Genomic DNA, 57,671 nt, shown 5'->3' on the forward strand with positions numbered 1-57,671 from the left:
TCTAAATCCTGCTGCTTTCCAATTTTATTTGCATAATACAGTGTCATTGCAATAGATTCTGCCGCTTCTAACTTATTCATCGCATCAGTAGTAGTCTCTCCCACTACCAGCACGCCATGATTTCCTAAAATCACAATGTCCTGTCCGGCCTCAAAATATGGCTTCGCCTCTTCATATATGTCTGGCTCACCGGGTCTGCCATAGGGAGCTACCTGAAATTTCTTAAAATTTCCCATCATTTCCGGATAAGCTCTTGTTTCCACCTCTTTTAAACACAAAGAATATGCCGTGAGAAAGGTCGGATGAGCGTGAACAACTCCGCCTATGCTTTTTCCATCCCGCATTTTATATGTATTAAAATGCATAGGAAGCTCAGATGTGGGTTTACAGCTTCCGCCAATCCACTCTCCATTTGTGTCAATCACTGCAATCATATCCTCTGTGTACAAAGCCTTGTTTTTCCCTGTGGGGGTAATATAAATATAGCCATCCTTTTTCGATTTGGCTGATATATTCCCTTCAAAAGCATTTACCATTCCTTTTTCATCCAGCCTTTTACTGACTCTCATAATCTCTCTGATTGCCTCAAAATCCAATTCTTTCATTTTCATAATTCTATTCAGTCCTTTCACATTCACTTTAATTCTATTAATTTCGAGGTTCGTATTGCTTCATTATAAAGGATTGCTTTGATAGTTCCCGCATCTCATCAACTGTCTTAACATAGCCCTGGGCATATAATTGAGTCAAAAGATTTCCAGTCAATGTAGCATAAGGCATCCCTGCTTTCACCTCCACTCCCAAAGCATCACTTATCATCTGCATAAGAAGATGATTTCTTGAACCACCGTTAATCACATACACCTGGGTATATGGGATATTCAAATTGTTCTTTAATAAATCTGCATAATACTTAATTTTCATAGAGATGCTTTCCAAGATACAAAGTACATATTCGCCATCCTCTTCAACCAGATTCTGCCCTGTTTTTTTCAAGTAATGATTTATCTTTTTGCGTATATCGCCATCCGCATTATTAAATGTTGCTTCTTCTAAGTCAAAATAAACCTGCTTTGATTTTGCCTGCTCTGCTAAAGAAATTAAATCTGCATAGGAATAACTCTTTCCTTCCATCTTCCAGACTCTTCTCAGCTCATTTATAAGCCAGAATGCAGAAAAATCTCTATATACAATTTTGCTCCGCCCTATTCCACCAGTATTTTTAAATCCACACCGGAAAGCTTCTCCCGAAACAATACTCTCCGCCATTTCAACGCCCATACTTACATTTGTCCCTATACTGATGTATAACTGATTAGGACCAAATCCCGGAATCGCAGCCACCGCTGAGGCACTGTCATGCTCCACTACCGCAATAACCTTTGCATTTACTGCCCCTGTCTTTTCACCTACATTTTTTAATAGTTTTCCTTTGACAGTGCCTGCGTCTGATATACTGGTAAGAAAGTGCACCGGCAGACTAAGCCTCTCAAATAATTCAAGGCACCAGTCTTCCTGAGAAGTATTCATCAACGCAGAAGTCCCGGCTATAGTCATTTCTGTGGATATCTCACCGGACAGGAAATATGCCAGCAAATCAGGCAGAAAAAGCATTTTATCTGCTTCTGTTAAAATATTTGTATCCTGTTCTATGTAAGAGTACAATTGAGGCAATGTATATGTTCTATTACACTGGCAGCCGGTTAATTCAAATAATTTCTTCTCCCCTACAACCTTATAAAGGTTTTCTACCGTATGCTCTGTCCTTTTATCCCTGTAATGGTAGACCGGCTCCAGCAGCCTGTTCTTTTTATCCAAAAATCCATAACTTGCTCCCCATGTATCAACCCCAATACTGTCAATCCTGTCATAAGAAGCATACTGGGCAATTCCATCTAGAATATTGTTGTATAAACCAAATACATTCCAATACAGAGCGTTAGGAGTCTCAATCATTTTATTATCGAAATCAATAAAATCACCCATCTCCATTTTATATCCATCGAAGGCTCCTTTCGCCATTTTACCACCACTTGCGCCCAAATCAGCAGCTGCACAAATTACCTTCTTCATATCACACCTCTCGCTTAATTATTTCTTTTTCGATTTAATTAAATCATATTACAGAAGGAAATAATTGTCAATATTGATTTTTATTACAATTTTAAATATTTATTTTTGTGCATATTTTACATTAAATTTTATCTTTTCAAAAAAAGCAGCCGGACTTTTCAATCCGGCTGCTTTCTTAAAACTTTGAAATTTTCATTTTTTCTCTTAGATATTCTTTTAATTTTCCCTGGACATATTCCGGCATTCCCAGCATTCTCAATGGATTTCTATCATCCCTGTGCATGTCCACGTATTGTTCCACTGCTTTATAATAGCAATCCAGGTAATCCGTCCCTAAATTAAATTTGTTAACCCCCTGAGAAAACGCCTTTTCCAGCTCCTCGTGGGGTATCCCGCTTCCACCATGAAGAACAAGAGGGGTATCCACGGTCCGGTTAATTTCTCTCAGCCGCTCTACGTCCAGTTTGGGCGGCTTTACATATTCTCCATGGGCACTTCCAACCGCAACCGTCAGATAATCAATTCCCGTTTCCCCGCAAAACTTTGCCGCCGCTTCTGGTGTTGTATAACCGTCCTTTTCATGCTCTGCGCCTTCCTCTGCCAGTCCAATATATCCTAGTTCCCCCTCAACTTCAGCACCCAATATATGAGCTGTTTCCACTACTTTTTTTGAGAATTTTACATTTTCATCAAAGGAATACATAGACCCGTCAGCCATAACCGATGGGAAGCCATCCTTTATTGCACCAACAATATAGCCATAATCACTGCAATGATCCAGATGAAGCCCTACCGGTACCTCCACCTTCTCCGCTTCCTCTTTTACCATTGCCGCAAATCCAGCCCTGCCCGCCACCTTATTTTCCTGCTGGTGTTCCGGCAGCAACATAATAATAACCGGCGTATTCCGCTCTTCCGCCACCTCCACCGCTGCCCTGACCATATGATAATCAATACAAATAAGAGCAATCACCGCCGTATGAGAAGCGTCCGCCAGCCGCAAAATTTCCCCAACCTTTTTAAGCGCCATATGTATACCTCCATTTTTTATGGAATAATATAGCACTTTTTATCGTTTTCATCAATATTATTAATATGCTAGTTTTCAACAAGTACCATGCAAGATACACTACAAGCACTTCAACGTAATTTGATATGTATGATGCAGGCAAATTCCAAAAGATAATTGACACAGAAGCTCTAAAACACTAAAATAGCTTTAATGGAAGTCATCGAAATATTGAAAATAGTAACCAGCAATTTTCAAGGAAAAATGCTTTCGCATAATTATAAAACGGAGGAAAAACTCATGAAATTTTGTCATGTTACCATGTATGTTAAGAATTTGGAAGAATCGCTGCACTTTTACCGTGACATCGTCGGATTGCCTGTACAAAGGAGGTTTTCACCTGCCCCGAATATAGAGATTATATTCCTGGGTGACGGAGAAACAGAAATTGAATTAATTGATAACCAGGCACAAACAGATATATCTATCAGCTCAGACATCTCTTTGGGATTTGAGGTTCAGTCTGTGCAGGAAACACAAGAGTTTTTGCGGGAAAATGGCATTACGCCGGGAGATATCCAGCAACCCTCTCCACAGGTAAAATTCTTTTTTGTTTCCGACCCGAACGGAGTAAATATTCAGTTCTGCGAAAACGAAAAAGGAAACGAATAATCTTAGGGACAGGTGCTGCCTATCTTTTTAAGCCTTCGGCTGTCAAGGCGCATCTGTCTGCTACCCTATAAGTTCTCTTTCACGATATACTTTTTCTTCTTTTTTGCTCTAAAAAAATACTCTCCTACATGGCATTAAAATTATCATAATGTAATCCAATACCGCTCCAAATTCACGTTTTTCTCCGGCTCAAACACAGTTGTATCATAGATTCCCCCATTTGCCAGTATGGTTTTTCTGCTTCCTACATTGTCATCAAGACATGTTATCAATACCTTTTGCAGCCTCAGTTCCCTGCAATATATCAGACAATCCTGCAGCATTTTTGTGGCATATCCTTTTTTTCGCTCTGAAGGGCGCACAGAATATCCAATATTTCCCCCGAACTTTTCCAGAAACTCATTGAAGTAGTGTCTGACCTGAATCATTCCCACTAACCTGTTATCCGATTTTCTGACGTACAAAAACTGTGTACACTGTACCCAGTTATCAGGAACTGTCTCCTTATATGACAACGATTCCACCTGTTCAAGCCAGTCTCTGGGATTCTCTATACGCTCCAGAGCACTGCAGCCATCCATAGAACTGCCAGCTTGCAGAAATTCCTGCCGGTACAATCTGATTTGCTCTGCATAAGTCACATCCGGTTTTATTAAATATAATGACTCCATTCTACCGACCTCCTATATCATAAAAAAGAACCCCCAATTCCAAAAAAACACTTTACAATCACAGGATCAAATTTAGTGCCGGTTTCCTCTTCAATAATTTGCAGTGCTTTTTCATGGGTGTAAGCAGATTTGTATACCCGATTGCTGGTTAATGCATCGTATACGTCAACAACTGATACAATCCGTGCCGAAAGAGGAATATCCTTTCCGCCAAGTCCGGCGGGATACCCGGTTCCATCAAAATTTTCATGATGATAATGGCAGATATCCATACAATGCCTGAGATACTGGCTGTCTCCCTCGGCCAAAATCGATTCCGCAATTTTTTTGCCGGCTGTGGTGTGACGCTTCATTATCTCAAACTCATCCGCCGTTAGGCGTCCGGGCTTGAGCAGGATATAATCAGGTATAATAATTTTCCCCACATCGTGCAGTGGAACAGCCTTGACAAGGGCAGATGGATTTTGGTCAATAAGTTCCTGGGCATATTCCGAATGTTCAATCATATGCTTGATAAGAAGCAAAGTAAGCTCACTTGTCCGTTTAACGTGGCTGCCCGATTCCAGATTACGGTATTCAATAATACTGGCCATTTCCTCAATAATCCTTCCCTGGATTTGAGACAGTTCCTCTGTCTTTTTTCGAAGCAGCTCCTCAAGGCTGCCGGTGTATATCTTCAGGCGGACCTGATTATCCACTCTGAGCTTAACCACCTGGGGATTAAAGGGCTTTTGAATAAAATCTGCCGCGCCTGCAGCTAACCCGTTTATTTCGGAATTTTCTGCCGTAATAAAAATAACCGGAATTTCTTTTAAGTAATCCTTCGATTTTAAATATTCAAGCACCTCAAACCCATTCATCTGAGGCATACGAATATCCAGCAGGATTACGTCCGGAAGAAGACCTTCCCGGGAAAGCAGGCTGATTGCATCAACTCCGCTCTCCATAATGGTAACGTCGTACTGATCCTTTAGTATTTCCTCCAATATGGCCAGGTTAATATATTCATCATCTATAACTAGTACAGATGGTCTTCTCATAGTTCTTCCTCCCAAGGTTCATTTGTAAAATTAAAACTGATTCATCTGCTGTCTGATAAGCTGGTTTGTCTTTTCTGCACAGGATATTATATCATCCAGTACGTGTACGTTCTTACCACCCTTAAGTGCCGCATCCAATTCTGTAACCTTCTTGTACAGCATCTTCAGCGAAAGGTTAGATGATGTCCCTTTTATAGCATGGGCAATTCCTTGTGCCGCAGCGCTATCCCCTTTTGCCAGCGCACATTGCAGCTTATCCAGCCATGTATCCTCTAAATATCTGTTAAGCAGCTTCTTATAAAGTGGGGCATTTCCTCTTACACGACCAAGGCCTTCTGTTATATCCAGGTATTCCTCGTTCTCATCCTCCACCCGTCCGTTTTCTTCCTGTTCCGTTTGTTTTCCTCCATTGAGATAGACGGACAATTTTTGGAACAAAGTTTCAATATCAATGGGTTTTGCAATGTGGTCATTCATACCTGCATCCAGGCATAGCTGAGCATCTTCCTTAAAGGCATTGGCAGTCATAGCTAGAATGGGAATTTGGGCCGCTCTGGGATGAGCCATCTCGCGTATCATACTTGTAGCCTGGAAGCCATCTACATAAGGCATCTGAATGTCCATTAGAATCAAGTCAAATTGCTCCGGCGAATGGGAAAACATCTGAATGGCCTCTTCTCCGTCACAGGCACATACAATCTCAATTCCTGTATCCTCTAAAATACCCTGGACGATTTCCCTGTTGATTTCCATATCTTCTGCCAGTAAGATAGTTTGGCCGCTCCAATCCCGGATCTGTTCACATTCCCCGGCAGATTCTGGGACCAGAGAATTCTTGCAGAGTTTTATAATGGTGTTGTACAGCGTGCTGGGTATGACCGGTTTCGTCAGATAGTTGGATATTCCATGCTCTTTTGCTTCGTTTTCAATTATATACCAGTCGGACGCCGATATAATAACTACAGCAATATCCTTTCCATTCATCAACCGGCGTATTTCCGCAATCGTTTTGCCGCAATCTGTATCAGGGAGGCTCCAGTCAATTAACATCATATCATAAGTCTTTTGGCTGTGAAGGCTGTTTTCTACAGCCTCTATGGCCTCTTTTCCGTTCTCTGCGGTATCCCAGTCCAAGGCAAAGCTCTCCAGGACGCTAGTGAGATGATTTCTTGTATCCCTATCATCATCCACGACCAAAAACCTAAGTTTTCTATGTTCAGCCCGGAGACTGGAGACCGAGAACAGCCTTTTGCCCCATTCCACCTCAATTTCAAAGAAAAAGCTGGAGCCTTGTCCAAGGGTACTTTTCACCCATATGTTTCCGCCCAGCAAGTTAACGATTTTTTTACAAATAGCAAGTCCAAGACCGGTTCCCCCGTATTCACGGGTAATACCCCCGTCAGCCTGTTCAAAGGCTTGAAAGAGCCTGGTCTGCTGCTCCGGGGCAATACCAATCCCGTTATCTGAAACCTCAATCCGCAGCCGGGACCGTTTTTTATCCAAAGGCTGTTCGAAAATATGTAAAGCAATCTCTCCTCCGTGAGAGGTGAATTTTATGGCGTTTGTTAACAAATTAATCATTATCTGAGAAAGACGCAGTTCATCGCTGATCACAGTCCGCGTGAATACACTGGAAAAATCCACAATAAAATTCTGATGCTTTTCTTCCAGCTTAACCTGAATAATATTAAAGACATACTGCATCATCTGTTCAAAATCAAACTCGTCTTTTACAATTTCCAATTTTCCAGAATCAATCTTGGACATATCCAAAACATCATTTATCAGGCTCAGCAGTTGACGGGAAGAATTCTCCACCTTGTCCAGACAATAGTGTATACGGTCGAAACCTTTTGCTTTTTGGGCAAGCGCCGTCATTCCAATGATTGCGTTCATGGGAGTACGGATTTCATGGCTCATTCGAGAGAGAAATTCTTCCTTGGCGCGCATGCTTGCCATTGCCTCTTCACGTGCCTCGCTCAAACTCATAAATGCCTCGTTACGGGCAAGAGAGGCTGCAATCACCTCCGCCCCCAGTGCCGTAATCTCCGCCTCATCCCCCGTAAACAAAGTGTCTCTGATTTGACTGCCAACCCCCATCATGCCCCAGAATTTCCCCTCCAGATAAATCGGCAGGAGCATAATCGTTTTAAATTGTTCCGCTCCCGGCAGCCTGAAATCGGCAGGAAAATCCCTTGCCAGCATACACAGGCCGGCATCCTGCATTAATTTCTTCTTCCAATCGGGAAGAATGTTATCATAATCCAGAAGCTCATTTTTATCTATGCTTTGGGCATCGCCTTCCTCTGCCCATTGGACACGGGAAAAGCAGTACAGCTTTCCGCTCCTGTTAATATTTTTCCAAATACAAGCGTGATCTGCCTGAATGCTTTCTGCAAGCACCTGCAAGGATTGGCGCAGCACTGTCTCATAGCTTTGATGAACCCCGCCAACGATAATAACAGCAGCATCAATCGCCGCTCTCAGCAGGCGATTTTGTTCCGCCAGTTTGCTTTCGCTTGTGTTTTGTGTCAGCCGCTTGGCTTCCCTCTCCATGTTGCGGGCCTTTTCTTCTGCCCATCTCAGACGGCTTAAGTCCAAAGCCAATCCTGCCAGTCCTACAGGGTTACCATCCTCGTCCCGTTCACATACAATCATGTTTTCGGAGACAGAAGCAATGCTTCCATCTTTTCTGCACATACGGTATTCTAGATGATAGCGGTCGCTCTCGCCGCTCATAACAGCTTCCATACAGCGGCTGACTCTCTCCCAGTCTTCGGTAAAGGTAAGTATTTTTTTAGTGTCTTCTGTATGGGGAACCTCTCCCGGTTCATAACCTGCCAATTGCGCAATCACACGGTTCAGGTTGATTTCACCGGTGGAAATATCCATTTTTAGCAGGCCTACGCCTGCATATTCTGCTAATGCCTCAATTTCATCCGCATTGAGGCCTGTCTTATGTTTTAACAAATCTCCTGATGTATCCGAAGCCATTGAATAATCCTCTCCTTTTATAATCTGCATTTTCTTGGTACATCTTATATCCCGAATAAAAGTCAATATTTACATAAGTATAACAAAGAATACGGATTAAGGTCTGCATAATATCCAAAAAAGGGATTCTTTGTATTCAATAGTTCCTCGTATCATGCATTTTATTTAAAAGTGCATCCCATCATTTCACAGCCGACAACAAAAGAGAACAACCATGATAATCTATGATTGTCCTCTATAATCCCAATTCGGGGTTCATTTAAATTTCAAAGAGATAATTGACTATGATATTATAGATTTAATGGGAAAGAAAGGATTACTGTCACTACCATAATTCCCGAACCATAATCCCTGTATGGTCTGACATATGCAATGCCTGAGTTATTGTAACCCGGAAATTTCATCTCATATAATCATATTTGATGTTTTTCTTCCCCCACTTCAAAAAATTTATTTTTATGAGGAAAATAAATTTTTCACTTTGAGAATAAACGCATATACTTTTTGATTGGCTGATATTCGTTTTACATAATCTCTTGTTTCTTGAAACGGAATATACTTAAGTGTTTTTCCGTCATCGCTGTACTCAGAATTGTCCAGCCAGCTTGTTACGTTTCCGCTTCCGGCATTATAGGCACTTAAAGCCACCTCCACGCTGTCATATTGTTTTATCAGTCTATCCAGGTAATAGCAGCCTAAACGGATATTAATTTCCGGATCAAAAATCTGACCGTATTGAAAGTTTTCCAATTCACTTTCCTGCGCAAGCCAGTATGCAGTATGTTCCGTAATCTGCATTAGCCCAGAAGCCCCCTTGTTAGAAACAGTCTCTTCTTTGAATTTACTTTCTGCATGTATCACTGCACAAACGAACTCCGAAGTAAAGCCATATTCCCTGGAGTATTTATTAATAATGTCCATATATTGTACGGGATAATATTGATTAACTCCAACATAAACCAGTAATCCTATTAGTACGGTTAAACATATGAACCAGCTTATAATTTTCTGTAATTTTCTTCTTCGGCACATATCTTTTTCACCCATCTAACCCTGTCTTCACTTATATCTTCCGTCCCTATTCCTAACTATATTCTTCATCAAACTTTCTTCTGCGGTATTTTAAATTCGTATATTCTGTAACCTGCTTCATATAGATTGCATCATATAAGCCTCCGACAGCTCCCACAATTGGAATTCCCTGTAAGAACTTCATATAAATCAATTCCTTAGACAATGCATCTGCCGTCTTATGGATTTGATTTTCTCTCTGGTAATCCTCGGGAAGGCTCTTATTTTTCAGATACTCATTGATTTTCTGATCTATTTTCTTTATCTCATCTCCATAAGATACGGCTCCCTGTATCAGAAGAAGAATATAGTATTTTTCTTCTTCTGAATCATAACTATATCCATACTGAAGGGCAATTTCATATATATTTTTTAACATCAATCCGGTAAACAAAGGAATATCAGGAATTCCAATCCCCAGTATGCCCATACCTACACCTGCACTGCCTGATAAAAGAACATTTTTTGTACTGCTTCTGTTTGCTGCTTTAGAAAAAGCCTTTAAGTTTTTTTCATTCTGCCTTATCTCAGAAGCATATTGTCGAATCATTGTATCTTCTGTAATTCTTTCACGGTCATATGTTTTTTCAATGACGCCGGTTCCTTTTTCAAAAATTAATTGAAAGGCTTTTGCAAATGCCATATTCAGAGCAGTCTGCAGTTTCTCCGGTACTTTTCCATCTAGTTTCTGTGTTAAAAAGGATTCTTTCTTCGCCATACGTTTCTCTAAAAACCGCTTTTCTCTTCTTTCCAGATCTTCCCGCTCCTTTTGAAGCGGCGGCTTTTTCTGAAATGCTCCCATTTTAATCCTTCCTTTCCCGCAGATATACTTTTGATATTAATTTGATGATCCATTTGCTGCTGCTGCACTGCTGGCAGCTATTGCTGCACACATAGCCGCCTCCTGAGCAATGATTACAGCGATAGTTCCACTTACTGCTGCTGTCTCCATTGTGCCTTCCTTTATATAATCCCTTTGTGCTAATATGCCGGCATACATCAGTCTCTGTTTTGCTGTAACTCCTCCTAATAATCCAAGGCCCTTCTGCCCTGACAGCCAGTCATCAATTTCTGCCATCTCCCGGACAATTTCATCCAAATCAGCGCCTGTCATAGCCAGAACTCCCAAGGTTGGAAGCTCATAGCCTGTTCCATATTTGTGACCTGATTCCTTGAGCTTATAAAATAGTGCCATGGCTCTTTCACATTTTTCCTGTGCTGTGCCGCCATATAACGCCAGCACATGACTGAGAGACTGTATTGAATTGGATGAGAAAAAATTTCCTTTTAAAAGCTGATAGCAGGATTCCATATCCTCAATCAATTCATCATCTGCCTTTTCAGACAATGCCATTAAAGCGCAGAGGGCACTATCCTCTGCAGTTGTGAGAAATGGATGTTCTGCCTTCATCAGGTTATAAATCTCCCTGGTTCTTAATGCAATCTGTTTGTACCGGTATGGCTCCGCCATTCGTGCAATAATCATAGCAGCCAGGGGAAGATAGCTCGAACCCCAAAACTCCTTTTTCAGCAATTCATATACCTCCAGACCCCTATCCAATGTACGCTCTGGATTTCCGCTGACTGCCAGCATAGCTGCAATGGGAGAGCGTGCGGTGCTTCTGAAACTTGAAAATACACCGACCTTCTCCTTCAAGAGTTCCTTGCATTTTTTTAATTCTGTTTCTTCAACATTCTTCCCTTTTTCAGAATAAATACCCGCACAGCAAAGATGAATCAATCCTCCGTCCCACGGGAATACAGATTTTGCCTTATTTCGGTTATCAACCAACTGTTGACAGCGTTTTCTAGTTAATTCATTCATAAATAACCTCCATTCACATCAATATACAGCGGCTCCAAATGGCATCAATGCCAGTTTCGCAAGTTTAAAATGCTGCATCCCGAAAGGAATTCCTACAACTGTAATACATAAAATTGAACCAAATATCAAATGTTCCAGTGCCAGAGGCAGCCCTGAAACAATCAGCCATATAATATTCAAAACCAGCGAACCCGCACCGCCTCCATAGGTCACCTCTTTCCCAAACGGGAAAAAGCTCAGTTCAGCAAACTTAAAACATTGCATTCCAACAGGTATTCCCACTATAGTAATGCACCACAGGCAGCCTGCCAGACACCAGCTCAATCCGCTGATCACACCGCCAAAAAGAAACCATAAAATATTTCCAAGACATCCCATATTATCACCTTCCGTTATTGTATTTTACTAATAAGAGAAACTTCTTAAATCCGCAAGAATATCTTCCACCTGCCGGATTGCCTTATTCACTTCCTTCTTCGCGTCTGCTATCTTTGACTGCACCAAATAGTCTGCTACAATTCCATCAAAGAAAAAATCTGCAAACTTAAGAAAATCTCCCACGTTTATCTGAAAATCCGCATTCACAGTTACATCTTTAAGTTCTCTCTGAAATACCCTCAAATCATGCTTAGCTGTCTCCATATAAGAAGATGCCCGGTCCATTTTAGAATGCTTAATCATATCCGTAATCAAACCGCCGCCCAGTAAATCCACAATTCCCCAGGATTTTGCACTACTTAGTTCATCCTGAGCGGTTCTCAGGCTGCTCAGCGCTCTCTCTCCTGCATAAATTGCTTCATTCACTTCTTCCATCATATTCTGATTCATAATAACTCCTCTCTTTCCTTGAACGCAAGTTTATTATCTTTTTTATTCAAATTACACACTCTATAAAAAACTTTCTCTTTTGTTATTATAACAACATATTTGCTTAAAGCAAACCAGTATACTTAATTCAGAAAATGAAAACCATATACTTATTGAATTTCTAACGTTCAACTTAAGTATAAAAAACATATTCATAAGAAAGGAGCTTTTAAAATGACATATATCAAAAACATGAATCATGAGGAACAATTGAATTTGGCAGATCAGGTTACTGTCCAGCCAGGGCAGGTTGTCAGTAAAACACTTGCTCAGAATAAACACGTAAGTATTACTCTTTTTGCCTTTTCCAAGGGTGAGGAAATTGGAACCCACGATTCTAAAGGTGACGCAATGGTACTGGTGCTGGATGGTACCGGCCAGTTTACAGTAGATGGTACTGAATATATACTTACTGCCGGGGAAACCCTGATCATGCCCGCTGACAAACCCCACTCGGTATTTGCAAAAGAAGACTTTAAAATGTTACTTACTGTAGTTTTCCCATCAGAGAAATAGTGACTCCTCAGATCTCTTTGTTTATATATACTCGATGAATCTAAACATGTCAAGAGGCTGTTGCAAAACCATTGCCTCTCAGAAGGCATATACTAAATTTCTGCAAACGTTCCAGTGGCTGTTGCAAAAAAAGCCAGAGATAAACCTTTTTCACTTCAAAAAGTTTATCTCTGGCAGGATTTATCTCTCCATAACTGCTGAATATTTTTTTAGCACAAGTTCTTTTCCAGTCTCTGCTGCTTTTGATGCTTCTGCCTCGTAACCGTCCGCACCTATTTTCATAGCAAAATTATATGAAATCGGCCCCCCGCCTACCATCACAACCAACTTTTCTCTCAGTCCCTCTTCTTCAAGTTTTTTAATCGTTATCTCCATATTTTTCATAGTCGTAGTCATCAAAGTTGACATCCCGACTAAATTCGCATCTACCGCTTTAGCTTTTTCAATAAACCGGTCCGGAGATACATCGCGACCAAGATCATACACTTCAAACCCCTGTGTTTCCAGCATTATTTTAAAAAGGTTTTTGCCAATGTCATGAGTATCACCTTCCACCACACCCACAACCGCTTTCAACTTCACCTTACCATCAGCATCGTCCCGATTTAAATGCGGTTTCAGAATATCCATTCCAGCATACATTACTTCTGAACAAATCAACAACTCCGGTATGTAATATTCCTGCTCTTCATACAAATGTCCCACCTTTTCCATCCCTGCAGACAGTCCATTTGTGATTCCTTCCAAAGCATCATACCCCTGCGCCACATATTCATTTGCAGCCTGCTCAACCAAATCTTCATCCATATCAATGACTGCTTCTGCCATCTGAGATAATAAGGTCTGTTTATTATCCATTTTTGTCCCCCTTATGCCAACCGCTTTTCAACATCATTTATGAGTTCGTTCACACGATCTATATTGACCGGATATCCAACATCTGCAACCGTATCCATCATTTCCTGAATATTTTCCAGAGGTGTATCAATCGGAAGACTACATCCCGACATCGGGGTGTATCCCATTGGTGAGTCATAGCCATCGCGAATCCCCTTCAGTGTTTCAAGTCTTACCTGATCTTTGGAGCCCATATACATAATCGTACCCGGATCAACATTACCAAGAATCCTGCACTTACTTCCTATTTTTTTCTTACACTCCACGATACTTGCCACATTATCTATACTGAATCCGGCAACCCCCATATCTGCAATATCTTGCCAAATTCCAGACGTTTGTCCACATATATGCATTACAACGCCTTTTCCATTGCTTTTAATATGATCTACCAGCTGCTTCAAATATGGCTGGGAAAATTTTCTAAATATTCTTGGACTAATTACTGTACATGAAGACATAGGTTCTGAGATAGTTGGCCCCAACCCAATTGCCATTGCAGCATCTACATATGCAATGGATGATTCCAAAGCAATCCTGCATAATTTGTGTACAATTTCCGGATTCTTTATACAGGCCTTTAATGTATTATCTATCCCCAGCAAAAAACATGCAAATGTAAAAGGTCCAATAATGGCCGCCGAACACCCTACTTCATCTCCTACCTCATCTACCAGATATTTCATTGCTTCCAGATGAACCGGTAATCTTCCATCTTTATACGGATTCAGCGGTATAAGCCTGTCTATATCTTTTTCATTCTTTATAGCTGGTTCTAGCAGATCTGCTGTGTTATCCTCCGGGCAGATTACTTTTGCTCCCATTGCTTCCGGCCATGGAAACAAATCCGTAAATACACGCACGCCATCATATCCAAACTTTCTATACGATGCTATCTGTGCGTTTGCCAAAGTCTTCGCTGATGTATTAAATTCTGATATTTTACAGCCATATACCCTTGCCACCCCATTTGCAATATTCGGATTACACGGCAGACGGTCTACGCCTTCTCCTTTTGCCATCGCGGCAGCTCTTTCTTTTGGCGTCATCTGGATTTTTCGGTTTCTTTCCATTTTCCTGCTCCTTTTAAGAAATTTCACATTAATTATTAATTGTCCATTTCAATGATTTCTCTTTTATTTTATCTAAAACATACATAATCAGCACTAATACCACCGCAAGGAACAGGAAACCGTCTAATACAAGATCAAATCTTGCAAAATCCGAATAATATTGTACGAAATACCCCAGCCCTGAAGACGCTCCAATCATTTCTGCAACAACCAACATAACAAATGCAAATTTTAAAGCTATCTGAAGACCTGAAAAAATAGTCGGCGATGCTGCCGGAAGAATCACTTTAAATAACCTTTCCGCACCCTTAATTTCCAAAGTATCTGAATTTTCCAGATATCTCTTATCAATCGTAGATACTGCCGTTATCGTAGAACCTAGAATGGGCCAAAATGATCCTAAAAAAATAATAAATATAGAAGAAACTGCAAAACTCGGGAATACCCGAATTGCATATGGAGTTAATAATGTCGCCGGAATAGCGCTAAAACCATTAATATACGGTGTTATATTTGTCCTTAAGGGTCTATTTAGACCAATGGTTACTCCAAAAATCAACCCTAGAACTAACGCCAGCCCAAAACCTGGTATTAACAATTTCATGGAACTTACTAACCCTATCAATAAATCCGGTATATGATCCTTAAATTGGGGGAGTGCTGTTTTTAATCCGACAAACAAAAAAGTATCCAGTACACCAAACACATCCGTCAAAAGTTCATAAACTAAAACTATGACAACCCCTACGAGGATAACTCCATAATTTTTTTTCATTTTTTTCTTCATAACTTCATTTCTCTTCTCTCTGTGAGTATTTCAGAAAGGACTTGAATACTACCAAGTCCTTTCCAATCTTAGAATTCGTCGCTGATACCTTTTAAATCCCAATCAATATTAGTATCGTATTTTACATAAAATTCTTCTCTTTCCTGATAAAAACTGTCATCCGGATTTTCTTCTAATAATTCATCCAGCGCTGCTTTATAAATATCACTATTTACATGTTCTTTCAAATCCACATCCGCACTTAGGTATCCAAAGGAATCCATATTATTCCACATTTGAACAACCTTCTGAATAAAAGGATCTGTCTCATATATCATATGTGGGCTCTTAACAAAAGAATCTACAACTTCCGGCTGAATATCCAGCTCTTCAGAAGTAAGTTTACAAACCTCATCTACAACTGCATCATCTGTCATATCTCTTTCTGCTCTCAAATATGCTTTTATCAGCCTCTTTGCTGCTTCCTGATTTGTCTCATCTGCAAGCCATTCATTTGTTGCTACCATTCGGCAGCATGAATGATTCTTATATAAATCATCCGGCCACATTTTCACTTCCATACCCATCTCTGCGATTTGTAATTCGTATCCAGTTGCTACAGCTCCAAAATCAATCTCTCCGTTAGCTACTGCTGCCATAGTGTCGGTATTTTTCTTAAATTCCACAAAGGTAACGTCTTTTTCAATATCAAATCCTGCATCATGAAGAATACTCTTTAACACAATATCTGGAGTTCCTCCACGTGTAATACCAATTTTCTTTCCCCTGAACGATTCAAGATCTTTATATTCTGTATCAGGAAGAGCAAAAACTGGTGTTTCACCGGTAATCATATATCCCCCAAAAATATTAAAGTCCTGACCATTTGCAATCTGCATCAGCGGTCCACCTGTCCCATATGTAGACAAGATATCTACTTTTCCTGCACTTAAAGCTGAAAAAGCGTCTGTCCCGTTACTGATATATTGAACTTCTACTTCAATTCCTTCTTCTTCCAGATAATTTCTCTCCTCAGCAAGATACTGGAACACCTGTCCTGACGTAGCTTGTGCAGCAATTGATACCTTAAGGGGTTTATCCGAATCTGCCGCTTCGCTGTTTTTATTTTCTTCCTGTGTTCCTTCACTTTTTCCGGAGTTTCCACACCCTATACATAACATTGAAAAGGCAAGGCCCAATGCTACAATTCTTATCAACTTCTTTTTCATTTTTTCTCCTTAACACTGTACTTTTAGTTGTATTTCATCATTAATAATCTTAATCAGCTGATTCCGCAACCCCATAACATTCTTATTCTCATACATATTCTCACGTTTGACCTTCTGCTTCTCACCTAATTGGTATTGAGCAATCACCTTGCTCGGAGCTTGTCCCAAAACATATATATCTGTTGCCAGATACAATGCCTCGTCCACATCATGTGTTACAAAAAAAACTGTCTTCCGATTTTTCTCCTGTTTCCAAAGATTCAACACCAAATCCTGCAGTTTTGCCCGTGTTACAGCATCCAACGCCGCAAACGGTTCATCCATCAAAAGAACCGGCGGGTCTATTCCAAATGCTCTTGCGATTGCACATCTCTGTTTCATTCCTCCGGACAGTTCCTTCGGAAGTTTGTCAAAAACACTTTCATCAAGCCCTACATCGGACATTTTTTCTAACGCTTTATTCTTTCTCTCCTCTCGTTTCATTTCTGGGTAACGCTGTTTTAAAGCAATTGTTATATTTTCACCTGCTGTCATCCAGGGAAACAAGCCATAATCCTGAAATACAACTCCTCGCTGCAATCCCGCCGATTCGATTTTCTTATCATTAATAAGGAGTTCTCCTTCATCCTGTTTTTCAAGTCCTGCCAGTAATCTTAACAAGGTACTTTTCCCACACCCCGATGGACCTAACAGACAAACAAATGCACCCGCTTCTGCATTTAATGTAAGATCTGATAAAATCAATTTTTCATCATAAGAAAAACTAACATTATTTACCGCTATATTCAGCACTTCTGCCTCCTCTTTTCTGATATCTTATAGAACTAATATTTAACATTCTTTGGCCTGAATGAAGCCTCAGAAGAATACATTTCTCATTCCTTTCGGCATACACCCTTTTCTGGCATCTTTGCCGTACATTGCTGCAGCATTCATAAATGCAGTCATATTTTCCGCTGAGGTCCCCACCGGTGTCGTACAGCCCGGACAAAGCGTGTATCCCTTTGGATTATCTCCAGCTTCCCAAATACATTTTTTTACATTTGCTTCTATCTCTTCTTGGGTTCCGTCTTTTAATACTTCCACCGGTGTCAGGTTGCCGCTGATAGAAACGCGTTCTCCAAAGGATTTCTTTAATTCCTGGAGACTCTCACAATTGTCTACCCAGAAACCACTGACTCCTGCATCTGCAACTTCCTTCCACCGGTCCTTTGTATGGCCGCAAATATGGATAGATGTTGACGTCTGAAACTCATTCATTTGTTTAACTGCCTGCGTCAGGTATGGCAGGAAAAATTCATTAAACTGCTTTTTACTTAACAGGTTCTTAGATGCAATTGGCTCTGACAGCATAAACTTAATTCCCAGTTTCCGGTTCATTTCCTTACAGCATCTTACAATACAATCGGTACTGTACTGAAGCAGACGGTGTATACCTTCTCTGTTCTTTACGGTAGCCTTTAAAAAATTCTCTGTTCCGATTAAACTCGCTGCCGTTGTAAGCGGACCAGCCAGACCGCTGCCCAGGATTCTCTCTTCACCAAATCGCTCCAGCAGTCTCTCAAAAGCCTCAATAATGACAGGAAACCGCCCATCCTTCTGTATATTTATAAATCCCAGATGTTCCACTTCATCTAAAGACCGCAAAGCTGGTTCAACTATATAAGAAACATTCTTCTTAGGATAAACAAGCTTTGTCCCAAGTGCCTCTACCAGGGTGCGCAGCCCAAGCCCGATTCCCATATTATCTGCCTGAAAATCTTCTGCAAGTCTGGCTTCTACCTCTACCATCAAATCTGCCGAAAAATAATAATCACAAATATTAATTCCGTATAACGGACCAACTGTCTCTCCTGCACTTAATGATGTGGGAATCCGGTCAACCTCTTCCCCCTTAGCATAGGCTATCACACGTTCCTTTGGAGTCATTTTTAATTTTATTAACTGCATTTTCTTATGTTATTCCCAGCAAGGAATCTGTGTACCCTGCTTTTCTGTCTTAAAATACTCAGCCAACTCGTCACACTGAACCACTTCTGCAATCTCTTTCGCCCACTTGGCATCCTTATCTTCTGCCCTCACCGCAAATCCGACTGCATAAACATCGTTGTCATCAGATGTACAAAGATATCCGTCCGCAGGGAGCCCCGCATTCACCATATGGCCTGCCGCAAGACAGATTGCATCTGCATCACCAAGAGACTGTGGCAGAACGGACATCTCGGCTTCAATAAACTCAAAGTTATGAGGATTCTCTTTTACATCATACATCGTGGGGGATTCTACACTATCATCCAACGTAATTAACCCCTGGGCCTGAAGCATATTAAGTCCCCGTGCCTGATTTGTGGCATCATTGCAAAGACCAATTACGGCTCCGTCCGGAAGTTCAGCAACAGATTCCCACTTATCGGAATACATGGCAAACAACGGATAGAATGTTTTTGGTTCAATCATCACCAGATCTGTGCCGTTTTCCTCATTATAACTCTTCATATAGGGTTCATGCTGATACCAATTCATATCAATGCTTCCCTCTGCAAGCGCAACATCCGGCTGAACACTGTCATCAAACACTTTTTCTTCTACTGTGTAGCCAAGTCCTTCTATTTTATCGCATACAGACGCCAACTGATCTACCATGTCTGCACGGATTCCTATTTTAATGAAGTTTTTTTCTCCGGAAGCTTCTTTCGAGTCTGTTTTTGAATCTGCTCCTCCACAGCCTGTCATGACCGCTCCTGTCATGACTACTGTCAAGAGTATGCTTAACATTTTCTTTTTCATTGCAATTCTCCTTCTGTAAAAATATATTTAAAAACATGCATCTGCCTGTTTTTATTTCCATTATTTTAATTTGCGATAAATCCAATCACCAAAATATTGAATAAATGCAACCAGTATAATTAGGATAACGCAGATGGAATACATAATCTGCTTGTTAAAGTTCTGATATCCATAAGTTAAGGCTATTGCCCCGAGTCCTCCTGCCCCGACAGCCCCTGCCATTGCTGTTGCCCCCAGCAAATTAATAATTGCAAGGCACAAACCTGATATAATAGACGGAACAGACTCTTTCAGCATCACTTTCATAACTATTTGTGACTTAGATGCTCCAAAGGACTGTGCTGCTTCTATCAAAGCGGGGTCAACTTCCTTAAAACTATTCTGGAAAATACGAGCCATAAACGGGGTACAGGCAACCGTCAAGGGTACGATTGCCGCCTGGTCTCCAATGGAGCTTCCTACAATTAACCGGGTGAATGGTATAATGGATATCATCAGTATAATAAAAGGAAAAGACCGGATAGTATTAACCAGAAAATCGAGAATTCGATTGACTATCCGATTTTCACATAATCCGTTTTTTTCCGTAAGAATCAGTATAACACCCAGGAAAAATCCAAATATGGTTGATAAAACACCTGATATCAACAACATCTTAAGAGTAGCAAAAAAGGCCGGAATAATCAGCATCTGACAGATTTGTAAAAAAGTATAGTTTTTCAGAGCCATTATTCTTCCTCCTCTGTATTATAAAGCAATTCATGCCAATTTACCTTTTGCTTATTTAAATGTGAAGTGACTTGATTCAGATGCTCATCATCAACATGGATAATAAAAATTCCCATGCTGTCGTTCTGATAGGTCTGAATTTTTCCATCTAAAATCGGGAATATGTAATGCAGCTCTGCCGACATCCTTCCAAAGAATTCACCGTCCTGTATATCATTTGCAGGATATGCAATCTGGATATTATGTCCCTGCCTTGGAAGCTTTAATTCTTCCTCACCCAGCAGCCGTTTCAGTGACTTCGGCTGTTTTATAAATATTTCTTTTACTGTACCGATATCTGCAATCTTTCCATTCTCCAGAATGCAGGCTTTATTACAGGCTTTACGCACAACTTCCATCTGGTGCGTCACGATAACTATTGTAATTCCAATCTTTTGATTAATCTCCATCAAAAGTTCCAGGATAGAATTTGTTGTGTTTGGATCCAGTGCTGATGTTGCCTCATCACATAACAGAATCTTAGGCTCCATGGTTAAGGCTCTTGCTATTGCCACACGCTGTTTCTGTCCGCCGCTCAGATTCCTGGGCTTTGCATTCATCTTATCTCTTAATCCAACCAGATCCAGAAGTTCCTTTACTTTACAATCAATGTCTTCTTTTGAATATTTCCAGCACTGCATTGGAAGTGCAATATTCTTATACACGTTCTCGCGCTCCAGCAATGAAAACTGCTGAAAAATCATTCCTACGTGTCTACGAAATTCTCTTAATTCTTTTTCATCAAAATCTTTGACCTCACATCCGTCTACCAAAAGACTGCCTTCCTGATAAGATGTCAGCCCATTGATACAACGAAGAAGTGTGGACTTCCCTGCACCACTGCGTCCAACCAATGCATAGATATCTCCATCATCAATCCTCAGATTTATATTTTCTAATACACTTGTTCCGTCATCTTCCCATACCTTTTTCAGGTTTTTGATTTCAATCACTCTACTTCTCCTAGTTGTACTTCGACAAAAATTCTTAATGTTTTTCTTCTAATTACGCGAAGAAATTATAACATTTTTATTTTTTTTTCACAAATCGATATTTATTATAAATAACCTTATTTATTCACATTTTCTATATATCATCTTGAAAACTCTACAGACTTGAATGAAAGATTACAGTCCTTTGATCTTCCATTCTTTTATGCACAAAATACCCCTGCTACATTTCTGCAGCAAGGGTGCCCCATTTGTTTGTTTTCCTTCGTATGTACCCATTTCTCTTCTCTAATATTCTAAAAATGCATCTATTCCACCGGCAATACCTTGAACTATTTTGGTCTGATAATCTGTTGTCTGCATCAGCATATCTTCTTCCGGATTCGTCATATATCCCATTTCCACAATTGTGACCGGAACCTTACTCCAGTTATTTCCACTCATAGAATCTGTTTCCCATACCCCGTCATTTTCACAGCCGGTGGCTTCACATAGTTTATTAATAATATCATCTGAAAGCTGCCTGCTGGCTGTATATAGTTCCGGCACATAAGGACTCTGAGGTGTAGTACAGATTGTCATTGCCCCCCGAGCCGACTGATCTTCCGAACCATTTGCGTGAATTCTAACATATGCATCGGCTTTAGCATTATTTGCAATCTCCGCACGCCCAATACAGCTGATTGGAGCATCATTAGACTCCCGAGTCATCAACACTGTATAACCTCTGTTCTCAAGCTCCTTTTTTAACTGGACAGAAATATTCAGGGCCAGTTCATATTCCGGCACTCCGCTGCTGATTCCACTGGTGCCGCTGGTATCTGCCGCCTTATACTCGGAAGAACCTGGACCCAAAGGCTCGCTTCCTTCCGCAACAACTGCAGAATGCCCCGGATCCAGGACGATAGTCCGGGCCTTTTCCTCTGCTTCTCTGGCCTTTTGTTCTTCCAACATTCTTTGCTTTTCCTGAGTATTTTGTTCTTCCTGCTTCTTTTCTTCAGCTTTCTTCTGGGCCTCTTCCTCCTGTACTCTCTTATCTTGTTTCTCTTGTGGTTTTTCTGCGCAGCCTGCCAGAAGCAGCGCTGCACACAAAATTAGAAATACTTCTTTTATTATGCTCATTTCTATCTCCCACATCTTTTATTATTCAAATTTATAACCCCCACTGGACATCTTATTTTCTGCTGCATACAAAAATTCCACGTTTTTCTTTTCTACCTCAGACAAAACTCTTCCACTGTAGTTGGCATCAAACTCTTTTCCATCGTATTTTCCTTCATACCAGCTCTTGCTCTCAAAATAATCCTGCAGTTCTTTGGAGTCAAACTTTCTTCCGTGCCTTGCATAGATTTCATTTTTAGCGTAATTTAGCTCCTGAAGAGATAATCCCTCTATATCAGCATCTGTTAACGGTTGTGTATTGCTGTTCGGCAGAACATAATCCTCTGTCATTTCATCTGCAGGCTTTTTATCCTCGTCCGTGTTTTCCTCTTTGGAAGAGCCGCTTGCGGAAACTATCACTCTGTTGGTCAATTTCTTCTCATCTTCTTTTGGCATGACCGCTTTTAATTCTGCCGTTTTTGTAACGTCTTCACTGAATCCAGACACCGGGCTGATGGAGGCAGATACCAAAACTCCCCCTATAACTGCGGCAACAACAATCAACACCGGCAGTACACCTGCCAAAATTTTAAACATGCCCTTTTTTCCTATTTTATCCATACTGCACCTCATTTTTATATCAAATTAAATCCCGGCTATTCCTTCCACTTTTTGATTCCCTCGTATCCCAGTGTCTGAATATCCCTAATCATTGAGCCAAGTTCCTCAATTACAATATCTGCATCTTTCCCCGGCAGCACCTCCATAACGGAAACCATTGTCTGTCTGCTCCAGATATAAACCGGCTCAGCAGATGCGCATTTTGTCATGATACTAATAGAAAGGCTTGGTTTCAGAGCAAATAAAAATAATGCTGCAATGTAAAGTATCAATGCAATAACTCCTAAAAACATACCGAATCTTGATAAAACCGGATGTTCAAACATAAGCCGTAAAGAGCTGAACAGCAAGATTCCCTCTGCTGCTGCCAGACAAAGTGCTTTGATAAAATGTTTTTTCTTAAAAACGAAAAACGGTACCGCTAGAGCAACTCCCACTATGTAAGCCAAAAGTGCCGGTATTCCTCCTATTTTCCATCCAATTGCCAGAGGAATGAAACTGATGAGAAATCCAACCAGGAAATCCCACAATCCAAAACGTACTCCGTTTGAGATAGAAACACCTGCGACTTCATCAATCGTAAATTCTGTATGGCTCATTGCCCTTCCAATCCAGGAACGTCCGCTTAAGCGGAAAAGGATTCTCTTGTTGGTCACCTGAATTTTCCCTTCCTGCCATAATCCGCGTATTCTGGAACGTGCGTTGCAGAGATGATACTGCTTCACAGGAATTTCCTGCTCACATGGAGCAATCAAATCCGGAACAATCTCTTTTCCTCTCTCGAAACATCCCTGTACATCGTTATTATCAGACTCCCCAATTCCAATTAGTTTGCCAAACGGTATCCCGTCTCCCTTAGAAACAGTACCCATATTTTTCATCTGGCACCGGCATACCTCGCCCTCTGCCAACGGTCTTCCGCACTGATTGCAAAACTTTGCCATTTCGTATTCTTCCTTTCTTTTTCTTCCCGTTATAATACACTTCCTATGCTAATAGATGTAAGCTTATAAGTTTCTCCATCATAGCCAAAGGAAGCGCTCATATACGAGCCTCCATTTCCAGTTTCCTCTTCCGTTACCAGGTTATTCATCCAGGATTTATAAGAATATGTATACTGCGTGTCATAATTGAAGGTCATCTCTGCACCAAGCATACCTTTATGGCTGGTATTATAATTAAACTTACATTTAAAATCAGTAAATGCCACCTGATTCAATGTATAAGACTCCTGGTTATGCAGCCCTGAGGCAAAATTATCATAGGACTCCTCACAGGAATCCTTATACTTGTCCAGAAACAAATCAGAAATTTCTGAGAACTCCTGACCTGACATCGCGGCGCGATAGACCTTTTCCAGTGCTTCCTGCATTTTTGCCTGAACGGCTGTCTGCCCCTCATCTGCCAGTTTCAAATCAGATACCGTAAACTGTTCACCCTGTACTGCTGAAAAGTCTGTCTCATATAATTCAAACCACGGCGCTGCTACCTGCAGCTTATGACTGCCGGTAAATAATGTAACATAATAACTGTTCATTCCATCTATCTGGTTTTCCGCCTTTTCAGAATCTGTCAGTGCAATCCCGTCCACTGCCACAGACGCCCCTGCCGGCACACTTATACAGAAATCCTTTACTACCTGCTCGTCAGAAGAGACTTTCCATCTGTCAAAAAACAGTATGGATTTTTCACCCTGTTTCGTCAGGTTTAATTGTAGAGTATCTGCCCCTCCACCTTTTATTGTATACTCTACGTTAAAACTCTTCTGGATACCGGAAACAGCCTGCTTATCCTTCTTAATCTCAAAGCTTGTAATCTCCGGAGCTTCTGAGCTTTTCATTAATTCAATAAACTGATACTTCTGGAGAAGTCCTCCTTCTGGATAATCCGTCATATCGTATACCCTGGACCAATTTTGCTCTGAGTATGCCTGAAGATAACGCCTTGCAACAGATTCCGCGCTGTTTTGACTTATGCCCATTCCAAAGAACATACCAATAACCAGAATCAGACAGATTACTTCTGCAAGCACTATAATCTGCATTTTCGTCAGGCTCTTTGCCTTCTCTCCGTATTTCTTCACATCAATGGTTGGTTTCTTAACAATCCGAATTCCTTCAAGCTTCGTTCCGCAATTCTCGCAGAACTTGGCTTTATCTTCATTCTTTATTCCACAGTTTGGACAAAATAGCATATTCCTTTTCCTTTCTTTCCAGCCTTTTCCTTCTTTAAAAATATTATTACTTAAGATAATATCATAGATTCCCCCTTTGACTCAATGTCCAATTTCCTCCAAGACCCCAGGACATAAAGAGAGGACACCTCCTGTAATTGGAAATGTCCCCCTGTTAGAGCGTTGCCTCTATGTTATTAAATCTCTACTTTACCTGAATAAAGGCCTGAATATTACACAGCAGTCCAACCGCCGTCAACCGCCAGATACTGCCCTGTTGTGTAGCTTGAAGCGTCCGAAGCGAAATAAACGACTGCTCCGTCAAGCTCTCCGTCTCTTCCGGGACGTCCCATAGGACACAACATCTTAATTCCTGCAAGAGAAGCTTCGTCTTCTAAAACTTCCGCGGTCATTTCACTTGGAAAATATGCAGGTCCGATGGTATTTACCGTTATATTATACTTCGCCCATTCATTTGCAAGAGCCTTTGTAAGCATTAAAACCGCACCTTTTGATGTACAGTAAGCTGATATTGGTGAGTTGGGCATAGCAACCTGCGAATGTATTGAGCCAATGTTAATAATCCTTCCATACTTTTGCGCAATCATAACCTTGCCAACTTCCCTTGCCGTAAAGTAAACACTATCACAGTTAACTCTGAGAGTTGATGCCCATTCCTCATCTGTCTGCGTATCTGCAGGGATGCCTTTTCCAACACCCGCGTTATTAACCAATATATCAATTCTGCCGAAGTGCTCCTTAACCTTTGCAACCATATCAACTATTTCGGAAGTTACTAAAACATCACACTTTATAGCGAGGCATTTTACTCCCAGCGCTTCTATTTCTTTTTTAACTTTTTCGAGTTTTTCAACTCGTCTTGCCGCAATCGCAACGCTAGCTCCCTGGTTTGCCAATGCTTTAGCAAATTGAACCCCAAGACCTGATGATGCACCTGTTACTAATGCGATTTTACCTGTTAAATCAAACAAGTTTTTCATAAGCATCCCTCCTTAATGGGTATTTTACTTACAATATAGCACCCAAAATATGTATTGTCAATTAATGGGAGGAAAGTAATTCTGTCATCTCTTTCATGTGGGCAGAAATATCAATGTTTTGCGGACACTGCTTTTGACAGGCATTGCAGCCTATACATGCAGGCGGTCTCTTTTCTTCTTCGAGGGCTTCTAAAAAGGACAGCCTCCATACCCCGCTCATTTTTACTTTATTATATATAGATAAAAGTCTTGGAATATCCAACTCTTTGGGACAATCACTGCAGCAATACCGGCATCCCGTACATGCAACAGAAACACTCGGACGATATAAGTCACTCGCTTTTATCAGCAATTCCTTTTGCTGCTCAGTCAGAGGTTTATTTTCTTCAAAGGTCCCGATATTATCCCGGAGCTGCTCCTCATTTGACATTCCGCTGAGGGTAACTAAAACATTCGGAAGACTCATCACCCACCGCATTGCCCAGGACGAAATGGATTTTTCCGGTTCCGCTTCTAACAGCAGGGCATCTGCCTCTGGGGTTAAGGAGGCCAGACGGCCTCCATGTACAGGTTCCATTACTATAACGGGTACATTGTATTCCTCAAGGATATCATACAATTCTTCCGCATCATTGTAAGTCCAGTCATAATAATTCAACTGAATCTGTACAAAGTCCCAGGACCGCTCCTCCATCACACGTTTCAGGACTTTTGGACTGCCATGAAAGGAAAAACCAAGATACCGGATCTTACCGGATTTTTTTAGTTCCTCAAAATATTCCACACATCCATTGGAAAGAAACGTATCCACTATATGATCCTGAATCCCATGCAGAAGATAAAAATCAATATAATTTGTCTGCAGACGGGAAAGCTGTTCGGCAAACTGTGCCTTATAATCGGGATTTGCATGCAGGTTGAATTTATCTGCAATGTAATAGCTATCCCGGGGATACTTCAAGAGGGCTTGCCCTAAAAAGCTTTCCGATTCTCCATCATGATAGATATAAGCTGTGTCAAAGTAATTGATTCCATGGGAAATTGCATAATCGATAAGTTCTTGGGCCTTTTCTCTGTCAATTGGAGTCCCCTGCTCATTTTCCTTTACAGGGAGACGCATAGCACCCATACCTAAACTAGAAACATTTATATTCTGAAACTTTTTATAAATCATATGTTAACCCCCATTTTTTACTTTTATTCTACTTCATACTGCCAGGTATTAATTCCGCCAAATTCACGAATATCTGTATCTTCATATGCACCTCCATCGTCTTGATAGATCCACTTTTATGACTGCCATCCGGTTCTGTCAATTTCACCATTTAAATCCCAGATATTTTTCCAGTTTTCAGCTCCCGGCCACAAAAACACTTTGGCCTTTATCAGCCGGTCATTTTTATCTGCTTTACGGATTATCTCCATCTCTTCATCAGTCAGTGGATCTTCAATAACTGCAGCAATATTACTAAAATATTCAGATTCTCTTACAGAAAATGGTACGGGAATGTGCCCTCTCTGCACTGCCCATTTAATGCAGATTAGAGCCGGATGAACCCCGTGGTCCTTTGCTATTTTAACCAATTCCGGCATTTCCATCACTATAGTATCATTTGATTCCTTATCCCGTTCCGGTCTTTCAGCCGATCCCAGGGGAGAGTATGCTATTGTTACAATATCCTGGCTCTTACAATACTCAAACATGTCCCACTGCTGAAATGCCGGATGTACTTCTACTTCATTAAAAACCGGTTTAATTCTGCATAACGGCAGCATCTCCTTCAATTTAGGAACTGTCATATTAGAGACTCCAATATGGCGTACAAGTCCCATGTCTACTAATTTCTCCATCTGTTCCCATGTCTCCATAAACTCCTCAATGAAAAAAGGACGTGAATCCGGGTGACGGTCATCCACACCTGCACCTGGTGCATGATAATTAGGGAAGGGCCAATGTACTAAGTAAGAATCAAGATAATCCAGTTGTAAGTCCTTAAGGGTCTTAGATACAGCAACCAGTACATCCCGCTTACCGTGCATATTATTCCACAATTTAGATAGTATATATAGCTCTTCTCTTTTTACAAGTCCATCACTGAATGCCCTTGAATATACCTTTCCTATATCACTTTCATTGCCGTATGCAGCTGCTCCGTCAAAAAAACGATACCCAATTTTAATTGCATTATACACCGCATTTGAAACCTCTTCTGATGTATATTTATCATTTCCAAACGTCCCCATTCCGATTGCGGGGATTAAAGCTCCATTTGCTAATTTTATTTGAGGTACTTGATTTGCATCGACTGTTTTCATATATTACTCCCTTCAAGTCTGAATTTTATAGTGAAATTATTTTGTGCAGTCTTTATATTTTATAGGAAGAGGGCACACATCTCTACATCCATTCTATTATATTTCATATTTAGTTTCAAACACTTTAGCCAAAACCGCTAAGTGTCACAGGTCCACCCGTTCGAAGACAGAACAATAAAAGTTCTCATATCCATTCATATGCTCCTTTGTCATGTTTTAGTGATGCTCACAACCATGGTCATGATGCTATCTTCTATTTTATTCATTCACTATGTTGTTCCCTCTAACTTATTTTATATCAGATATTTATAAATTGAAATGTGAAGTTTCAAGTTTTTCCAATACCAATAAAAAACAAGTGTATCGCTCATTTAGAACGATACGCTTGTAAATAGTTTTGTCTTTATTCTGTTTTTTGCAGAACACCCGCAGGCGTCAGGTTCTATCGTGTTCCTCACGCTCCGGCGGCATGCATGATACCAGCTCCAACTCCTGTCCATCATCTGCAAGTGCTGTATAATTGAAGGCTGCATTCTTTGGAAGGAAAAAATAATCTCCTTTTCTAATTTCCTGTTTGTACCCTTCACCTTCAATCACGCCCGTACCATTTACAACAATATATATGGACGGTGCCTCTTCCAGTCTCAAAGAACTATGTATATAATACCGGTTTACCAGAAAACATGGAGTATCCTCTTTGGTAATAAGCGCTTCTTTCTGATAACTCTCATTTTCCTCCAGCAGCTTTGGCTCTTTTTTAGACTCTTTTATACTATCCATTCCATACAACGAGTAATCAAAGCAGTCAAGCGCTACATCTTTGGACAATCCGATATACATTTCCTGATTACTCAGCATATGATCGCCGCACCAGTATTCAGGCTGAATTGTAAAATCTGTAGGTTCCTGTACCTCAAGTATCAGGCATCCTGCACCGATAGCATGTACCGCCTTCCCGGGTATCAAATAAACATCCCCCGGTTTAACCGGAACTCTATTCAGATACTGATCCATAATATCCTTATCCGTCTTAGATTTTTCAATGATATCAGAAAACTCTTCTTTTGATATTTTATCTTTAAATCCAAAACATATGCTGGCATTTTCTCTTGTAGCCAGTATGAGCCACATTTCAGTTTTTCCGTAAGAACTGTTAAAATACTTTTCTGAATATTCCCTGTCTGGATGGACCTGCATTGGAAGCCTGATTGCACTGTCCAGATATTTAACCAGCACCTCCAGAGTCCCGCTGCTTCCTACTGTTTCCCTGGGATACTTTTCTATCAACTCTTTTAGTGTAACATCTGTATCTTTTATGATACTTAAGCCTTCCAGCAGGCCGCTGCTCTTTTCATTGATAGCCTTTACTGTCGATGCTACCCATTCTTCCGGCAGATGATTATCTTCCTTTGGATCACCCATCAAATCATGAAACAGCATTCCGCCTTCATATACTCTCCATACCCTGTTCCGCTCAAAAAACAATGGTCTCTCTGTTAATTCTCTCATGATATCCCTCCTAAGTAAGGCTCCAGTATAATACTGAAGCCTCTTGTTTTAAATCTTAAAATACTGTCTTTCTTTTTTATTCAAAATCTGAAACGTTGTCCGCTTTAATAACTGATACGCCTGTATCTGTCACTTCACCGCCCAGGTCTGTTTCACCCAAAACTTCCACCGCTGCTTTCATGCCTTCATATCCCATAACATCCGGGTTTTGAGCCATAGATGCCACCAGATATCCGCCCTTAATCAGCTGAAGAATTGTATCTGATTTATCAAAGCCAACTCCTACGGCTTCACTATCCCCTGCTTCCTGAATGGCATTCCCCACTCCTGTTGAAGAGCCTTCATTTGTGCCAAAAATACCAACACATCCGGCAGTGATGTAATTTGCAGCAATATCCTTTGCTTTAGCCGCATCCCCCTCACAGTACTGGGTTGCCAGGACTTCAAAATCTGTTCCTTCAAACACGCTTCTAAAGCCCTCTTCTCTTAAAACCGTAGAAGTTGAAGCTGCATTTGTATTGATAACCCCAATCTTTCCTGAAGTAATTCCTTTTTCCTTCAAGGAATCTATCATATTCTCACCTGCTGTTTTTCCGGCCGCTTCATTATCCGTAGAAAATGTCGCTTCTGCATCAATATTGGCCGGAGAGTCTACATAAATAATCTTAATCCCCTCTGAAATAGCCTCTTCTAATGTTGCAGTAATCGCATCCGGACCGTTTGCAGCAATAATAATTGCGTCTGCACCACCAGCAATTGCATTATTTACACATTCAATTTGTTTTGCATCATCTTTTACATCTGGTGCAAGCCAGGTATAGTTTACATTCCCAAGCTCCTCTACCGCTTTCTGGCATCCTTTATCCAGATTTACCCAGTGCTGGTCCATCTGATCCATTGTTATCAGATAAACATTGTAACTTTCTCCATCCTTGCCTGACTCCTTATCCCCTTCTGCATTTCCTGAATTACAGCCGGCTAATAATGATACCGCCATTACTGCACTTAAAATCACTCCTAATAATCTCTTTTTCATCGTCTTTTCCTCCTCTTTTTTATTCTGAAACAAACTTTACGATTTTTTCTTTGTCTTTCCTGTTCTTACTACAACATCAAGTAATACAGAAATTACTACTATGACTCCAATGACAATATTTCTAATTGCAACCGGCGCGCCCGCAAATTGAAGACCATTTTGCAGCACTCCCCAGATTGCGGCTCCCACAACTGTTCCAAGCAGGATTCCCTGCCCTCCAAGTGTACTGACACCACCAATTACGGAAGCTGCAACTGCATACATCTCATACATATTTCCGGCATCCATCGTTCCCATACCAGATGTGGCACAAATAGTCAGTCCGACAACTGCAGAACAGAATGAACTTATCAGATATACCTTTATCGTTGTTCCGACTACGCTTACTCCTGACAGTTTTGCAGCATCAACATTGCTTCCGATTGCATAGATATGGCGCCCTGTCCTTGTCTTACTTAGAACGAAATTGAAAACAACCCATAATATAATTGCAATCCAGACCGTGTTGTAAATTCCTGCAAATTTACCATAATAAAAGAAATCTCTGAACCCCTTTGCAGCATTTCCAATGGAATCTGTATTATAGTTATTATTTACAATCTGAGCGATTCCTCTCGCAATTGTCATTGTTCCCAGGGTTGCAATAAATGGGGGCAGCTGGCATCTTGCCACCAGGACACCATTTACAATTCCAACCAGCAGACAGCAAATTACTGTAATTAAAACTGCCACCCATGGATTTATGCCCTTTGTCATCAATGTTGCTGAGATCATACAGCTCATGCCTACAACTGAACCAATGGACAAGTCGATATTTGCAGTAATCAGTACATAGGACTGTCCAATACCAATTAAAATAATCGGTGCAATCTGTCTTAGCAGGTTTCCTACATTTTTAGAAGAAGTAAAAGCAGGATTCAATATTCCAAACGCAATACACAGGATTATTAATCCAATCGCCGCTGTAATGACCTGCCCCATCCCCCTTGTAGATAAAATTCTTTTCAATGCATTTTTCCTGTACTTGTCTTCCATCTTCACGCCTCCCCGACTTTTCTCTCAAATGATGTGGCATATTTTAAAATCTTATCCTGTGATGCCCCTTCCACTGACAGCTCTCCCGTTATCTTTCCATCACACATAACCAGAATCCTGTCAGCTACACCCATCACTTCCGGCATTTCTGATGATACAAATACCACTCCGATACCTTCTTTTTTTAAGTTGTTCATCAGATTATAAATTTCAACCTTTGCCGCCACATCAATTCCTCTTGTCGGCTCATCAAAAATCACAACTCTTGAATTTCTTGCCAGCCATTTTCCAACTACAACCTTCTGCTGGTTTCCTCCTGAAAGGCTTCCCGCATCAACATCTGCATTTGCCAGCTTAATTTTTAACTCTTTGACAGCTTTGTTAACCATGTCATTTTCTTTCTTTTTACTGACTACACCCATTTTATTACAGATAATATCCAGATTGGGAAGTGCTATATTATCTTTGATGCTCAGCTTAGTACATAATCCGTCCTTTTTCCTATCTTCAGGTGCAAGAACGATTCCTGCTTTTATGGCATCCTCTGGTTTATGTATGACAACTTCCTCTCCATCAAGGAAAATCTGTCCACTGTCTTTTTCATCTACACCAAATATCGCCCGTGTTGTCTCAGTCCTGCCAGCCCCCATTAGTCCGGCAATCCCTACAATCTCTCCTTCAAATACTTCAAAGTTTATGTCCCTCACAAGTTTTCCCGCATTCAGATTACGCACCTCAAAAATCTTTTTGCCCTTTTCACATTCTACTTTAGGAAATTTTTCTTTTATTTCTCTCCCGACCATATACGTGATAATCTCTTCCATATCATCAACATTAAATTTCATGCTGGTGATATGTTGTCCGTCTCTTAAGATTGTAACCCGGTCTACAATATGCTGCAGCTCTTCCAGACGATGTGAGATATAGACGATTCCGCAGCCTTCTGACTTTAATTGTCTGATAATCCGGAATAAATCGTCTATTTCTTTGGAAGTCAATGCACTGGTCGGCTCATCCATAATCAATACTTTCGCATTTGTAGATAAAGCCTTTGCAATTTCTACCATCTGTTGTTTTGAAACTGCAAGATCGCTTACTACTGCATTGGGGCTGATATCAATATTCAACTTTTGTAAAATTGCCCCTGCTTCTTTCACCATCTTCCGTTCTGACAGAACTCCTGATTTCGTCTTTTCTCTTCCCAGAAAAATATTCTCCGCAACCGTCAAATGGGAACACATATTCAATTCCTGATGAATAATGGCAATTCCCATTTCTTGGGCCTTTTTCGGTGTAATATCCTGTACCTCCTGTCCAAAGACCTTCATTGTTCCTTTGTCTCTGGTATATACACCACTCAATATTTTCATCAGTGTGGATTTGCCCGCCCCGTTTTCTCCAAGCAGCGCTAATACTTCTCCGGCTTTCAGGTTAAACTGCACATTATCCAATGCCATAACTCCAGGAAATGTTTTCGTTATCCCTTCCAATTCAACAATGTACTCTTCCATTCTCGTCACCTTTCATGCTTCATTGTTTTGCCTCCTCCTTTAAAAATAAAGGGTTTGTATGTTGTAGGAAACGCAGCTTCCTATGACAAAATAATAGCATTCCGAATATCGGAATGCTACGGGGGCATCTTTGGAATGTAGGGGACATTCTTCACTTCTTTATATATCCAGCTGGATATCCGAAAATTCTTCCGGAAGAAACTCTTTCTTTTTATAGCCCTCCTCAATAAGAATAAATTTATCCGCTATGTGCAAATTATCAGATATCGTAAATGCCAGAATAATTACCGCTATTTCCTTTTGTTTTAACATTCTGATCAGTTCTATAATATGAAATCTTAAATACATATCTGCGTCAGTGAATGGCTGGGCAATAAACACCACTTTGGGATTTTGAAGCAGTATCCGGTAATAAACCAAATTATATAAATCCGTCTTGTCAAGCTTATTAAGGTCGGTTTCATACAAAGCTTTACCCAGTTCCTTATAATATTCCTTCTGTATGCTTGCTTTTAATTTACCTGATATATAGACTGTTTTCTTTCTATTGTCTAAAAATGTGCAAAAGTTATCAATAAAGCTTAAGTTATAATACATGTTATTTTTTATCGGATTCTCATCTATAACCCCAATCTGATATTTCCAGCTCTTTTTCTCAATTTTCTTCTGCACTCCCTCAGTCTCAGAATATATCTCTCCGCTGTTCATCCTGTTTTCTCCAATGAGACAGCTGATTACGTCCTGCTGTACCTTATTACTTCTGTCATATAAAACAACGCATGTCCCCCTCTGAACCTCGAAGGTAAAATCTTTTAAGTATTCTGTAGTAATACCTCTGAACAAAATTTTACCTTCCGCACAGCTTCTGTTCAAAAAGGTTTCCGGTTTGTCCATTGAAATCGTATACGGAAGTATATTCTGCTCAAACAATTCATCTTTCTCAAATACTTTAATAATACTGCCGCTTTTCATAAGTGCTACCCTGTCTGATATTGGGAACACTTCTTCATGGTGGTTTCCAATATATATGATCCCATAGCCATTTAACACCAGCCGCTTCAGAAACAGCTTAAACGCCTTAAGATCCTTTTCGCTCAGTTCACTGCTTATATTATCGATAACAATCACTTTAATACCCTGAACAACGGCTTTGATAATTTCTACAACACATCTTTGATATTCAGTCAGCTGGTCGCCAAAATCATAGGGATTAATTTCTATATCAATTTCAGATTTTTCCAGCAGCCGGTAAAACTGCTGAGCCAGAACTTTAGAATTTATTATATACTTTCTAAATCCTCTTTTCAGCACAAATACATTGTCCAAAACATTTAAATGATCTATGAGCTTGCTTTTCTGGGATAATATATATACTTTATTAAACGTGTTATCACTGTATTTATAGCTGTTTACCAGCATCTCTTTAAAATATATTCTGCCGAATCTAATACTGCTGTTTTGATACAGAATTTCAAGCAGCTTCTCTTTTCCGTGCTCATCAACAGCTATCAGTCCCAGTATTTCCCCTGCAAATAAATGCAGGTTAAAATTATTCAGGTTGGTTTTTGTCACATCACTTGTAATAACATTCTCTAGTCTGATTATCTCATTTCTCATATTATCACTCTTTTATAACGGGAAGCACAATCTGTACATCTGTTCCGACATTCCTCAGGCTCTGAATAAAAATACCATACTCTTCTCCATATAGAAGCTTAATTCTGTTGTTGACATTTAATATAGCAATACCACCCTTTTTTTGTTTTGATTCCGTAATGTCTTCCAAAGAATTTGTCAGCAGCTTTGTATTCAGTTCTTCCAGCGTTTCCTTCTCTATTCCCATTCCATCATCAGAAATTTTTATTAAAAGCCTTTTTGCAGTATAGTTCACCTGAATTTTCAAAGTTCCCTGCCCAAGTTTATTTTCAATTCCATGATAAACTGCATTTTCTACAATAGGCTGCAGAATAAGCTTAGGTAACTTAAAGCTCAAAACGGACAAATCATCCCCATATTCTATCTTCAGCTGCAGTTTCTCACCAAAGCGGTATTTCTGAATAATGTAATAATTTTCCACATTTGCCAGCTCATCTTCAAGTGTAACCATTTTATCAATATTTGATATCGTATACCGGAAAAATGTTGCAAGGGCTTCAGCCATATTTGCTACACGGTCCATATCAGAACACAGAGCCTCACTTCTGATTCCTTCCAGAGTATTATATAGAAAATGTGGATTGATTTGATTTTGCAGTGCAAGATACTGTGCCTGTTTCTTTGACAGGTTTAATATTTTCGTTTTGTCCAGCTTCTCGCTCTGGCATTTATACACTGCATCAATCATATCTGAAATCATCACATTTTTTTCATACTCTTCTTCTGTAATATATCCTTCAATATATAATTGACAAAATTTCTCTATTTTCTTATTGCGCCGGTAGACTAGAAAGTACCCTGTATATGCCGCTAAAACAGCACCTGCCGTTCCTCCAGCCAGAAACACATAATATTTATGCTCATTGACACTGATAAAAAACAGCATGAGCAGCAGAAATATGTGTATAGCCCCCAATATGTATATCCATATTTTTATAGCCTTTGAAATAGAATATCTATGCTTCATTTCTTCCTTCCTATCCTGTACATCATTGATTAGGAATATATTTTTCTGTATTCATTTGGCTTCAGCCCTGTTACCTTTTTAAAGTTCTTAGTAAAGTATTTTACATCACTATATCCAACGGCTTCACATACAGATGATACATTCATATTCGTTTCTCTCAGCAGCTCTCTTGCATGGCTCATCCTTAAATCTGTCAGATATTCCAGAAATGTCACTCCGGTTTCTTTTTTAAAAAGCGAACTGAAATACGCAGAATTAAAGCCAACAAAATTACTAACAATTTCCAATGTCAAACTACGATTGTAATTTTCTTCAATATAGTATTTTGCATCACGTATCGGCTTGTTATCAAGCATCTTTTTATCCTGCACTGCCCGGCGCATGGATCCCAGAATCTTCCTTACCAGAAAAGAGAAAATTTCATTAACATTTCCGATATTATCAATATTTTTACAGCATTCCTCAAAAAAACTATCCGCATCGCTGATCTTAATGTTATTTTTCTGCATTGTAAAAAGATATAGATTTAAAGCTTCTTTACACATCTGCATAATTTCATGCCCTGTGGCATCCTCTTTACCCACAAGAACTGTTTTTAAATATTCAAATGCCGCTTTAATTTGTGTCTCATTCAGATTTTCCAGCGCCGCACTTAGTTTTTTATTAAACTCATAAAAAACCTGGCTTTCTGCCATAACATTAAGCGAAATTTCGCGGCCTTCAATCATACGGTTTATACCAATTAAAATTCTCTGTTCAGTTGCCCATATTGCAGTTTTTAATGATAAATAAATTTCTTCTAACTTTTCTTTCTTTACTCCCAGACCAAATGTTATCTGGAAATTTTCAAATATCTCTTTTTGAAGAAGAATATCATTCAGCAGATTTTGCAGACCTCTTCTGATTTCTTTATATTGCAGCGGTTCATAATTTAAAATTAAAGTACAATAGTTATCATCAAAAAACTTTTCACATTCGAAACATATTTCTCTGATATGTCTGTCAATTCCTTGTGCAAATTTATCCTGAATATATGTACTGCTTTTTTTAGTACTTTCATCCAAACCGTCAATTTTTATGACAATTGCCTGAAAACTGCCTTCTTTAAAATTAAAATAATATTCTTTGTTTATTTTTTCCAACGTCAGCTCATCTTTTGTACGGCCTTTTTTATAAAGAACCTCCATAAAAAATGTTGTTCTTACCTTTTCCCGATTACTTTGGATTGTAATTCTATTTCGCTCTTCCTGAGTTAAGCGGTTGCATTTTGAAAGGTATTCCTTTTTTATATTTTTTAAAACATCACATAGTTCTTTCTTTTTGATTGGCTTAAGCAGATAATCTTTTACCCCATATTGAATTGCTTGTTTTGCATAATCAAACTGTTGATAGCCGCTGATAATTACAAAAGCTATGTCATCTGATATTTCCTGTGCCCGTTTAATCAGCTCCAGCCCGTTATATCCCGGCATCCGTATATCCGAAATTACAATATCAGGCTTAATCTTCTGTATTGCTTCCAATGCCTCTACACCGTCATGCACTATAGCCGATACATTCATATCCAGTTCTTCCCAATTAATCAATTTACAAATCAGCTGACAAACTTTCTCCTCATCATCTGCAATTATTACTTTAATCAAACCGAACCTCCATTTACCCAGTAATTCTTATTTTGTAAAAAATACTGTAATAACCTCCCTGTTTCAGACAAATTAGATTTTCCTGCTTTTCCAGTTCTTCAATTATTCCTTTTCTTGACGGCAGAGAACTCCATGGTTCCAGGCACACATATGGTGCGTCCGTATTCGGCATATGCCAAATTCCAAGAAAGTCCATCTTCTGGTTTTCTATTTCTAAAGCATTCTTCCCTTTATCCGACCTCAGACAAATTCTTCTCGGTGCATTCCTTAAGATAATAGCGTCATCCCTAAACATATCATGATGCAGATTTATTTTGTCCTGCTGATCAAATTCAAATTTCTTGTACTTTCCCAACACAAAACAATCATCTGACATTTCTACTCTTTCCATATTTTTAGGGTTTTTAAACTGAATATAGTAATCTTCAAACTTCAGCCCCTTTTCAAAGGGTACATTAAATCCCGGATGTCCACCGACTCCAAAAAACATCTTTTTGCTGTCTTTATTTCTCACACTGTAATGCACTTCCAACTGATTTTGGGTAAGCTTGTACGTAATGCGAACGTCAAATTTATATGGATACTGCTGAAATGTCTTATTGTTACTCTTAAGTGAAAATACTATTTTGCTCTTATCCATATATCTCAGAGACAATTCTGAATCCTTCAAAAAACCATGAATCCCCATTTTATATACTTTACCATTTAGCATATATTGTCCTTGTGTAAGCCTGGCAATATACGGGAACAGGTTTGGCGCTCTGTCTTCCCAGTATTCTGTATTTCCCTGCCATAGATATTCCGTATCATCCTTGTCTTTGAGCGACCAGAGCTCTCCTCCTGCCGAATTTATCTTTATACATAATATATCGTTTTCTAATGAATATACCATATAATCCTCTTCCTTTTCCGCTTTTTATAACTATGGGTTCAATTATAACAAATACATATCATATAAACCAGTTCTTTACTTAAATTACTAATTATAACCTTGATTTCGTATAAGTTTGCTTTCTATAAATTATAATCTTTTGCCATAACAGCAGAGTAAGGATACCTTCTTTTTTCATAAAATGCTGATACTTAATCTAAAAATAAATACTCTGCTTCTTCGGGAATGATAGGGACCTTTGAAGAAAAAAACAGCTGCTATACCTATAAGGCCAGCAACCGTTTTTCATTTTTGATTCTGGAAACTTTTTCTATGACATCTGTATCATAACTTTCCCTTTTCTGCGGTACTCTTCTTTCGTCAATGCGTCTTTAATCATTTGAAGGGGTACCACATCTGCGACAATACAGTCCACCCGGATTTGCCCTGACGCCAGCACCTGTATGGCCCGTTCAAACGTATATGGATTAATAAAGGAAGACAGAAGCCGCAGTTCCTTCCTGAAAATATCATCCGGCTTCATTGCAAAGCTATCCCCCGATAAGTTCACCCCAAAGTACATAACCGCTGCCCCCTTTCCGGCAAGGCGGATTGCCTCCTTCTGAGTATGTATATTACCAACACATTCAATCACCACGTTCACATTTCGACAGTTTGAGGCAAGCACTGCCTCTACATCCTCCTCAAGCGGATTGACTGTTAAATCTGCTCCCAGCTCCTCAGCCATCATTCTTTTTTCCTTCACCGGCTCCGAGAGAATGACCGTGGAAGCGCCTGCATTCTTTGCAAGCTGGAGCATGATAATACCAATTGGACCGCCGCCCAAGACAAGTACCGTGTCCCCCAGCTTAATGTTACATAAGTCGATTCCGTGAATGCAGCAAGAAACTGGTTCTGCCATTGCGGCTTCGATATAAGTCAATTGATCCGGCACTTTATAAACCTGCTTCTCTCGTGCAATGACATATTCCGCAAAGCCGCCGTCAACAGTTGTTCCGATTCCGGTGGTATTTGTGCAGAAATGCTGCATACCATTCTTACAGTAGTAACATTCACCGCACATATCATTGGGATCCACACTAACCTTGTCTCCCACCTTTATATCTTTAACCTGGCTCCCCACTTCTGCCACGACACCTGAAAACTCATGTCCCGGTATCAAGGGCGGATTTACCTCAAAGGCCCCGTCACTCCCATTATATATATGGATATCCGTTCCGCAGACTCCGCAATACTTTACTTTGACTCTAACCTCATTGTCTTTCAGTTCCCTATTGGGAACTTCTTCTACCTTCAAGTTCTGTGGTCCGTAATATACCGCTGCTTTCATATATTTCCCTTCCTTTCCGCACACCGCGTATCCAATTACTATTCTAAATTTGCATGTCTCTCAAACATCGTATCAGACGTTTCATCCATACGGTTCATCAGCTCCAAAATGATACCATCATATGTCAGAAAGCTAATCTGCTCAAAGGCCGAACCCATAGGCTGTATAGACTTAATCCCCGCCATCTGATTATTTACTTTTGGTGATACCCCCGGCAATACAACACATACATCAGATAGCTTTCCGATAGTGGATTCTGGATCCATTGTAATCAATGCTACTTTTACCTGACTTTTCTTAGCTTTCTCAGACAATGATATTAAACTGTCTGTTTCTCCCGAGCCTGAACCAATAATAAGCAAATCCCCCTCTCCTGTATGAGGATTCGTAATATCCCCTACTATGCTCACAGAACATCCCAAGTGCATCAGGCGGTTGGCAAAACCTTTTATCGCAACCCCTGACCGCCCGGCTCCTGCAACAAATATATGCCTTGCCTGAATAATTGCCTCTACAAGTTCTGAAAGCTGCCTATCCTCCAAATATTGTGCATTATTATGTAGTTCTTGAATGATTTTACCCGTATATCCCTTTACACTCATTTCCGGTTTCCTCCTTTCATTTTCTCTATAATACTCCTTGCCTCCAGGCTGGGATTCTCCGCTTTTACCACACTTCCTCCTGCGATAACAACATCTGGTTTATACGGGAGATATTGTTCTATCGTGGTACTCCCAATTCCACCAGCCACTGCAATTTGACAAGACTTCACATACTTCCTCATCTCAATCAAATCGTCCAGAGGTGTCCGCCCCGCTGTTTGCTGGTCTACTCCGGTATGTACAGCAATTATGTCAGCTCCTGCTTCTTCAACTTCGGATATACGTTTTTCAAAATCGTCCACGCATATCATATCTGCCACTATCTTTTTCTTATACTCCCCTGCTGTTTTAACGCAATCTTTTATCGTTAAAATGTCTGTAACTCCAAGCACCGTTACATAGTCTGCCCCTGCCTCAAAGCATAGTTTTGCCTCATAACCGCCGGCATCCATAATTTTCGCATCACAGAGCACCTCGCATTGGGGATACATCTCCTTTAGCGTTCTCACAGCCTCCAGCCCATATACCATCATGAAAGGCGTACCCACTTCAATGATGTCGACCTGCCCCTCTAATTTCTCCAGCAACCCAACTGCCTCTTCCATTGTTATATCATCCAATGCCAATTGAAATTTCATAGCTTCCCCTTTCTTGCCGCCTCATGCAACTTATCCCAATTATATACTTGGTTTTTTTTGGTGTCAATTATTTTTTTGCGATTTATTTGCCCTTATGTTGCGATTAGTTTGGATTTTATCTCCTGCTATTGACTTTTGAGCTTGTTATGCTAGACTAAATACATAAAATTTAAAGGAGAATACCGTGAAAAAGACATTAACTGCAGAGCGGAGAAATAAACTTGCACAGATTTTATTGACATCTGGAAGTGTTAGAGTGGGAGAACTGGCAGAATTATTTCACGTATCTACCGAAACAATAAGAAAAGATATTATATACTTGGATAAAGAAGGAATTGCGAAAAAAAGCCACGGCGGCGCCATGGCTGCCATGGATACAATAGAGCGCCCTGTCTCAGTAAAAGAATTTGAAAATACAGAAAAGAAGGCAAAAATTGCTGCCAAGGCTCTGGATCTTATTCCTGCTAACGGAACAATTCTTTTAGATACCGGGAGCACTATCTACGCGTTAGCAAAGCTGCTCACTCTGAAAAGAGGATTGACTATATTTACAAATTCATTAAATACTGCAATTCTGCTCACAGAAAGTGACAACAAAATATATACTTTTGGAGGCTCCGTCCGTAAAAGCAGCTATGGCATAGTTGGTCACTGGGCCGATGACGAGCTAAGTAGTATATCATTAAATATAGCTTTTCTGGGCACAGACGGTTTTCAAAACAGTACTGGTCCCTGCAGTACATCCTTCTCTGAAGCAGATTTTAAAAAGAGATGTGTTGAGCGAAGCAGGCAAACAGCCATTTTAACTGACAGCTCCAAATTTAGTATTAATAGCATCTATAAGATTGCTGATTGGGATGATATTGATTACTTAGTGACTGACACGGATGCGCCTAAGAATATCAGGGACATTATCGGGAATAACACAGAAATATTATATAGTGAATAATGTCTGCCTTAGAAAAAATCTCCTGACACGCGGTACAACATACCGCCTGCCGGAGATTTTTGTTTTACTTAAAATGTGTTTTACCCAAGCTGACCAGGAAGTACCTTCTTTTCTTTAGGTGGAAACTGCTTATCAAATTCCTCAACTTCTGCATCATCCACGAAATATCCTTCCGGATCTTTGTAGGTTCCCACTACTCCATCAAGAAATCCTTCATCAAGCTCCTTTACCATAAAGAATGGTGCGTCTTCCTCTCGCGGCACATCCGAATAATACACACCTTTGGATTTGCCGCTGACAAAGCCAAACCTTTTATAATACTCAGGGTTTCCAGTAATAGCCACTGCACCGCAGCCCATCTCTTTAGCTTTCTGAAGAGAATGCTTGATGATAATGCTCCCATATCCCTTTCCCTGATAATCCGGAAGTACACTGACAGGTCCAAATATCATAATAGGAATCATTCTTCCATCATCAGTAAAAATGGAAGCTTTGCTGTACATGATATGGGCAATTATCTTATCTTCTATCTCAAGACAGAAATCCAGCTCTGGTACGAACTCCTCTCTGTCCCTGTAGGTATGCAGCACATAATGCTCACTACATCCCGGCCTGTAAGTATTCCAGAATGCTTCTCTGGTAAGGTTCTCTACTTCTCTGTAATCTTTCTTTTCCTCTAAACGTAATATATAATTATTGTTCACTTTCTCTTCCCCCATAATTTGATTGATGATTTCTCAATCGGGAGGCTCTCACCCGTTAAATTCAGACCTCCCGGCCCGTTACAATCTCCAGTGATTTTTTCATATGGCATTTACCTCATAATGTTTATTGCGATGTTTTCGTGATACTCACACCATAGTCTTGTATGGCTAAATTTCCATAAATTTACCATTGCCCTTGAATCTCATTAAAATGTATGCTATATTAATAGCAGAAAAGGGAAAGCCAAAAGCGGCCTACCCCAAACAACAATAACTGTTATCTATAAACAGCCGTCACTATTGCAGTAGTGGCGGCTATTTTCGTTTGCCCTTAAATATCTGATAACACAGACCAATAAGAGCAACAATGAGTATACAAAACTGAATCATATCAGTATATGTAACCATCGGCATCCCCTCCTTTCTTTCATCTGGAGGGGGAATCCCTCCGATAGAAGAGGATAAGCCGCCCTGCTTTGGTTTCCCTTGAAGCAAGTATAACATACAGTAGTTTTACTTACAATATACTTTATACTTGAGTTTCCGCAGTTTTATCCACAAATCCTTGCTAGAAGCGCTCTTTATATTACGTTACTTATAATGTCGCTTTTCCATCGCTTCCCAGGACATTTTTGATTTTATGCGACACCAAAGCCTTTACATTTGCTCTTCCTGCCTTCAGGTACTCTCTTGGATCGAATGCTTCCGGATTATCATGTAATACTTGTCGTACTCCGGCAGTCATTGCCAGCCGTAAATCCGAGTCAATATTAATCTTGCAAACAGCTGAGCGTGCCGCCTGACGAAGCATATCTTCCGGAATACCAATGGCATCTTTCAACTGGCCACCATTTTCCTGAATAATTTTAACATACTCTTGCGATACGCTGGATGCCCCATGCAATACAATCGGAAAATTGGGAATACGTTTTGTAATCTCATCCAAAATATCAAACCTCAACTGCGGTTTTTGGCCGGGCTTAAACTTGAATGCACCATGGCTTGTTCCGATAGCGATTGCCAGCGAATCCACTCCAGTACGGCTCACAAACTCTTCTACTTCTCCAGGCTGTGTGTATTTTGCATCTTCTGCTGATACATTTACATCATCTTCCACGCCTGCTAACTGCCCCAATTCAGCTTCTACCACAACACCCTTGGCATGGGCATACTCTACTACTTGCTTTGTAATTGCAATATTCTCTTTAAAGCTATGATGTGATGCGTCAATCATTACTGAGGTAAAGCCGCCGTCGATGCAAGACTTACAAGTTTCAAAATCCGGCCCGTGATCCAAGTGAAGTGCAATAGGTATATCATTTTCCATCAATGCTGCCTCTACCAGCTTTACCAGATAAGAATGCTTTGCATATGACCTGGCCCCTTTAGACACCTGCAGGATTAATGGCGATTTCAACTCGCCTGCCGCTTCAGTAATTCCCTGCACAATTTCCATATTATTTACATTAAACGCACCAATTGCATACCCACCTTCATACGCCTTTTTAAACATTTCTGTTGTTGTAACTAATGCCATTTGCTCCTCCTTCTTAATACAAAATCATTTGTTTTGGAATTCCATTCACATACTCTTGCTCTACTTCACCTTGTATCAGGGGTTTCAAGTAAGTAAGCATTTTGGGGGTAACATCATTTCCTTCTTCATTAATATAATCTGTTGGTACTTTCTTTTCAGCATTGGCAACATTGCAGACCGGCACAGCCTGATATTCTACGATATACGGATTATCCTGCTTTCTGATAATCGAAGCCATTACACCGTTATGACCTTCTAACGCATACCGGCATGCATTTTCGCCTAATGTTCTTGACTCACCAATGTCAGTCTCACTAGCGATATGTCCGGCGCATCTCTGCATCAGGTTGAGTTCAATAGAACGTACTTTGCAGCCAATCTGGTTTCTCACCGCATCTTCCAATACTTTCGCAGAACCGGCAATATAGGCATGTCCAAAAGCATCCACAACACCGCTTTGGTCCTGTAAACATTGCAGTCTCTCTCAAGTTCTGAAAAAGTAGTCCCAATATACTTTGCTGCCGAGCCGAAACCGGGGCAATGGTCCGCCCCTACCAAATCATTATCGATGGTTTTCGGGGCTCCTACTATAGTTATTCCGGAAATATTATTTATAGCACAGTACTGGGACAATTTATCTACCGTATCCATCGAATCATTTCCGCCGATATAGATAAAGCAGTTAATATCATATTTGCGAAATACTTCAATGATTTTTTCAAATTGTTCTTTATCTTTTCTCAGATCTTTGAGTTTTAGTCTGCAGGAACCAAGCGCTGCCGCCGGGGTATGACTCAAAAGCCCTAAGTCATAATCACTTGTTATTTTATCTCTTAAATCAACAAAAGTCTCGTCCAGTACACCCTGTACCCCATTTTGCGCCCCATATATTTTATCAACATCACTACTTTCTAAGGCAGCCGAGACTACTCCTGCCACGGTTGCATTAATTGCTGCCGTTGGACCTCCCGATTGTGCAACTAATATATTTTTCATATTTTGCCCTTTCTACTCATCGCTTAACATGCTAACTCTTTTTATATGCCTTTCATCGTTAGAAAACGGTGTTTCTAAGAAAGTATCAACAATTTTTAATGCCAGACCCTCGCCAATTACTCTGGTACCAAGTGCCAGGATGTTTGCATTATTATGAAGCCGTGTTGCTTCTGCACTGAAACAGTCTGAACATAGTGCTGCTCTGATTCCCTTATATCTGTTTGCCATGATTGATATGCCAATTCCGGTTCCGCAGATAATAATACCCCGTTCACATTCTTTACTGAGAATTGCCTCTGCAACCTTTTTCCCATAAATCGGGTAATCCGTTGACATTTCCTCATATGTTCCAAAATCTAAATACGCAATCTTCTTCCTTTCCAGATGTTTCATTATTGCTTTCTTTAATTGAAAACCCCCATGGTCACTTCCAATTGCAATCATAAATATCTCCTATTCCTTGGTGATAATTGTTTATAAAGTTTTCTAGGCACTATAATTATACACTTCAGAAAACCATTCAAAAATGTAGGCCTGCTCATCATTCTCAAGAAAGATTCTATTGTATTCTTTGTTTCGATTGTATTCCCCATCAATCTTCTCTCTTATATAAGAATTAACAGAAGGAATAATTTCTTCCACTTTATCTACTGTGTAGACATTCTCAACATTAGCTGTTTGAACTCCCGGAAACTTTTTTAAGCTCTCTTTACCACACTGGTCCTTCTTGATATTTAACACTGTAACAACAATCATTGTATTCCCTCCTGTTTCTGCTACTACTATAGTTTTTCCGATATTCTGGTCACTTTATAATTTAACTAAGAAATGCCCTTTCCTGGTTCACCATGGAAAAGGCATTTCAATGTTTCAATAGTATGATTATTTCTCGATTGTTCCAAAGCCAATCTCCTCAAAGTAGGTCTTTCTGACGATTGACTTCATGTCTGTTTTATCCCGTTCAGCCATAATCCGATACAGTTTTTGATGTGCTTCCAAAAATTCTTCTTCTTTTCCTGTCTCCAATATACGCTTAACGGTCTCATAGCGGATTGCGTGAGTTAATACCCGAACTACCTTGTTAATCTTATCTACCAATGGGTTATTACCTATATTTGAGATAGCGATATGAAACTCGTTATCCGCTTCAAATACATTCTGGACATTACCTGCACCCCTGGAAATCTCTTCCCGCATCTTTTCCAATAGCACAGCCAGATGCTCCAGATCTTCCTGAGTATATTTCTCCATTGCAACCTGCATAACTCCCACTTCCATCATCTCTCTTAATTCCATAAGATCCTTATAAGAATCTGAAGTGTCTAAAATAATTCCGTATATCATAGGATCAATCATTGATTCCCTAAATCCTTCACAGACAAAAGTTCCTTCTGCTCTCCGGATTTCCAGAATCCCCAGATATACCAATATCTTAATCGCTTCACGGACAGAATTGCGGCCTACGCCAAAGCTTTCTGCTAATTCAATTTCTGTGGGAAGTTTATCGCCCGGCCGTAATTTTCTCTGCAGCATTGCCTCTGTCAGACTATTAATCACTAATTGTACAACCGATTCACTATTTACTTTTTTAAAATAACTTTCACCACTATTTTGCATTTCCTTCTACCCCTCATCTGTATGTCCTAATGTCCTACATAGTATCATAACATTGCATTGTTAATTTGTAAACAATTTTTCAGATGAGGGGGAGGTTTTCCAGGCGGCTCATGGCATGACCGCCCAGAATCTTTTTTAGGAAGAAATCATCCTAAATATCAATATTTTGAATATAATTAATCCATATGTGAACCACCGTTAATATCAATTTCTTCTCCTGTTATATAGGAAGCTTCCTTAGATGCTAAGAATACAATTGTATCAGCAACCTCCTGGGTCTGTCCCGGCCGTCCCATTGGAATTTGGCTTATCACCTGGTCAGCCTCTTCTTTCGGCAGTGACTTCCATATCTCTGTATCAATCAATCCCGGACAAACACTATTAATAGTGATTCCCTCGGCTGAAATTTCCCTTGAAAGATTCTTGGAAAATGCCAAAACTGCAGCTTTAGAGGCAGAGTAATGTGCCCCACCGAACACTCCACCGCCACGTTTACCTGATACTGAAGAAAGATTTACAATTCTTCCGTATTTTGCTTCACGCATCGGCTTCATACAAGCCTGAGTACATAAGAACAGTCCATACATATTGACTTCAAAAATTTTTCTGATGTCCGCAAGAGTCATATCCTCCACGGTTACTTTTTGGGAGATTCCTGCATTATTTATCAGCACATCCAGCCTTCCATAAGCATCCATTACTTCTTTAACCATGTTTTGCACTGATTCTTCTGACGTAACATTTACCACTACGCCCATGGCTTCGCCGCCTTCACTCTTTATCTCATTAACAGTATCCTGTATTCCTGCCTCATTAATATCAGCAATTACTACTGCTGCCTTCTGTTTTGCAAATGTCTTGGCAATAGTTTTTCCAATTCCTTTTGGAGAACCGCTCCCAGTTACAATCACTACCTGTCCGTCAAAATCAAACATCTTTGTTAACCTCTCATTCTATTTTAATAATTCTTCCGCCGTCTTTACTATATTTTCCACCGTAATTCCATTCATCTCCAACAGCCTCTCGTATGGTGCTGACTGGCCAAACTGATCTTGAACACCAATTCGCTTTACAGTTGTATTTCCCTGTTCTGCCGCCACTTCACTGACTGCACTTCCCAGGCCATTCATGATGTTATGGTCTTCTACTGTAATAATCTTACCGTTATCGGTCACGCACTCCATAACAGCATCTACATCCAGCGGTTTAATCGTATGCATATCAAACAACTTCACTGAAACGCCTTTTTTCTCCAATTCTTCTGCGGCTTTTAAAGCAATGGATACAGTGTCACCATTGGCGATAATTGACACGTCTTTCCCATCCTTTAACTTTAATGCCTTGCCTATCTCAAACTCTGTATTTTCATCATAAATTACCGGGATTGCATCTCTGGTAAAACGCAAATACACGGGACCATCATATTCTGCCGCCGCTGCCACCAGTTTTTTTGCAGCATAGTAGTCTGCCGGCATCAGCACTGTCATATTAGGAATGGTTCTGAGCACTCCCATGTCTTCTATACTCTGATGGCTGGCTCCATCATTAGCCGGTGTCACACCCCCATGTGAACATGCTATCTTTACACTCAAATCAGGGTAGCAAATCTCCTGACGAATCATCTCGCACATACGCAGTGACCCAAACACTGCATAAGTTACTACAAATGGGATCTTTCCGCAGGTGGCAAGCCCCGCAGCTACACCTGCTGCATTTTGCTCCGCAATCCCGACGTTAAGGTATTGTTCCGGCAATGCTTCTCTAAAACCTACTGTTTTGCATGATTTTCCGATGTCGGCATCAACCACATATATATTTTTATTCTCTTTTCCTAACTTTACAATCTCTTCGCCAAATCCATCTCTGGTTGCTTTCTTTGTTTTGCTCATCTCATACCTCCACTAACACATCTCAAGCTGCTCATCCAGTTCTTTAATTGCCATTTCGTACTCTTCTTTATTCGGTGCTACACCATGCCAGCAGCATTCATTCTCCATATAAGAAACTCCGTTTCCTTTTACTGTATTAGCGAAAATACATTTCGGTTTTCCGTTCCTGGTCATCTTGATGCGTTCCAGAGTATCTACAATTTCCTGCATATCGTGCCCATTGATTTCATATGTATCAAATCCAAAGGCTTCAAACTTTTTCCCTAAATGGATATTTGGCATTACTTCATCTGTGATTCCGTCAATCTGTAAGTTATTGTTATCAACAAACACAATCAAGTTGTCCAGTTGATATTTGTGCGCTGTTTGAGCCGCTTCCCATATTTCACCTTCCTGGCACTCACCGTCGCCAACCACAACAAATACGCGGTAATCTTTATTATCCCTTTTCGCTGCGATTCCCATTCCAACACCGCAGGCCAGCCCCTGACCCAGAGAACCTGTAGAAATATCAATGCCGGGGCATTTCTTCATATCCGGATGCCCTTGGAGCATAGACCCTTCCTGCCTCAATGTATCCAATGCTTTCTCATCAAAGTATCCTCTTGCTGCCAGTGCTGCATACTGAATCGGGCATACATGGCCTTTTGATAACACAAATCTGTCCCTGTCTTCCCAATTTGGATTCTGTGGGTCAATATCCATTTCTCTAAAATAGAGTGCCGTTACAAAATCTGCTGCTGAAAGCGAACCGCCGGGATGTCCTGACTGTGCTTTATATACCATGGTAATTACTTTTTTCTTCAAATCAATACACTGCCTTTTGAGTGACTGCACACTTACGTTCTTCATCTTTTTTCCTTTCTTAAATAAACAATAGCGAAATCTTAGGTATATAGGTCACTATGAGCAATACGATTATTGCTGCCAATATTAAAGAGATTACCGCTTTTGAAATCTGCTTTAGGTTGACATTTCCACCCCCGCACGCTACATAGAGATTCACTCCAACCGGCGGTGTAAATAACCCGATTGCGAGATTTACAATCATAACAACACCGAGGTGTATCAAATCAACACCCAGTGCCTGTGCCACCGGCACGAACAATGGTGTAAATATATATAAAGCTGATGTGGAATCTAAAAAGCAGCCGGCAATCAAGAGAATAATATTCACAATAATAAAGAATACAATAACACTCCCTCCAGTCATTGATTCCAGTCCGGAGCTGATTGCCACATCCAGTCTTGCCCTTGTCAACACATAAGCAAACAAGCTGGCTGCCGCTGTAATAAACATAACTGTTGCTGTGGTAGAAGCCGTGTCTATTAATATCTGATAAAATTCCTTAATATGTATTTGTTTATATATGAAAATTCCAACAAATAAACCATAAATTACTGATACCGCTGCCGCTTCAGTTGGTGTAAAGATACCACCGTAAATACCTCCCAGAATGATAACCGGCATTAACAGTCCCCAAAAAGCATCTTTAAAAGCTTTCCATCGTTCTGCACCGGAAGCCTTGGAGTTTGCCTTTAAATTCATCTTTCTTCCGATTATTAATGCTACGATTAATAATGCCGCTCCCATGATTAACCCGGGAACCAGACCTGACAGAAAAAGTTGTCCGATAGATGCATCTGCAATTGAGCCATATACCACGAAGGTAATAGATGGAGGAATGATAACCCCGATTGCCCCTGCCGCTGCCATCAATGCTGCTGAAAAGGCCGGTGTATAACCTGACTTAATCATTGCCGGTACTACAATAACACCAAGTGCGGCTACTGTTGCCGGTCCTGAACCAGAGATTGCCGCAAAAAAGCAGGATACTATAACGCATACCATTGCTAATCCGCCTCTGATATGCCCTACACAAGATTCTGCAAGAGCAATCAGTTTTCCTGAAATTCCTGCCTTTTCCATAATATTGCCGGCAAAAATAAAGAATGGAATTGCCAGCAATACAAATTTACTTGTGGATGATGAGACAATCATCGGCAGGCTGCTCATAACCGTATCAAGAGGTCTTCCTGCCCCCTGCATAAGCATTGCTATAACACTGGAAGCACCAAGGCATACCGCAATCGGTGCACCAATAAACAATAGAACTGCAAATACCAAAAATAACACCGCTGCTATCATGACTTAGCCACCTCCTCATCATTTTTCTCCGGGGTATTCTTAACTTCAGCAATTAAGACCTGCATAAACCGCGCCGTTGCAAAAAATGCACCAAAGGGAACAAAAGAACCAAATATCCATTCCGGCCACTGCATTCCGGCCGTTACCTGCCCTAACAATACCTGATTCATCACCATCTTAATCCCATAGAAAAATATGGCTGCACAAAACACTGTTGCTATAGAAAATCCAATAACGTTAAGCACTTTTCTTGCCTTGAATCCGACTGCATCTGTAATAATACTCAAACCTAAATGTGCGCCTCTTTTTGCTGCAATTGCTGTCCCAAGTAAACTCAGAAGTACAAACAGATAAGTTGTAATTTCCTCGGAAAAAGAAAATGATGCACTAAATACATATCTGGATACTACATTTGCAAAAGTTAAAACCGTCATAACAATTAGGCAGATTGATGATAATATTTCTTCAATTTTATCTAAAAACCTCATACTCTCATATTCTCCTTCTACTTTATCTGGAAAGCTTGTCTGGCTTCTTCACCATACTTATCAATAAATTTCTGACGAGTCTCTTTCATGACTTCTTCAAATGCCTCCATCTCCTCATCTGTCAATGTGGTCACTTTCATTCCTGCCTCCTCAAATTTTTGAACCAACTCTTTTTCTTCTTTTTCCAGAGTATCCCGTCCCCATTCACATGCTTCAGCTGCCTTCTCCTGTAAAAGTTCCTGGGTCTTTGGTTCCAGAGAATCCCAAATCTTAGTATTTGCTACAAATAAATTGTTCTCATAAGAATAATTCCACAGGGTCATGTAATCTTGTATTTCACTCATTTTTGATGAATCTGTAATGACTACACCATTTTCCTGTCCATCAATAGTTCCCTGCTGAATTGCAGTAAACACTTCACTCCAGCTCATTGCTACCGGATCAGCTTTCAAAGTTCTAAAGAATCCCATAAACACTTCGCTCCCGGGCACGCGGATTTTTAATCCTGCAACATCTTCTGGAGTTCTGACTTCTCTCTTGCTATTTGTAAGTTGGCGGAAACCGTTGTGATATGATCCTAAAAAAGTAATTCCTTTTGCTGCCAAACGCTCTGCATAATAATCACCGCCGGTTTCATCAATGATTTTTCTGGCCTCTGTATAATCAGCAAATATCCACGGAACAGTAGCCGCTGCCAGCTGCTCATCAATAACTGACATCGTACTGGTTGCATAGGATGCAAGGTCAACAGCTCCACCTGCAATCATCTCGATCCCTTTCGAGGCATTTCCTCCTGCCAACTGGTCATTGGGATAAACTTCAATCGTAACCTCCCCTCCTGAAGCTTTCTCTACCAGTTCGGCGAATTTGTTTGCAACCCTTGTGTCCATTTGAATGTCCGTTCCGTTTACAGCCATTACTAAATCAATCTTCTGATACTCACTATCACCGGATGATGTTGTACCTGCTTCACTCCCACATCCACCAGAACATAACCCTAATAGTAATGTAAGTGATAATAATACAGCCCACTTCTTTGCTTTCATAGGTTCCTCCCTTTTCCTTTTTGTTTTCACTTCTTTGTAGGTTCATCCTAACATCCTACGTTTAGGTTGTCAATCTGTTTTTGCATATTCTATAATACTCACAGATTTAACCTTTTCTTTTTGTAGCTTATGCACAATAGGAATTTTATTTTGCCCTAACAAAAAGGACACTACCCATTGTTTGGGAAATGTCCTTAAGGTATACTTCTTGAACTACTTTATTATATTTAAAAAATTATCCCGCACACGGGGAAGTCACTCCATATGCATCCATACTATTTTGTGCCGGATCTTTCATGCACAGATGCACGGACGATTTCTTAAATGTCAATGGCAATGCCAGAATATTCGGATTTTCTCCTACAATTTTCTTCTTTGCATCTGCCAGTGCCTCTTCAAATGTAGCACGTGTTTTCAATCCCATACTCCTTGCATATCCGGGCTGTTCTGCTCCTACAATATAAATCGCGCTGGTATTCATTTCTGCAATGTGCGCGCAGGACATCATGGAAAATCCATGGAACGGATGGAATGCATTGGTAAACCGGTACTTTCTTATATACTCTTCATTTGTTGCGAAATATTCGCCCAGGCGGTTCATATCAGGCAGAGTATCCATATGATCTTTTTGGAACAGTTCATATGCCTCCCTTAAATATGGCCATAACTCATCGTGAAAATAGCCATTGCATGCAGAAGAGCAGATAATGACACAACGGTCACTTATAATGCGTTTAAACCTTAATATCTGGGCACTTAAAGCCTGCATCATCATGATTGGGTTGGTTCCCATTCCATCCCCATAATGGAATTTCTGGGGCATACCAAATACCAAAACATCATATTTCTTTTCCGCCCAATGCACATAAGTTCTTTTATCTGCGACTTTCCAGCTTATGGGCATCATCTCCTTTGCATACCCCGAAAAAATTCCGATCTGTCTGGAATTTGTATCAAGTACGGCATCACAGCAGAAAAATGGATGTCCCATTTTTTCTTCCATGTGCATACTGATTTCATCAAATTTGTTCCGCATCAGGCTTCCTGCATTTACCGGTGTAAAGTCCTTGCGGTGCATAACGGACGGAACGTGATGGCTGGCAATGCTGCGCCAGTTTGTAATTCCCGTAGCGCTATGCTTATAGCCGCCGGAATAGCCTCCATATGGATTTCCCTGTACATGCCCAATCAAAATCGGGATATCACTTTCAAACACATAACGGCTTATCCATACCGGGTCACCTCTTCTGGTATACCCTAAGTCCACCATATTTTCTTCATCTTCGCTGTCATGACTGATAATCTGTCCTGTATGCCAGAATTCACCGAATAACTCCTCACCAAATATGGCTTTTGCATCACTTTCCTTGCTGCGGGCATGCAGTCCATTGGAAATGATAAACATGATATCATTCTTTTCCACACCTGCTGCATACAATTCCTTCAGCATACACTTAATGCTGACTTTTCTATGACTGGTAGGCTGCTCCCCGCCTTTTACACGGTCCGGAACAATAAAGGTAACTTTGCTCCCCTTCCGTGCCAGCTCGGTAAGCGTCGGCATGCCAATTGGGTTTGCCAGGCTGTTAAGATAGGCTGCCTCCAGCTTATCTTCCGGTATGTAATCCGGATCTTTTACTGTCTCTCCCTGTATAAAAATGTCTGTATTGTCCGGCAGCTCTGCTTCCATAGTACCATGTCCATATTCAAATTCTAGTTTCATAGTGCCCTCCTATTTTTCTAAATATTGTTCCAGAATTTCCACATATTCTTCCGGATAAAAACCAATATCTCCCTGAAATCTTGTCAATGCAATCAGCCCGCCGTCAATCTCCGGTATGGAAGCCAGCATCTGCGCATTCTCTTTTTTTAATCCGCCGCCGTATACTACCTTCATATCTCCGGTAATACTTTTTATATATCTGGCTATTTTTATAATATATTCTTTATCAGCCGGTACTTTCCCTGGTCCGATAGACCAGATTGGTTCATAGGCAATTACAATCTTTTCTTTATTAACACCTTCCAAACCAATACTTAACTGTTTTTCCAATACTTCCTGCCAGTGGTCCTGCTCTTCACTTTTTTCGCCTATACAATATAAAACCTCCAGGCCCTGGGCAACTGCATTTTTTATTTCTTTATTCAGCAAACGGTTCACTGCATCTACATCTTCCGTATCCGCTTCATCCATTATTATTTTAAAACGGCTGCGCTCCTCACAGTGTCCTATCAAAACGGAATCACAGCCCAGTGCCTTAATTGCTGCCGCCGGACACGCTGCCGTAAATGCGCCAAAGTTTCCTCCTGGTTTCACATCTTCACTATAGACGCTCTGGCAGCCTATTTTAGGCGCTTTCATATCTCCTCTGGTTTCCATAGCACTGGCCAGATGCATCTCGGGAAAGAAAAAAGTGAACTCCGCTTCCTTATCATATTTCCTAATCTTATTTTGAACCTCATCTATGATGTAAGCCGCCCATTCATGAATTGGAGCAATATCATTCACTCCGCCTTTTTCCCTTGGCACGTCGAATCGTTTTAGATTCACATAAATATGTTTCATCTCTCTATTTCCCTTCTTTGTATCTTGTTAAATCTATATATTCCTTCAGCGGTTCTCCGATTAATGGACGGCACCATTCCACAAAAGCCCCGTTTATGTCATTTCCCCGGCTGCTGATATATTCTTCGGGGAGTGTTTTCTCATACATCATCACTTTTTCAATGGGAATATCTATGATACGTATCTTATAGGTTCCATCCGGGGTCTCCTCACGCTCAAAGCCTGCCATTACCCCCGTCTTACCTTCCAATGCAAATTTAAGTGCCGTTTCTCCGGCTAAACAGGCTTCTTCCCTGTCTACGGCTGACTGCCAGGCAATGGATGCTCTTCCTGCCAGTCCCGGCTTTTCACTTCTGGCTTTGATACCCAGCTTTTTGGTCACCAGATTCGCCAGATGAGAACTGACATCGCCATAATAAACTGCCCGTTCCGTCTTAAAGATCGGTTCGACGATTGGTTCTCCCTGCTCATTTTTCAGACCCTCACTTACCACGACCACCACGCCGCCCAGTTTCTCATAAAGCTGTTTTACATCCGCTAAAAATTCTTCTTCACAAAATGCCCGTTCAGGAGGATATATCAGATGTGGCGCATCATCAGTCTTTCTTCGCGCCAAGGCTGATGCAGCCGTAATCCAGCCTGAATTTCTCCCCAGAGCTTCCACAACGCACACATGGATTGGAAGGGATTTCACATCTTCGGCAATTTCTTTTACAGTTGCCGCAATATATCTTGCCGCACTGCCATAGCCTGGTGTGTGGTCAGTAACTGCAAGGTCATTATCGATAGTCTTGGGAATTCCCACTACTTTTATTTTCGTATAACCTGCTTCTTCACAAACTTTGTACAGATTTCCGCAGGCATCCATGGTTCCGTTCCCACCATTCGGAAGCAGGTAACATATATTATACTTTTTAATGACTTCTGCCATCTTATGATAAGCCTCATCTGTAATCGGATATCGGGAAGATCCAATGGCAGAACCTGGAGTACCAGGAAGGAGTTCAATCTCCTCTTCAGTCAGCTCCGACAGATTCACCAGCCGTTCTTTTAAAATTCCTTCCATTCCGCCGAATGCACCGTAGACTGCTCCGATTTCAGGATGTTTTCTGGCTTCTCTTATCACTCCATATAGAGAGGCATTCATAACCGCTGTCGGCCCTCCGCCATGAACCACCAACACATTATTTTTCATTTTCTTTATAAAACTCCTTCATCTCTTCTAAACTTCTGCAATCCACCAGATGCGCTTTTCCAAAAGAGCCAAATTGAATAATCAGTGCGCCGGCTGCCTCTTTAACACCTCTTTCCATTGCATTGATTAGTGTCCTTACGTCCTCATTGGGTATATTCCCGTACATCACAGTATCCATGACAGGTGTTAAAAACGCTCTGGGATCAAACACATTTTTATTCATTTCCATCAATCGGTATATTTCGCCCACATACTCACTATTCTTTAAAGCCTCATTAGCATGGAACAATTCTCTGAAGTTTCTGGTCACTGCTAAGCGAATATCTGTATCCACGTTTATTTTATTGATTCCACACTGAATTGCCTCCTGCAGTTCCGGCATGGAAATCCCATAAGCATCTTTTATGTCCCCGCCCAGACTATTTATTTCTTCCACAATGTAGCCTGGTACTGTAGAAGAGCCATGTGAAACCAATCCGCCTTTTATACCTTCATGCTGCATGCATTCTTTGATTGCAAGCGGAATTTGTTTTCTCAATTTTACATTCTTCCCTTTAGATGCACCGTGCATAGTTCCATAGGATATGGCCAATGCATCCACCTGAGTCTTCCGGAAGAAATCAATTGCTTTCATAGGATTCGTGTAAGTAGAGTTTTCTGAGGAAACATGGTCTTCCACACCAGCTAATACTCCCAGTTCTCCTTCTACACTCACTCCCCGTGCATGTGCATATTTTACGACTTCTCTTGTCAATTCAACGTTTTCATTGTATTCCAAAGAAGAACCGTCAATCATGACCGAAGTATATCCACCGTCAATTGCTGCTTTGCAAGATTCGAAATCTCTTCCATGATCCAAATGAAGCACTACCGGAACACTTGCCTGCTCTCCATATTTTCTCACTGCGTCGGCAATCAATTTTGCCCCACGCTTCTTATCCTCTAAAGTTGCCTTTGTAAAATCTTTACAGCCGCCCATAAACCCATTGGCAAGATCTGCGCCCTGTAAAACTGCAGGTGAATGAAATATCTCATGAATCTCAATAACTGCTTTGGCCTGAGCCACGGCATTTACATTAAATGCCCCCTGGCCATAACAATATTTATTCGAAGCTTCTATGATTGGAGCTAATGAAATCATTCCCATAATTACACCTTCGCTTTCCCGTCTGAACCTGCCAGGCGGATGATATCTTTGATGTCTTCACGCAGACGCTCTTCTACATAGGAAGATAACTTCCACGCATGTCCATCATCTTTTCCCAGCTCCAGACCTTCTTTTACAAGGTCAATATA

General features: G+C 40.5%; 58 protein-coding genes and 1 pseudogene (2 of these 59 cut by a window edge). 3 read left to right on the forward strand and 56 right to left on the reverse strand.

Going from position 1 to position 57,671, the window contains the following annotated elements; all coding sequences use genetic code 11:
- The 3 genes from A8805_RS15930 to A8805_RS15940 form a co-directional block, all read right to left on the reverse strand.
- Window positions 1-611 carry the 5' portion of a class II aldolase/adducin family protein gene (locus A8805_RS15930; RefSeq protein WP_242992436.1) on the reverse strand. 52 nt of this gene lie to the left of the window's left edge, so only the first 611 of its 663 coding nucleotides appear in the window; the start codon lies at window positions 609-611; the stop codon falls past the left edge of the window.
- 37 nt (window positions 612-648) lie between these two features.
- Complete coding sequence (locus A8805_RS15935; RefSeq protein ID WP_109712943.1) at window positions 649-2,073, reverse strand: rhamnulokinase; 1,425 nt, start codon at window positions 2,071-2,073, stop codon at window positions 649-651.
- Between the two features lie 175 nt (window positions 2,074-2,248).
- A complete protein-coding gene (locus A8805_RS15940) occupies window positions 2,249-3,103 on the reverse strand; it encodes a class II fructose-bisphosphate aldolase (protein WP_109712945.1) in 855 nt (284 codons plus the stop codon).
- A 279-nt stretch (window positions 3,104-3,382) separates the two neighbouring features.
- Here A8805_RS15940 and A8805_RS15945 point away from each other — a divergent pair, with 279 nt between their 5' ends.
- On the forward strand, window positions 3,383-3,754 hold the full coding sequence (locus A8805_RS15945; protein ID WP_109712947.1) for a VOC family protein: 372 nt from the start codon (window positions 3,383-3,385) through the stop codon (window positions 3,752-3,754).
- A 143-nt stretch (window positions 3,755-3,897) separates the two neighbouring features.
- Here the strand turns inward: A8805_RS15945 and A8805_RS15950 are convergent, their stop codons facing one another.
- From A8805_RS15950 to A8805_RS15985, 8 genes are all read right to left on the reverse strand, one after another.
- Window positions 3,898-4,425, reverse strand: a complete 528-nt coding sequence (locus tag A8805_RS15950) for a GNAT family N-acetyltransferase (RefSeq protein WP_109712949.1) — start codon at window positions 4,423-4,425, stop codon at window positions 3,898-3,900.
- A 17-nt stretch (window positions 4,426-4,442) separates the two neighbouring features.
- On the reverse strand, window positions 4,443-5,465 hold the full coding sequence (locus A8805_RS15955; RefSeq protein ID WP_109712951.1) for an HD-GYP domain-containing protein: 1,023 nt from the start codon (window positions 5,463-5,465) through the stop codon (window positions 4,443-4,445).
- 30 nt (window positions 5,466-5,495) lie between these two features.
- Window positions 5,496-8,489, reverse strand: coding sequence for a response regulator (locus A8805_RS15960; RefSeq protein WP_109712953.1), 2,994 nt, complete (start codon window positions 8,487-8,489; stop codon window positions 5,496-5,498).
- A 426-nt stretch (window positions 8,490-8,915) separates the two neighbouring features.
- On the reverse strand, window positions 8,916-9,380 hold the full coding sequence (locus A8805_RS15965) for a lytic transglycosylase domain-containing protein (RefSeq protein WP_207657714.1): 465 nt from the start codon (window positions 9,378-9,380) through the stop codon (window positions 8,916-8,918).
- 163 nt (window positions 9,381-9,543) lie between these two features.
- A complete protein-coding gene (locus A8805_RS15970) occupies window positions 9,544-10,332 on the reverse strand; it encodes an EcsC family protein (RefSeq protein ID WP_109712956.1) in 789 nt (262 codons plus the stop codon).
- Between the two features lie 36 nt (window positions 10,333-10,368).
- Window positions 10,369-11,355, reverse strand: coding sequence for a DUF4003 family protein (locus A8805_RS15975; protein WP_109712958.1), 987 nt, complete (start codon window positions 11,353-11,355; stop codon window positions 10,369-10,371).
- A gap of 18 nt (window positions 11,356-11,373) precedes the next feature.
- A complete protein-coding gene (locus tag A8805_RS15980; protein ID WP_109712960.1) occupies window positions 11,374-11,733 on the reverse strand; it encodes a YccF domain-containing protein in 360 nt (119 codons plus the stop codon).
- Between the two features lie 27 nt (window positions 11,734-11,760).
- Window positions 11,761-12,183: a hypothetical protein gene (locus tag A8805_RS15985; protein WP_181392877.1), complete on the reverse strand. Its 423-nt coding sequence runs from the start codon at window positions 12,181-12,183 to the stop codon at window positions 11,761-11,763.
- Window positions 12,184-12,396: 213 nt separating this feature from the next.
- Between A8805_RS15985 and A8805_RS15990 the strand changes: the two genes are divergently transcribed.
- Window positions 12,397-12,738 (forward strand): cupin domain-containing protein, encoded by a 342-nt coding sequence (locus A8805_RS15990; RefSeq protein ID WP_109712965.1) that lies wholly within the window; start codon window positions 12,397-12,399, stop codon window positions 12,736-12,738.
- A gap of 180 nt (window positions 12,739-12,918) precedes the next feature.
- Here the strand turns inward: A8805_RS15990 and A8805_RS15995 are convergent, their stop codons facing one another.
- The 27 genes from A8805_RS15995 to hxlA all read right to left on the reverse strand — a co-directional run bounded on the left by A8805_RS15995 (window position 12,919) and on the right by hxlA (window position 41,239).
- Entirely contained in the window at window positions 12,919-13,596 is a 678-nt protein-coding gene (locus A8805_RS15995; protein ID WP_109712967.1) for a corrinoid protein, read from the reverse strand.
- A gap of 11 nt (window positions 13,597-13,607) precedes the next feature.
- On the reverse strand, window positions 13,608-14,708 hold the full coding sequence (locus A8805_RS16000; RefSeq protein WP_109712969.1) for a uroporphyrinogen decarboxylase family protein: 1,101 nt from the start codon (window positions 14,706-14,708) through the stop codon (window positions 13,608-13,610).
- Window positions 14,709-14,736: 28 nt separating this feature from the next.
- Complete coding sequence (locus tag A8805_RS16005) at window positions 14,737-15,495, reverse strand: ABC transporter permease (RefSeq protein ID WP_109712971.1); 759 nt, start codon at window positions 15,493-15,495, stop codon at window positions 14,737-14,739.
- 68 nt (window positions 15,496-15,563) lie between these two features.
- Window positions 15,564-16,703: an ABC transporter substrate-binding protein gene (locus tag A8805_RS16010; RefSeq protein WP_242992438.1), complete on the reverse strand. Its 1,140-nt coding sequence runs from the start codon at window positions 16,701-16,703 to the stop codon at window positions 15,564-15,566.
- 9 nt (window positions 16,704-16,712) lie between these two features.
- Window positions 16,713-17,495 carry an ABC transporter ATP-binding protein gene (locus A8805_RS16015; protein ID WP_109712973.1) on the reverse strand — a complete coding sequence of 261 codons (783 nt, stop codon included), beginning with the start codon at window positions 17,493-17,495 and terminating at the stop codon, window positions 16,713-16,715.
- A gap of 66 nt (window positions 17,496-17,561) precedes the next feature.
- Window positions 17,562-18,653: a uroporphyrinogen decarboxylase family protein gene (locus A8805_RS16020; RefSeq protein ID WP_109712975.1), complete on the reverse strand. Its 1,092-nt coding sequence runs from the start codon at window positions 18,651-18,653 to the stop codon at window positions 17,562-17,564.
- A gap of 9 nt (window positions 18,654-18,662) precedes the next feature.
- Entirely contained in the window at window positions 18,663-19,490 is an 828-nt protein-coding gene (locus A8805_RS16025) for a MetQ/NlpA family ABC transporter substrate-binding protein (RefSeq protein WP_109712977.1), read from the reverse strand.
- A gap of 60 nt (window positions 19,491-19,550) precedes the next feature.
- On the reverse strand, window positions 19,551-20,219 hold the full coding sequence (locus A8805_RS16030; RefSeq protein ID WP_181392878.1) for a methionine ABC transporter permease: 669 nt from the start codon (window positions 20,217-20,219) through the stop codon (window positions 19,551-19,553).
- Entirely contained in the window at window positions 20,219-21,211 is a 993-nt protein-coding gene (locus A8805_RS16035; protein ID WP_109712979.1) for a methionine ABC transporter ATP-binding protein, read from the reverse strand. The genes A8805_RS16030 and A8805_RS16035 overlap by 1 nt, the downstream gene beginning before the upstream one ends.
- A 285-nt stretch (window positions 21,212-21,496) precedes the next feature.
- Entirely contained in the window at window positions 21,497-22,330 is an 834-nt protein-coding gene (locus A8805_RS16040; RefSeq protein WP_242992440.1) for an N-acetylmuramoyl-L-alanine amidase, read from the reverse strand.
- 21 nt (window positions 22,331-22,351) lie between these two features.
- Entirely contained in the window at window positions 22,352-22,930 is a 579-nt protein-coding gene (locus A8805_RS16045; protein WP_181392879.1) for a YARHG domain-containing protein, read from the reverse strand.
- A 35-nt stretch (window positions 22,931-22,965) separates the two neighbouring features.
- Window positions 22,966-23,874 (reverse strand): hypothetical protein, encoded by a 909-nt coding sequence (locus A8805_RS16050; RefSeq protein WP_109712984.1) that lies wholly within the window; start codon window positions 23,872-23,874, stop codon window positions 22,966-22,968.
- A gap of 29 nt (window positions 23,875-23,903) precedes the next feature.
- Window positions 23,904-25,124, reverse strand: a complete 1,221-nt coding sequence (locus A8805_RS16055; protein ID WP_109712987.1) for a zinc-ribbon domain-containing protein — start codon at window positions 25,122-25,124, stop codon at window positions 23,904-23,906.
- A gap of 212 nt (window positions 25,125-25,336) precedes the next feature.
- Entirely contained in the window at window positions 25,337-26,104 is a 768-nt protein-coding gene (locus A8805_RS16060; RefSeq protein ID WP_109712989.1) for an SDR family oxidoreductase, read from the reverse strand.
- Window positions 26,105-26,165: 61 nt separating this feature from the next.
- The gene (locus A8805_RS16065; RefSeq protein WP_109712991.1) at window positions 26,166-27,278 is read right to left on the reverse strand and encodes an aldo/keto reductase; all 1,113 of its coding nucleotides are present in this window, start codon (window positions 27,276-27,278) and stop codon (window positions 26,166-26,168) included.
- Between the two features lie 116 nt (window positions 27,279-27,394).
- On the reverse strand, window positions 27,395-28,420 hold the full coding sequence (locus A8805_RS16070) for an aldo/keto reductase (RefSeq protein WP_109712993.1): 1,026 nt from the start codon (window positions 28,418-28,420) through the stop codon (window positions 27,395-27,397).
- 435 nt (window positions 28,421-28,855) lie between these two features.
- Window positions 28,856-29,929 carry a class I mannose-6-phosphate isomerase gene (locus A8805_RS16075; RefSeq protein ID WP_109712995.1) on the reverse strand — a complete coding sequence of 358 codons (1,074 nt, stop codon included), beginning with the start codon at window positions 29,927-29,929 and terminating at the stop codon, window positions 28,856-28,858.
- A gap of 76 nt (window positions 29,930-30,005) precedes the next feature.
- Window positions 30,006-30,965, reverse strand: coding sequence for a substrate-binding domain-containing protein (locus tag A8805_RS16080; RefSeq protein WP_109712997.1), 960 nt, complete (start codon window positions 30,963-30,965; stop codon window positions 30,006-30,008).
- Between the two features lie 36 nt (window positions 30,966-31,001).
- Window positions 31,002-32,000: an ABC transporter permease gene (locus A8805_RS16085; protein WP_109712999.1), complete on the reverse strand. Its 999-nt coding sequence runs from the start codon at window positions 31,998-32,000 to the stop codon at window positions 31,002-31,004.
- Window positions 32,001-32,002: 2 nt separating this feature from the next.
- Entirely contained in the window at window positions 32,003-33,511 is a 1,509-nt protein-coding gene (locus tag A8805_RS16090) for a sugar ABC transporter ATP-binding protein (RefSeq protein WP_109713001.1), read from the reverse strand.
- A 159-nt stretch (window positions 33,512-33,670) separates the two neighbouring features.
- Window positions 33,671-35,128, reverse strand: a complete 1,458-nt coding sequence (locus tag A8805_RS16095; protein WP_109713003.1) for an ATP-binding cassette domain-containing protein — start codon at window positions 35,126-35,128, stop codon at window positions 33,671-33,673.
- Window positions 35,129-35,132: 4 nt separating this feature from the next.
- Complete coding sequence (locus tag A8805_RS16100) at window positions 35,133-36,134, reverse strand: sensor histidine kinase (RefSeq protein WP_109713005.1); 1,002 nt, start codon at window positions 36,132-36,134, stop codon at window positions 35,133-35,135.
- Between the two features lie 29 nt (window positions 36,135-36,163).
- Window positions 36,164-37,777, reverse strand: coding sequence for a response regulator transcription factor (locus A8805_RS16105; RefSeq protein ID WP_242992441.1), 1,614 nt, complete (start codon window positions 37,775-37,777; stop codon window positions 36,164-36,166).
- Between the two features lie 13 nt (window positions 37,778-37,790).
- A complete protein-coding gene (locus A8805_RS16110) occupies window positions 37,791-38,669 on the reverse strand; it encodes an aldose 1-epimerase family protein (RefSeq protein WP_109713007.1) in 879 nt (292 codons plus the stop codon).
- A gap of 310 nt (window positions 38,670-38,979) precedes the next feature.
- Complete coding sequence (locus tag A8805_RS16115; protein WP_109713009.1) at window positions 38,980-39,999, reverse strand: zinc-dependent alcohol dehydrogenase family protein; 1,020 nt, start codon at window positions 39,997-39,999, stop codon at window positions 38,980-38,982.
- Window positions 40,000-40,037: 38 nt separating this feature from the next.
- Window positions 40,038-40,601, reverse strand: coding sequence for a 6-phospho-3-hexuloisomerase (gene hxlB / locus A8805_RS16120; RefSeq protein ID WP_109713010.1), 564 nt, complete (start codon window positions 40,599-40,601; stop codon window positions 40,038-40,040).
- Window positions 40,598-41,239, reverse strand: a complete 642-nt coding sequence (gene hxlA, locus A8805_RS16125; RefSeq protein WP_109713012.1) for a 3-hexulose-6-phosphate synthase — start codon at window positions 41,237-41,239, stop codon at window positions 40,598-40,600. Before hxlA ends, hxlB begins: the two co-directional genes overlap by 4 nt.
- Window positions 41,240-41,423: 184 nt before the next feature.
- Here hxlA and A8805_RS16130 point away from each other — a divergent pair, with 184 nt between their 5' ends.
- Window positions 41,424-42,188: a DeoR/GlpR family DNA-binding transcription regulator gene (locus A8805_RS16130; protein ID WP_109713014.1), complete on the forward strand. Its 765-nt coding sequence runs from the start codon at window positions 41,424-41,426 to the stop codon at window positions 42,186-42,188.
- An 80-nt stretch (window positions 42,189-42,268) separates the two neighbouring features.
- On the opposite strand, the gene A8805_RS16135 is transcribed toward A8805_RS16130, so the two are convergent.
- From A8805_RS16135 to A8805_RS16215, 18 genes and pseudogenes are all read right to left on the reverse strand, one after another.
- Complete coding sequence (locus A8805_RS16135) at window positions 42,269-42,892, reverse strand: GNAT family N-acetyltransferase (protein WP_109713112.1); 624 nt, start codon at window positions 42,890-42,892, stop codon at window positions 42,269-42,271.
- Window positions 42,893-43,207: 315 nt separating this feature from the next.
- Window positions 43,208-43,396, reverse strand: a complete 189-nt coding sequence (locus A8805_RS23025; RefSeq protein ID WP_334294052.1) for a putative holin-like toxin — start codon at window positions 43,394-43,396, stop codon at window positions 43,208-43,210.
- 91 nt (window positions 43,397-43,487) lie between these two features.
- Window positions 43,488-44,429 (reverse strand): class II fructose-1,6-bisphosphate aldolase, encoded by a 942-nt coding sequence (gene fba, locus A8805_RS16140; RefSeq protein ID WP_109713016.1) that lies wholly within the window; start codon window positions 44,427-44,429, stop codon window positions 43,488-43,490.
- A gap of 13 nt (window positions 44,430-44,442) precedes the next feature.
- Window positions 44,443-45,425: pseudogene (locus A8805_RS23030) on the reverse strand (6-phosphofructokinase).
- Between the two features lie 12 nt (window positions 45,426-45,437).
- Complete coding sequence (gene rpiB, locus A8805_RS16150; RefSeq protein ID WP_109713018.1) at window positions 45,438-45,869, reverse strand: ribose 5-phosphate isomerase B; 432 nt, start codon at window positions 45,867-45,869, stop codon at window positions 45,438-45,440.
- 42 nt (window positions 45,870-45,911) lie between these two features.
- The gene (locus tag A8805_RS16155; RefSeq protein ID WP_109713020.1) at window positions 45,912-46,181 is read right to left on the reverse strand and encodes a hypothetical protein; all 270 of its coding nucleotides are present in this window, start codon (window positions 46,179-46,181) and stop codon (window positions 45,912-45,914) included.
- 126 nt (window positions 46,182-46,307) lie between these two features.
- Complete coding sequence (locus A8805_RS16160) at window positions 46,308-47,042, reverse strand: FadR/GntR family transcriptional regulator (RefSeq protein ID WP_109713022.1); 735 nt, start codon at window positions 47,040-47,042, stop codon at window positions 46,308-46,310.
- 176 nt (window positions 47,043-47,218) lie between these two features.
- The gene (locus A8805_RS16165) at window positions 47,219-47,977 is read right to left on the reverse strand and encodes an SDR family NAD(P)-dependent oxidoreductase (protein ID WP_109713024.1); all 759 of its coding nucleotides are present in this window, start codon (window positions 47,975-47,977) and stop codon (window positions 47,219-47,221) included.
- A gap of 18 nt (window positions 47,978-47,995) precedes the next feature.
- Window positions 47,996-48,931 (reverse strand): transketolase family protein, encoded by a 936-nt coding sequence (locus A8805_RS16170; protein ID WP_109713026.1) that lies wholly within the window; start codon window positions 48,929-48,931, stop codon window positions 47,996-47,998.
- Window positions 48,932-48,943: 12 nt separating this feature from the next.
- Window positions 48,944-49,783: a transketolase gene (locus A8805_RS16175; protein WP_109713028.1), complete on the reverse strand. Its 840-nt coding sequence runs from the start codon at window positions 49,781-49,783 to the stop codon at window positions 48,944-48,946.
- 13 nt (window positions 49,784-49,796) lie between these two features.
- Complete coding sequence (locus A8805_RS16180) at window positions 49,797-51,080, reverse strand: TRAP transporter large permease (RefSeq protein ID WP_109713030.1); 1,284 nt, start codon at window positions 51,078-51,080, stop codon at window positions 49,797-49,799.
- A complete protein-coding gene (locus tag A8805_RS16185; protein WP_109713032.1) occupies window positions 51,077-51,568 on the reverse strand; it encodes a TRAP transporter small permease in 492 nt (163 codons plus the stop codon). The genes A8805_RS16180 and A8805_RS16185 overlap by 4 nt, the downstream gene beginning before the upstream one ends.
- A 17-nt stretch (window positions 51,569-51,585) precedes the next feature.
- Window positions 51,586-52,614 carry a DctP family TRAP transporter solute-binding subunit gene (locus A8805_RS16190; RefSeq protein ID WP_109713034.1) on the reverse strand — a complete coding sequence of 343 codons (1,029 nt, stop codon included), beginning with the start codon at window positions 52,612-52,614 and terminating at the stop codon, window positions 51,586-51,588.
- Window positions 52,615-52,849: 235 nt separating this feature from the next.
- Complete coding sequence (locus A8805_RS16195; protein ID WP_109713036.1) at window positions 52,850-54,337, reverse strand: lactate racemase domain-containing protein; 1,488 nt, start codon at window positions 54,335-54,337, stop codon at window positions 52,850-52,852.
- Between the two features lie 9 nt (window positions 54,338-54,346).
- Window positions 54,347-55,180, reverse strand: a complete 834-nt coding sequence (locus A8805_RS16200) for a triose-phosphate isomerase (RefSeq protein WP_109713038.1) — start codon at window positions 55,178-55,180, stop codon at window positions 54,347-54,349.
- Between the two features lie 4 nt (window positions 55,181-55,184).
- Complete coding sequence (locus A8805_RS16205; protein ID WP_109713040.1) at window positions 55,185-56,375, reverse strand: diphosphate--fructose-6-phosphate 1-phosphotransferase; 1,191 nt, start codon at window positions 56,373-56,375, stop codon at window positions 55,185-55,187.
- The gene (locus A8805_RS16210; protein WP_109713042.1) at window positions 56,365-57,522 is read right to left on the reverse strand and encodes a class II fructose-bisphosphate aldolase; all 1,158 of its coding nucleotides are present in this window, start codon (window positions 57,520-57,522) and stop codon (window positions 56,365-56,367) included. The genes A8805_RS16205 and A8805_RS16210 overlap by 11 nt, the downstream gene beginning before the upstream one ends.
- A gap of 2 nt (window positions 57,523-57,524) precedes the next feature.
- Window positions 57,525-57,671 carry the final stretch of a class II fructose-bisphosphate aldolase gene (locus tag A8805_RS16215; protein ID WP_109713044.1) on the reverse strand. 714 nt of this gene lie beyond the right edge of the window, so 147 of the gene's 861 nt are visible here — the last part of the coding sequence; its start codon lies off the right edge, out of view; the stop codon is at window positions 57,525-57,527.

The organism is Faecalicatena contorta, from assembly GCF_003149105.1.
Lineage (GTDB): Bacteria > Bacillota > Clostridia > Lachnospirales > Lachnospiraceae > Muricomes > Muricomes contortus_C.

What these genes read in the sequence shown, in the direction of transcription:
- A8805_RS16155 (WP_109713020.1), bottom strand. Translation starts at nt 46,181, where the DNA reads ATGATTGTTGTTACAGTGTTAAATATCAAGAAGGACCAGTGTGGTAAA.
- A8805_RS16070 (WP_109712993.1), bottom strand. Translation starts at nt 28,420, where the DNA reads ATGAAAACAGTCGATGCAAATCAAGTACCTCAAATAAAATTAGCAAAT.
- A8805_RS16195 (WP_109713036.1), bottom strand. Translation starts at nt 54,337, where the DNA reads ATGAAACTAGAATTTGAATATGGACATGGTACTATGGAAGCAGAGCTG.
- hxlB (WP_109713010.1), bottom strand. Translation starts at nt 40,601, where the DNA reads ATGAGTGTAAAGGGATATACGGGTAAAATCATTCAAGAACTACATAAT.
- A8805_RS16185 (WP_109713032.1), bottom strand. Translation starts at nt 51,568, where the DNA reads ATGAGGTTTTTAGATAAAATTGAAGAAATATTATCATCAATCTGCCTA.
- A8805_RS16180 (WP_109713030.1), bottom strand. Translation starts at nt 51,080, where the DNA reads ATGATAGCAGCGGTGTTATTTTTGGTATTTGCAGTTCTATTGTTTATT.
- A8805_RS16045 (WP_181392879.1), bottom strand. Translation starts at nt 22,930, where the DNA reads ATGGATAAAATAGGAAAAAAGGGCATGTTTAAAATTTTGGCAGGTGTA.
- A8805_RS15990 (WP_109712965.1), top strand. Translation starts at nt 12,397, where the DNA reads ATGACATATATCAAAAACATGAATCATGAGGAACAATTGAATTTGGCA.
- A8805_RS15970 (WP_109712956.1), bottom strand. Translation starts at nt 10,332, where the DNA reads ATGGGAGCATTTCAGAAAAAGCCGCCGCTTCAAAAGGAGCGGGAAGAT.
- A8805_RS15940 (WP_109712945.1), bottom strand. Translation starts at nt 3,103, where the DNA reads ATGGCGCTTAAAAAGGTTGGGGAAATTTTGCGGCTGGCGGACGCTTCT.
- A8805_RS16170 (WP_109713026.1), bottom strand. Translation starts at nt 48,931, where the DNA reads ATGAGCAAAACAAAGAAAGCAACCAGAGATGGATTTGGCGAAGAGATT.
- A8805_RS16040 (WP_242992440.1), bottom strand. Translation starts at nt 22,330, where the DNA reads ATGAGCATAATAAAAGAAGTATTTCTAATTTTGTGTGCAGCGCTGCTT.
- A8805_RS16025 (WP_109712977.1), bottom strand. Translation starts at nt 19,490, where the DNA reads ATGAAAAAGAAAATGTTAAGCATACTCTTGACAGTAGTCATGACAGGA.
- A8805_RS15980 (WP_109712960.1), bottom strand. Translation starts at nt 11,733, where the DNA reads ATGGGATGTCTTGGAAATATTTTATGGTTTCTTTTTGGCGGTGTGATC.
- rpiB (WP_109713018.1), bottom strand. Translation starts at nt 45,869, where the DNA reads ATGATTGCAATTGGAAGTGACCATGGGGGTTTTCAATTAAAGAAAGCA.
- A8805_RS15975 (WP_109712958.1), bottom strand. Translation starts at nt 11,355, where the DNA reads ATGAATGAATTAACTAGAAAACGCTGTCAACAGTTGGTTGATAACCGA.
- A8805_RS15985 (WP_181392877.1), bottom strand. Translation starts at nt 12,183, where the DNA reads ATGAATCAGAATATGATGGAAGAAGTGAATGAAGCAATTTATGCAGGA.
- A8805_RS16005 (WP_109712971.1), bottom strand. Translation starts at nt 15,495, where the DNA reads ATGAAGAAAAAAATGAAAAAAAATTATGGAGTTATCCTCGTAGGGGTT.
- fba (WP_109713016.1), bottom strand. Translation starts at nt 44,429, where the DNA reads ATGGCATTAGTTACAACAACAGAAATGTTTAAAAAGGCGTATGAAGGT.
- A8805_RS15965 (WP_207657714.1), bottom strand. Translation starts at nt 9,380, where the DNA reads ATGGACATTATTAATAAATACTCCAGGGAATATGGCTTTACTTCGGAG.
- A8805_RS16175 (WP_109713028.1), bottom strand. Translation starts at nt 49,783, where the DNA reads ATGAAGAACGTAAGTGTGCAGTCACTCAAAAGGCAGTGTATTGATTTG.
- A8805_RS16210 (WP_109713042.1), bottom strand. Translation starts at nt 57,522, where the DNA reads ATGGGAATGATTTCATTAGCTCCAATCATAGAAGCTTCGAATAAATAT.
- A8805_RS16065 (WP_109712991.1), bottom strand. Translation starts at nt 27,278, where the DNA reads ATGATTTATAAAAAGTTTCAGAATATAAATGTTTCTAGTTTAGGTATG.
- A8805_RS15960 (WP_109712953.1), bottom strand. Translation starts at nt 8,489, where the DNA reads ATGCAGATTATAAAAGGAGAGGATTATTCAATGGCTTCGGATACATCA.
- A8805_RS23025 (WP_334294052.1), bottom strand. Translation starts at nt 43,396, where the DNA reads ATGTTATACTTGCTTCAAGGGAAACCAAAGCAGGGCGGCTTATCCTCT.
- A8805_RS15995 (WP_109712967.1), bottom strand. Translation starts at nt 13,596, where the DNA reads ATGGATAATAAACAGACCTTATTATCTCAGATGGCAGAAGCAGTCATT.
- A8805_RS16000 (WP_109712969.1), bottom strand. Translation starts at nt 14,708, where the DNA reads ATGGAAAGAAACCGAAAAATCCAGATGACGCCAAAAGAAAGAGCTGCC.
- A8805_RS16010 (WP_242992438.1), bottom strand. Translation starts at nt 16,703, where the DNA reads ATGAAAAAGAAGTTGATAAGAATTGTAGCATTGGGCCTTGCCTTTTCA.
- A8805_RS16095 (WP_109713003.1), bottom strand. Translation starts at nt 35,128, where the DNA reads ATGAGAAATGAGATAATCAGACTAGAGAATGTTATTACAAGTGATGTG.
- A8805_RS16075 (WP_109712995.1), bottom strand. Translation starts at nt 29,929, where the DNA reads ATGAGAGAATTAACAGAGAGACCATTGTTTTTTGAGCGGAACAGGGTA.
- A8805_RS16110 (WP_109713007.1), bottom strand. Translation starts at nt 38,669, where the DNA reads ATGGTATATTCATTAGAAAACGATATATTATGTATAAAGATAAATTCG.
- A8805_RS16050 (WP_109712984.1), bottom strand. Translation starts at nt 23,874, where the DNA reads ATGGCAAAGTTTTGCAATCAGTGCGGAAGACCGTTGGCAGAGGGCGAG.
- A8805_RS16090 (WP_109713001.1), bottom strand. Translation starts at nt 33,511, where the DNA reads ATGGAAGAGTACATTGTTGAATTGGAAGGGATAACGAAAACATTTCCT.
- A8805_RS16060 (WP_109712989.1), bottom strand. Translation starts at nt 26,104, where the DNA reads ATGAAAAACTTGTTTGATTTAACAGGTAAAATCGCATTAGTAACAGGT.
- A8805_RS16030 (WP_181392878.1), bottom strand. Translation starts at nt 20,219, where the DNA reads ATGGCTCTGAAAAACTATACTTTTTTACAAATCTGTCAGATGCTGATT.
- A8805_RS16020 (WP_109712975.1), bottom strand. Translation starts at nt 18,653, where the DNA reads ATGCAGTTAATAAAATTAAAAATGACTCCAAAGGAACGTGTGATAGCC.
- A8805_RS16055 (WP_109712987.1), bottom strand. Translation starts at nt 25,124, where the DNA reads ATGCTATTTTGTCCAAACTGTGGAATAAAGAATGAAGATAAAGCCAAG.
- A8805_RS16205 (WP_109713040.1), bottom strand. Translation starts at nt 56,375, where the DNA reads ATGAAAAATAATGTGTTGGTGGTTCATGGCGGAGGGCCGACAGCGGTT.
- A8805_RS15950 (WP_109712949.1), bottom strand. Translation starts at nt 4,425, where the DNA reads ATGGAGTCATTATATTTAATAAAACCGGATGTGACTTATGCAGAGCAA.
- A8805_RS15945 (WP_109712947.1), top strand. Translation starts at nt 3,383, where the DNA reads ATGAAATTTTGTCATGTTACCATGTATGTTAAGAATTTGGAAGAATCG.
- A8805_RS15955 (WP_109712951.1), bottom strand. Translation starts at nt 5,465, where the DNA reads ATGAGAAGACCATCTGTACTAGTTATAGATGATGAATATATTAACCTG.
- A8805_RS16200 (WP_109713038.1), bottom strand. Translation starts at nt 55,180, where the DNA reads ATGAAACATATTTATGTGAATCTAAAACGATTCGACGTGCCAAGGGAA.
- A8805_RS15935 (WP_109712943.1), bottom strand. Translation starts at nt 2,073, where the DNA reads ATGAAGAAGGTAATTTGTGCAGCTGCTGATTTGGGCGCAAGTGGTGGT.
- A8805_RS16160 (WP_109713022.1), bottom strand. Translation starts at nt 47,042, where the DNA reads ATGCAAAATAGTGGTGAAAGTTATTTTAAAAAAGTAAATAGTGAATCG.
- A8805_RS16100 (WP_109713005.1), bottom strand. Translation starts at nt 36,134, where the DNA reads ATGAAGCATAGATATTCTATTTCAAAGGCTATAAAAATATGGATATAC.
- A8805_RS16115 (WP_109713009.1), bottom strand. Translation starts at nt 39,999, where the DNA reads ATGAAAGCAGCGGTATATTACGGACCACAGAACTTGAAGGTAGAAGAA.
- A8805_RS16080 (WP_109712997.1), bottom strand. Translation starts at nt 30,965, where the DNA reads ATGAAAAAGAGATTATTAGGAGTGATTTTAAGTGCAGTAATGGCGGTA.
- hxlA (WP_109713012.1), bottom strand. Translation starts at nt 41,239, where the DNA reads ATGAAATTTCAATTGGCATTGGATGATATAACAATGGAAGAGGCAGTT.
- A8805_RS16165 (WP_109713024.1), bottom strand. Translation starts at nt 47,977, where the DNA reads ATGTTTGATTTTGACGGACAGGTAGTGATTGTAACTGGGAGCGGTTCT.
- A8805_RS16190 (WP_109713034.1), bottom strand. Translation starts at nt 52,614, where the DNA reads ATGAAAGCAAAGAAGTGGGCTGTATTATTATCACTTACATTACTATTA.
- A8805_RS16085 (WP_109712999.1), bottom strand. Translation starts at nt 32,000, where the DNA reads ATGGAAGACAAGTACAGGAAAAATGCATTGAAAAGAATTTTATCTACA.